This window comes from Kitasatospora saccharophila, from assembly GCF_039529925.1.
In the GTDB taxonomy this organism is placed as follows: domain Bacteria; phylum Actinomycetota; class Actinomycetes; order Streptomycetales; family Streptomycetaceae; genus Kitasatospora; species Kitasatospora saccharophila.
The window spans coordinates 56,969-99,750 of the sequence record NZ_BAAANS010000032.1; the positions used below are offsets into that span (position 1 = coordinate 56,969).

Below are 42,782 nucleotides of genomic sequence, written 5' to 3' on the forward strand. Positions count from 1 at the left end.
GCTCGTCGACTCGCTGGCACCCGGGACGATCAGGTGGGGGCACAGGCTCGCCTCGGTCCGGCCCCGCCCGGAGGGCGGCCACGACCTCACCTTCGCGGGGGGCTCCACCGCGCGCGCCGACCTCGTCATCGGCGCGGACGGCGCCTGGTCGAAGGTGCGGCCCCTGCTCACCCCCGCCACGCCTTCCTACAGCGGAACCTGCTTCGTCGAGATCGCCCTCACGCCGGGCGGCCGGAACCACCGGGCGAGCGTGGCCGCGATCGGCGGCGGCACGCTGATGGCGCTCGCTCCGGGCAAGGGCATCATCGCCCACCGGTACGCGGACGGACAGGTGCGCGGGTACGCGGCGCTGAACAGGCCCGAGGAGTGGATGGCGCCGATCGCCGCCGGCGACCGGTCCGCCGCCCTGCGCCGGGTCGCCGGCGAGTTCGACGGCTGGTCACCGCTGCTCACCGCCTTCGTGACACGGAGCGAGTCGGAGCCGTGGCTACGGCCCGTCCACGCCCTTCCCGTCGGGCTCGCGTGGGACAGGGTGCCCGGAGTGACGCTCGTCGGTGACGCCGCGCACCTGATGTCGCCCTTCGCCGGTGAGGGCGCGAACCTCGCCATGTACGACGCTGCCGACCTGGCGGGCGAGTTGGTCGAACGGCCCGACACCGAGGCCGCGCTCGGCGCCTACGAAGAGCGGATGTTCCCGCGCGGCCGCGAGGCCGCAGGCCGTTCGGCGCGGAACCTGGAAGTCTTCTTCGGCCGGGAGACGCCGCAGAGCGTGGTCACGCTGTTCGACCGGCCCCGCCACGGGTGACCGGACCCGCCGGTCGGCGGATGGGCACCCGACCCGGATCGATCACCCTCGGATCGGGCCGGCGAGGGGGGTCACCCTGCCGCCCAGGCGTCGGCGCTGCCGAAGTGGTGGGTCGCCCAGGCGTCGTCGTAGACGGTGTCGAGGTAGCGCTCGCCGAGGTCCGGGGAGACGCACACGGCGCGCAGCGCCTGGTCGGGGTCGTGCTCGGCGAGCCACTGCCGGGCGCCGCTGACGACCGTTCCGGTGGACCCGCCGAGGACCAGCCCGCGGGAGGCGAGCAGCCGGCACGTGCGCAGCGCCTCCTCCTCCCGCACGCGCACCACGGCGTCGACCAGTCGGGCGTCGACCAGCGGCATCGGGACGCTCGCCCCGATGCCGGGGATGTGGCGGGGGCCGGGGGCGCCGCCCAGGTTGACGGAGCCGGTGCTGTCCACGGCGACGATCCGCACCCGGGGCCGGCGGTCGCGGAAGTAGCGCGCGCACCCGGTCAGGGTGCCGCCGGTGCCGACGCCGACGAACAGCACGTCCAGGTCCGGGAACCGCTTGTCGATCTGCGGGGCGGTGGTGTCCCGGTGCGCCATCCAGTTGGCGGGGTTCTCGTACTGGTTGAGCCACACGTGGTTCGGGTCGGCGGCGCACAGTTCGCGCACCCGGCGCTTGCGGGCGTCCAGGTAGCTGCCGTCGGGCGTGGCCTCGTCGACGACCACCACCGTCGCGCCCAGCGCCTCGATGAGCCGGACGGTGGCCGGGTTGCACTTGGGGTCGGTGACGCAGACGAAGGCCAGCCGCCGCGCGGCGGCTATCACGGCGAGGGCGACGCCGAGGTTGCCCGAGGAGGACTCCACCAGCACCGAGTCCGGGTGCAGCAGGCCGTCCTGCAGGGCCGCGTCGACCATCCAGTTGGCGGCCTTGAGCTTGACCGAGCCGGCGAAGTTGAAGCCCTCGCACTTGACGAGCAGGTTGGTGCCGAGCGTGTCGCGCAGGTCGACGTAGACATCGGAGTCCAGCAGCTCGTGCGCCCCCGAAACGATCATTGTGGTCCCTCCCTGGTCGAGTGGGCTCAGCGGCCGACGAGGGCCCGTGCGGACGTGCGCGGACGGCCGTGGAGCGGGCCCGCCTCCTCGGCGCCGACCGGCATCTCGTGCCGGAGGATGGCCGCCATGAACGCGCGCAGGGCGGGGGACGGGTCGAGGCCCAGTTCGTTGCGGAGCGCGCTGCGGATGCGGTGGTACTCGGCGAGCGCCTCCGCCTGCCGGCCCGACCGGTAGAGCGCGGTCATCAGGTGCCGGGCCAGCCCCTCGTGCAACGGGTGGAGCGCGACGAGCTGCTGCAGCTCGCAGGTCGCCGGGGCGTGGTGGCCGAGCACCTCCTCCAGCCGCAGCCGTTCCTCGACGGCGGCCAGGCGCTGTTCGTCCAGCCGGGCGGCCGCGGCCGCCAGCAGCGGTCCGGTGGCGCCGTCGCCCAGAGCGGGGCCGCGCCAGAGCGCCAGGGCCTGTTCGAGGAGGCGCAGGGCGTGGTCGGGCCGGTCCGGCGCCCAGGAGCGGGCCTGCGCGGAGAGGCGGGAGAACTCCGCCGCGTCGCTCTCGTCCGGGTCGAGGTAGAGGCCGTAGCCGGGGCGGCCGGTGACCAGGTGGTCCGCCGCGAAGCCTGGTCCATACCAGGAATCCAGTGCCTTCCGCAACCGGGCGACCAGGGCGTGGAGGGCATTGTCCGCCTGCCGGGGAGCTCCTTCCGGCCAAATCTCGGCCAGAATTTGTTCTTTGGTGACCAGGCGCCCTTCATTGACCAGCAGCAGTAAGAGAAGGGAGCGCTGCCGCCCTCCGCCGACGCCGACGGGGCCCTGTGCCGCGCAGATCTCCAGTGGACCCAGAAAGAGAAAACGAGCCACTGCGCGATCCCCTCGTGAGTGTTCGACGTCGATGGCCGACCGCGTGGCGGCCGACCCTGATGCCCACTGTCCGCGGCGGGATCGAAATCCCATACGAAGCAGTTCAATAAATTGATGACTAGACCACTGGCAAAGTCAAGCAACCAGTTGGACGTCTCACCTCCTGAGACGCCCCGGCCGCGCTCCGCAACGGCCCGTGCGGGGCGCCCGGCGGGCCCGGCGGGTGGCGGAGGAGGGGGCCGGCTCCCCGCCGCGCGGGCTGTTTCGTCCGGCAAAGTCCGTGTTGTGGGCGGTCTGTGGAGTCGGGCGGCGGCAACCTGACGCTGACATGACGACAGTCTGACGAATCGTCGGAGATAGCGGACATACTCCGCCAACGGCAACATTTGGGCGGTCGACAAGCCACGGTGGCGGACGTTATCAATGGATCACCGGTCGGATCCGGGGGCTCGTTCCGAATCCCACCACCGAGCTTATCCAGGTGTTCCCGGAGGTGAAAAACCTCTACTGCCGGACTATGGAGATGGCACATGCGTGAGAGCTTTTCGGAACTTCCCACGAGGGGCGGCCTCCCGAAGGGCTATGCGGGTCCGGAAGTCCACACGCCCTGGCTGGGAATGAATGCCGGCGACGTTTTCCGGTCGATTGCGGCGGAGTACCCCGAGGCCGTGGCGGTGAGCACCGAATCGGGCTCCACCACGTACCGGGAACTCGCCGCCCGGGTGAATTCCGTCGCGGCCGACCTCACCGCCGCGACCGGATCCGCGCACAGCGTGGTGGCCGTCCTGGCGCGCCGGGGCGTCGACCTGGTCGCCGCCCTGCTGGGCGTGCTGGCCGCCGGCCGGGTCTACGTCCCGGTGGACGCCCAGTGGCCCGCCGGACGCATCCGCACGGTCGTGGAACAGTGCGGCGCACAGGTGCTCCTGGTGGACGGGGCGCACGCCGGACTCGCCGCCTCCCTGGGCGTCGACGCGCGCGTGCTGCCCATCGCCGCGGCGGGCGCGCCGGAGGCGGGGGCCCCGTCGGCCGGGGCGTGCGGCGACGAGCCCGCCTACACCGTCTTCACGTCCGGGACGACGGGCGTCCCCAAGGGCGCGGTGAACACCCACCGGGGGCTGATGAACCACCTGTCGGCCAAGGTCACGGCCCTCGGCCTGACCGCCGACGACCGGGTCGCCCAGTCGGCGCCGCAGTCCTTCGACATCGCCGTCTGGCAGATGCTGGCGCCGCTCCTGGTCGGCGCGGAGTGCGTCGTGGTGTCCGACGAGGTCGTGCACGAGCCGGCGGCGTTCCTCTCCGCGCTGCGCGAGCGGCGGGTGAGCGTCCTCGAAGTGGTGCCCTCGCTGATGTACCCCCTGCTGGAGGAGCTGGACCGGACCGACCACCGCGGGTGGGAGCTGCGCTGGCTCCTGCTGGGCGGCGAGTCGGTCAAGCCGCAGCTGTGCACGGCCTGGCTGGAGCGCTTCCCGGAAATCCCGATCATGAATGTCTACGGGCCCACGGAGTGCGCCGACGACATCACCCACCACGTGGTCGGAAATGCCGGCGACCTCTCGGCCGATGGTGCGCACACCCCCATCGGAACACCCCTGCAGAACACCACGCTTTACGTCCTGCGCGAGGAGGAGGACGGGGCCTGGGTGGCGTGCGGGGCGGGAGAGAAGGGTGAGCTTTTCGCCAGTGGCGCCGGCGTCGGCCTCGGATACGTCCGGAATCCGGAAGCGACGGCCCGGGCGTTCTTCCGCGACCCCGCCGATCCGGCCGGTCGGATGTACCGCACCGGTGACGCCGCCGTGGTCGGCGAGGACGGCGTCTTCGTCTGCCTCGGGCGGCGGGACCGGCAGGTCAAGATCCGGGGCCACCGGATCGAGCTGGAGGAGATCGAGTCCCGGATCCTGTCCACCGGCCCGGTCCGGCAGTGCGCCGTGCTGCTGCACGAGTGGGAGGTCGCGGAGTCGCTCGTCACGCGCGAGGTCCTGGGCCGCGAACCGGCCGTGCGCACCCGGCGCCAGGAACTGCACGCCTTCCTGGTGCTCGACCCGGACGGCACCGTCGGCTCGGTGCGCGCCGCGCTCGCCGAGCACCTGCCACCGGTCATGTCCCCCGACCGGCTGATCCGCGTCGACGCACTGCCGACCACGCCCAACGGGAAGGCCGACTACGGCGCGCTCGCCGCCCGGCTGCACGGAAGCGGCGACTCCCGCCCGGCCTGGCTGGAGCCGCACGGCACCGCCGCGCAGGTCGCCGAGCTGTGGCGCGACGTCGTGGGGCGCTACCCGCAGCACCTGGACGAGGAGCTCGCGGAGGCCGGGCTCGACTCGCTGCACAGCATGGTGCTCGGCATCCGGCTCGGCGCGCTGGCCGGCAGCCGCGTCTCCACCGGGGACGTGCTGCGGGCGGTGACCTTCCGGGGCCTGCTGCAGGCCGTGGCCGACGCCACCCGGCGGCGGACGGAGACTCCCGCGGCGACCGCCCCGCCCTCCCTCGCCCTCCCCGACCCGCACGGCGGGCCGGTCGAGTGGCCGCTGGCCCGGCAGCAGCAGGGCGCCTGGTTCCACTGGCAGCTCGACCCGGAGAACCCCTACTACACCTACCAGGGGTACCTGGACGTGCGGGGAACCGTGGACGACGGCCGGCTCCGTGCCGCGTGGCGGGCCGCGCTCGCCCGCCACCCGCACCTCACGGGCGTCGTCACCGCCACCGAGGACGGCCCCCGGCTCCGCTTCCCGGCGTTCGACCTCGGCGACCTGGAGATCCGCGACCTGCGCGGCCCCCGCGGCGACGGCCCCGGCCCCGGCCCCGACTCCGGCCCCGACTCCGGGGAGACGGCCGAAAGCCCCGCCGCCCGGTTCCGGTCCTTCGCCGCGGCCGCCGCGGCCGAGCCCTTCGACCTGGAGAGCGAGCCCTTCGTCCGCGCCACCGGCTTCCGCGTCGCCGACGACCGGTTCCACCTGCTGCTGACCACCCACGAGCTGGCCCTGGACGGCTGGGGCGCCCAGGTCTTCGCCCGGACCTTCACCGAGGAGTACGCGGCGGCCGGGCCCGCGCGGCGCGAGCGGCGCCCCGAGCCCGACGGCGCGGCCGCCCTCGGCCGCTACCTCTCCTGGCAGGCGGCGGCCGAACGCTCCGGGGCCCTCGACGCGAGCCGCCGCTACTGGGCGGACGTGCTGGGCGAGCGGGTGCCCAGGCTCGGGGCGGTGCGCCCGGCGGCCGACGGCCCGGCCGGGCACGTCGCCGGGCTGGTGCAGCACCACCTCTCGGCGGAGACCGACCGGCTGCTGCACCGCCTCGCCCGGGAGGCCCGGGTGACGCCGTTCACCGTGCTGGCCACCGCCCTGTGGCTCGCCCTGTCCTCGGTCTTCGGCGAGGAGGACCTCGTCCTCGGCGTCCCGGTCACCCACCGCACGGCGCCGGAGGCCGAGCACGTCACCGCCTTCCTCATCAACATGGTGCCGCTCCGCATCGACCTGGACCCGGACCTGGCCTTCGGCGACGCGATCCGGCGGGTGGGTTCGCTGGCCGCCCGGGGGCTGGACCACTCCGACGTCCCGCTGGCCGACACCGTCGCCGCCGCGGCCCGGCGGGGCGCCCTGGGCGCGCACCGCACCCTCTTCGACGTGATGCTCAACATGCTCAACTTCCCCGCGGCCGAGGCCGACGGCGACCGGGACGCCACGATCGTCTTCCGCGAACTGTGGACGGGCTACACCAAGTACCCGCTGGCCTTCTACGCGCAGTCCCGCGAAGGCACCCTCCACCTCGAACTGGCCTACCTGGCCGACCGTTTCGCACCGGAGGCGATGGAACGGCTGCTGGCGGGCCTGGTCGCGATCCTCGACCGCGCCGCCGCCGACCCCGGCGAGCCGATGCGCCGCATCGCGGCCTCGGCCGGCCTGTCCGCACTGGCCATCGGATGACCGGGAGCGCCATGACCAGCACGCACCACGCACACGACCTGGGCCGGCGGGTGGCCGAACGGCTGCGCGGGGCCCCCGAGGACCCCGCCGTCCTCGGCCCCGACCCGCTGACGAACGGCGAGCTCGACCGCCTGAGCGGGGCCTGCGCCGACCGGCTGCGCGCGCTGGGCGTCGGCCCGGGCACGACCGTGGCCCTCGACGCCGGGCTCGGCAGCCGCTTCCCGGTGGCGCTGGTCGCGGTCCTCGCCACCGGGGCGGCCTACACCGCACTGGACTTCACCGACCCCGCGGCGGTGGCCCGGACCACCGCCGCGCTGTCCGCCGACGTCTGGATCGGCGGCGCCGACCGGACGCCGCCCGGCCGCACCGCCCTGGACCTCGACCCCGCGGCCCCGCCCGGCCGCACCGCCCCGGTCCTCGACCCCGCGGCCCCGCCCGGCCGGGCCGAGCGGCCCGGGCGGCCCGGAACCCGCCCCGGACCGGACCCGCAGGACGCCTTCCAGGCGGTCTTCACCTCGGGCTCGCTGGGCCGGCCCAAATGCGCGACCACCACCTACGCGGCGGTCGCCAACCGGCTGGACTGGTTCCTGGAGACCTACCCACTGCTCCCCGGCGACGTCGTCGCGGTGCACAAGGACGTGTCCCTGGTGGGCTCGCCGGTGGAGATCCTCACCGGGCTGCTGGGCGGTGCGGCGCTGTGCTTCCTGGACCGCGACACGCTGCTCGACCCGGACGAGCTGTGGGAGGCCGTCGAGGAGCACCGGGTCAGCCACCTGCTGGCCTCGCCGCCGGTCCTGGAGCTGCTGCTGGCCTCCGCGCCGCCCGCCGGCGGCGGGGCCGCCCTGCGGCTCGCCGCCTCCAGCGCCCAGGGGCTCTCCGCCGACCTGGCCGGCCGGTGGCGCAGGCGCTTCCCGCGCACCCGGCTGCTCAACATGTACGGCCTCACCGAGACCGCCTCGAACGTGAGCTGCTTCGAGGTCACCGACGACTCCCCGGGGCACGGCGGCACCGTGCCGGTGGGGCATCCGATCCCCGGATGCCGGATCCACCTGCTCGGCCCCGGCGGGCACCCGGTGCCCGCCGGGGAGACCGGCGAGATCCACCTCGGCGGGGTGTGCCTGGCCCGGGGGTACACCGGCCCGGACGGGGACACCGCAGCACGATTCGTCCCCGGCCCCCCGCCCGGCCGGGAACGGCTCTTCCGCACCGGGGACACCGGGCGGTGGACGGACCGGGGACTGGAGGTCCTCGGCAGAACCGACACGCAGATCAAGATCAGGGGGTACAAAGTCATGCCCGAAGAAGTGGAAGCGCTCCTCTCGGCCCTGCCCGACGTCACCGGCGCCGCCGCGCTCGCGGTGGGCGACCCGCTCGACGCGCGGGAGCTCGTGGCCTTCGTCGAGGGGCCGGCCGGCGTCGACACCGCCGCGGCCGCCCGGGCCCTCGCGCAGCAGCTGCCGGCCGCCGCGCGCCCCAGCCGGATCGTCCAGGTGGCGCGGATCCCGCGCACCGCCTCCGGGAAGGTCGACCGGGTCAGGCTGCCGGAACTGCTGGACGCTCCCGCACCGGCCGCACCGCCGCCCGCCGCGTCCTGCGCGGCCGTGGTGGAGGCCGTCTGGAAGCGCGTCCTGGAGGTCGAACAGGCCGGCCCCGACGACGACTTCTTCCAGACGCTCGGCGGCCACTCGCTGAAGGCCACCAGTGCCATCGCCGCGCTGCGCCGCGAACTGGGCGTCAAGGTGCCGCTGCGCATGATCTTCGACCGGCCGGTGCTCGCCGACTTCGTCACCGCGCTCGACGCCTTCACCGCCGAGCGGGGCGCAAGGGCCGGGGCGTGACCGCGGCGATCGAGTTCCCGCTGACCGTCGCGCAGCGGGGCGTGCTCGACGCGGAGGCCGGCCGGCTCGGACGCAGCAGCTACAACAACCCGCTGGCGCTGCGGATCACCGGACCGCTGGACCTCGAAGCCCTGGACCGGGCGTTCGCCGCGGCCGTCGCCCGGCACCCGCTGCTGCGCGGCGCGGTGGTCGAGGGCGGCGAACCGGAACGGCGGGTGCCGGCCGACCGCCCCGCCCCGGCCCTGGAGCGGGACGCCGGCCGCCCGGCCGGCCCGCCGGAACCGGCCGCGCTCGACGCCGAGCTGGCGCGCTACGCCGCCCTGCCGTTCGACCTGGTCGAGGGCCCGCTGGTGCGCGCCCGGGTGTACCCGCTGGACCGGGACGACCACGTGCTCCACCTGGTGGCGCACCACCTCGTCGCCGACGGCACCTCGATCGACCTGCTGGCCGCCGACGTCTCCCGCGCCTACCGCGCGGAACTCGGCGGCGGCCCCGGGGAGGCCGGGGCGCCGCCGGCGCCGTACGCCGACCACGCGCGGTGGGAGCACCGGTGGCTGGCCGAGGGCGGCCACCGGGACGAACTGCGCTCCTGGGAGGAGTACCTGGAGGGCGTTCCCGACGGCGTCCGCCTCGCCGTGCCCGGCCGGGCGGCGGACGGCGGGGGCACCGGGGCGCCGCTGACCCGCCGGTTCCCGGTCGACGGCGTGGCGGCCCTGCGCCGCGGCGCCGCCCGCAACCGGGGCACCCTGTTCGTCGCCGCCCTCACCGCGCTGCAGTGGACCCTGCACCGGCACAGCGGCCGGCGGCGATTCACCGTCCGGGTGCCGTTCTCCGGCCGGGTGGAGCCCGAACTCGCCGGGACGGTCGGGTACTTCGTGAACGTGCTGCCGCTGCGCGCGGTCATCGAACCCGGCAGCACCCCGGCGGAGCTGTTCGCGGCCAACAGCGCGGAGCTCCCCGACCTGCTCGACCGGCAGCTCGTCCCCGCCCCGCTGTTCGCGGCCGCCCGGCCGGCGGACGGGGCGGCGGCCGTGCTGCTCAACCTCCGGCCGCCGCGCGAACCGCTCTTCGCGGAGCACGGCTCCCCGGCCCGCGTCGTCCTCGCGGAGCCCGTCGTCGGCTACCAGCTGAGCCTGGTCGCGCAGGAGGAGGGCGACCGCCTGGTCTTCGACGCGCAGGCCGACCCCGCGGTCCTCACCGAGGCGGACCTCGTCGCGATCACCGACGGCTTCAGCACCCTGCTGTCCGAGCTGGCGGCCCCCGGGGCCGACGGGCGGGCGGCACCGTGAACACGAACTCGCAGGAGGCACCCCCCATGTCGGACCACCCTTCGGACACCGAGGTCGAGGACCTGTCGATCCTCAAGGAGCTCAACCGCTTCATGTGGGGCTCGGGCGACTACGAGGCGGTGGCCGCCCTGGTCCTGAAGGACGCGCTGGCCCTGGTGCACGACGCCGAGGTCGAGGCCGGGCAGCGGGTCCTCGACGTCGCGACCGGCACCGGCAACGTGGCCGTCGAAGCGGCCCGGACCGGCGCGGACGTCACCGGCCTGGACCTGACGCCCGAACACTTCGAGGTGGCGCGGCGGCGCGCCGCGGAGGCGGGCGTCACGGTGGCGTGGACGGAGGGCGACGCCGAGGCGCTGCCGTTCCCCGACGACTCCTTCGACCGCGTCTTCTCCACCTTCGGGAGCCAGTTCGCGCCCCGGCACGACCTGGTCGCCTCCGAACTCCTCCGGGTGTGCCGGCCCGGCGGCACGGTCGGACTCTGCAACTGGACCTCCGAGGGGTGGACTGGCCGGTTCACCGAGATCACCGCCCGCTACTTCCCGCCCGCCCCGGCGCACGTGATGCCGTCGATGGACTGGGGCGACGAGGAGTACGTCCGCGGCCTCTTCGAGCCGCTGGGCGGGGCGGTGGAGATCGAGCGGCGACGGGCCGACTACCGGTTCCCCGACGTGGACGCCCTGATGCGGTTCTTCTCCGCCAACTTCGGCCCCTGGCTGCTGGCCCGGCAGTCCATCACCCCGGCCGAGCGCTGGCACGAGCTGTACGCCGACCTGCGCGCCATGACCGCGGCCTTCGACGAGGGGACCACGGACACCCTGGTGCGCCCCGAGTACATCCGGGTGCTGGTGCGCAAGCCGGCCGCGGGGGCGTGAGGCGTGGACCTCGGGATCATGTTCTTCTCCAGCGTCGCCGGCGACGACAGCGCCCTGGCCTACGACCAGGTCCTGGAGATCGCCCGCACGGCCGACGCGGAGGGACTGTCCAGCGTCTGGCTGCCCGAACGGCACTTCCACCGCTTCGGCGGGCTCTTCCCCAACCCCGCCGTCCTGGGCGCCGCCGTCGCGGTGAGCACCCGGCGGATCGGGATCCGGGCCGGCAGCGTGGTGACCCCGCTGCACGACCCGCTGCGGATCGCCGAGGAGTGGGCCGTCGTCGACGCGCTCAGCCGCGGCCGGGTCGGGGTGTCGGTCGCCACCGGCTGGAGCCCCGTCGACTTCGCCCTCGGACCGGACCGCTTCGAGCACCGCCGGGAGGTCGGCCGGCAGCACACCGAGGAGCTGCGGGCGCTGTGGCGCGGCGAGTCGGTGCGGCGCAGGACGGGCGACGGCCGCACGGTCGAACTGTCCGTCCTGCCGCGCCCCCACCGGCCCGAACTGCCGCTCTGGGTCACCTCCTCCGGCTCCCGGGAATCCGTGCGGCAGGCCGCGGCGGGCGGCGCCAACCTCCTCACCCACCTGGTGGACCAGGACCTCTCCTCCCTCGGCGCGGCCGTCGCCGCCTACCGGGAGGAGTACCGCGGCGAGCACCCCGGCCGGGTCAGCGTCATGCTCCACACCTACCTCGACGAGGACACCGACCGGGCCCGGCGAACCGCCTCCGAGCCGCTGCTCGGCTACCTGCGCTCCGCGCTGCAGCTGGAACAGCTCGCCCACGGCGTGCCGGAGGAGGACCAGCTGTTCGACGAGGAACTGCTCGACATCAGCCACCGGCGCTACCTGGAGCGCGCCTCCCTGATCGGGGACGCCGCGCACTGCCGCGCCGTCCTGGAGCAGCTCGCCGACCTCGGCGTGGACGAGGTGGCCTGCCTCATCGACTTCGGGGTGCCGCACGAGGACGTCCTGGCGTCCGTCGGCCGGCTCGCCGCCCTCGGGCGGGAACTGCCCGCCGCGTGAAGCACCCCGCACCGCAACCGGACCAGCACCCATCCCACAGACAGGAAACCCCGTGACCGACACCCCCCACGTCCTCGACGCAGCCGAGGCCAACGCCGGCTGGGAGCGGGCGTACGCCGAACAGACCGGCACCCTCTGGCAGGACGAGCCGATCCCGCTCTCCGCCGAGGCGGTCTCCTTCCTCCGGGAGCACGGCACCCGCACCGTCGTCGACCTCGGCTGCGGCGACGGCCGCAACCTGCCGCCGCTGGTGCGGGCCGGCCTCCACGTCACCGGGGTGGACGCCTCCCGCACCGGCGCCGGCCGCGCCGCCGAGCGCCTGCGCCGGCACGAGCTGCCCGGCCTCGCCGTCACCGCCGACGCCGTCGACCTGCCCTTCCCGGACGGCGCCGTCGACGCCGTCACCTGCTTCGACGTCTTCAGCCACTTCACCGACCCGGCGGCCGCGCTCGCCGAGATCGCCCGGGTGCTGCGGCCCGGCGGCCAGTTCATGGTGAACGTCTTCAACACCGACGACAGCGAGTGCGGCCGGGGCGAGCTGCTCTTCGGCACGACCTACCGCTACCGGGGCACCGTCTTCCACTTCTACCGGGAGGACGAGCTGCGGGAGCTGCTCTCCGGCTGGAAGATCCTCGAATTCCGCACCGACACCTGGGACGACCCGCCGCACGGCGAGTTCCGGCCCGAGCCGCACACCCACAGCAACTTCGTGGTCAAGGCCGTCCGGGCCTGAACCGCCCCCTCCCGCCCGTGCGGGAGGGGGACCGCGGAGGCCGGGCGCCCCGGCCCCCGCGGGCGTCCGGCAGGACACGCCGAGGGGAGCACCATGACCGCCGACCACCGGAGCGGCGCACCGCGTCCGGTCCACATCTCGTCCATCGCCGCCGAACTCGGCACCCGGACGCCCCTGGAGGACCTGCGCAGCGCGCGGATCGCCCAGCAGCTCACGGTGCTGCGGGCCGAGGGCCTGGCGCACTGCCGCGTCGCCGGACCGACGGCACCCGAGCTGGCCGCCGCCTGCGCGACGAGGACGCTCGCCGCCGCCGGGGTCCGCCCCGACTCCGTCGTCTACTCCAGCGAGTCCTTCGCCGGGGAATCCGTCACCACCGACCTGTGGGACTTCCTGCTGTCGGTCGGCACCCCGGCCACCCCGGCGCTGGCGGTCAACGGCAACGGGTGCGGCAACCTGGCCAACGCCCTGGAGGTCGCCCGCAACCGGCTCCGGACGGAACCGGACGAGTCCTCGGCACTGGTCACGGTGGCCGACCGGCTGGACCACCACGACCGGTACCAGCCGAACGGCCAGACGGTGCTGAGCGACGGCGCCGCCTCCTGCCTCGTCACCACCGCGCCGCAGGGGCCCTCGTACCGGGTGCTGGGGATCTCCTGCCACCTGCGGGCGGACTGGCCGCAGGACGTGCCCGCGATGGCCTCCGCCCGCACGGTCATGGCCGGGGTCGAGGCCGCCGTCACCCGGCTGCGGAGCCGACTGCCCGATCCGGCAACGGAGTTCGGCCGTCTGATCACCGGCAACTACGGCTCCAGCACCCGCAGCTTCCTGGCCATGGCGGCGGGCCTCGACCCGGACGACGCCTACGCCCCGCTGGCCGCCGACACCGGGCACTGCTTCGCGGCCGACCCGCTGCTCGCCCTCGACGCGCTGGAACGCGAGGGCGCGGTCCTCCCGGGCGAGCGGCTGCTCGTCCTCGCCACCAGCTCCCGGTCCTGGTCCGCCGTCGCACTGGAGTACTGCGCATGACCGCCTCGCCCTACTTCCCGCTCGCGCCCGAGCAGCGCAGCATGCTCTTCCTCGAAGGACTCTTCGGGCCCGGGATCTTCCACAACATGAGCGTCACCGTGCGGGTGCCGCCGGGCACCGGACTGCCGGACGTGCGGCGGGCGGTGGAACGCCTGCAGGACCGGCACGACGCGCTGCGCAGCGGCCTGGCCGGGTACGCCCCGCTGCTCCAGCGCCTGGACCCGGTGCCGGCCCGGGTCGCGCTGCCGACCGCGGAGCCCGGCGAGACCGCCGCCGCGCAGCTCACCCGCCGCAGGCGCGAACTCCTCAACGCCGAACAGGTCCGGCACCGGTCGGGGCGGGCCCACTACGAACTGATCCGCTCGGCGGACCGGACCGAGCAGTACCTGCTGGTGTCCCTGGACCACTTCGTCTGCGACAGCACCGCCGCCGGCGTCGTCGCGGCCGACCTCGAACGCCTGCTCGACGGCGTGGACCCGGGCCCCGCACCCGCGCCCTTCGGCGAGCTGTGCCGCGCCCGCAGCCGCGCCGCCGACCCGGAGCGGGAGGCCGGCCACTGGAACCGGCTCCTCTCGGGCGTCGGACCACTGACCGGCCTCGCCCCGCGCCCGCCGGCCGGCCCCGCGCCCACCCGGGGCCAGGTCGACACCGTCATCGCCGGCCCGACCCACCACGACAGGCTGGCCGCACTGAGCGACCGGCACGGCGCCACGCCGTTCTCGGTGATGGCCGCGCTGACGGCGGTGGCGGTCTGGCACCGGACGGGGCAACGGGACTTCGCCTTCTTCACCCCCGTCTCGACCCGGCAGGACGCGGACGCCGCGGCGGTCGGCTGCTTCGCGCACGACCGCCCGGTCGTCGGCCGGGTCGATCCGGACGGGACGCTCGCCGCGACCGTCCGGTCGCTGCTGGCGGGCTACTGGCGGAGCTACCGCAACTCCGCCCTCGCCGTGCCCGACCTGGCGCACCAGGTGCCCGCCTTCGGCCGGACCCTGCTCGCCGGCCCGGTGGACTACCTCCAACTGCACGTCTGGATGGAGCCGGACGCGCCGGGCGCGGTGCCCCGGGACAGCCGCACCGAGTCCGAGCACGGCGAGTTCACCCCCGCCCACGACCTGACCGTCACCACGCTGCGGTTCGGCCTCTCGCCGAACCGGACGACCGTCCGCGCCTACTTCGGCGGCCCGGCTCCGGGGCGGGCCGCCGCCGAACGCCTCGGCGCGGACGTGCTGGCCCTGCTCGCCACCGCCGCGGAGCCCGGCGACCACCGGGTGGGCGAACTGGCGCGCCGCGCCCTCGACTAGGCCCTGCCCGGCACGCCCGCCGGGCGCTGCCCGGCCCCGCCCCGCCCGCCCGGCGGCGCGCGCCCCGCCCCCACGTACGACACAGGGAGAGAACCATCGACACCCAGGACCAGATCAGGCTCGTCCTCCGCGAGATGCCCAAACTGGCCGACGCGGCAGCCGTGCTGCCCGCCGACGCCGACCTGTGGAGCGCGGGCATGGACTCACTGACGAGCGTGCAGGTGATGGTGCGTCTGGAGGACCGGTTCGACGTCGAGTTCCCCGACGCGACCCTCACCCGCGAAACCTTCTCCAGCATCGCGGCCCTCACGAAGGTGCTCTCCGACCTGCTCGGCGAGCACCCCGGGACCGGCGCGTCATGACCGGCCGGAACGGCGGGACGCCGGAGTCCGTGGAACGCGCCGCGGCCGCCGCGGCCGCCGCCTCCTCGTCGGTCGACGGGCAGGCGCGCTTCCCCGCGGAGGCGACCGCCGCCCTGCGGGCCGGGGGGCTCCTCAACGCGGCGGTGCCGACCCGCCTCGGCGGACTCGGCCTCCCCCTGCCCGAACTGGTCCGCATCGCGGGCCGGCTGGCGGCGGCGTGCGGATCCGCGGCGATGGTGTGGTCCATGCACCAGGTCCAGATGGCCTGCCTGGCCCGGCACCATCCGGACGCGCCGCTGCTGGCCCGGGCGATCGCCGAACAGTGGCTGGTCGCCTCGGTCACCAGCGAGAACGGCGTCGGCGGCGACCTGAGGTCCAGCCGTACCGGGATCGGCACCGGCGAGGGGCGGTGCACCCTGGACAAGCAGGGCCCCACCGTCTCCTACGGCGCGCACGCGGACGCGTTCCTGGTGACCGCCCGCCGGTCCGCCGACGCCGCACCGGGCGACCAGGTCGCCGTCTTCGTCTCCCGCGAACAGAGCGACCTGCGGCAGACCGGCGAGTGGAACACGCTGGGGATGCGCGGCACCTGCAGCCCGTCGTTCGACCTGCGCGCGGAGTTCGACCCGGCACAGGTGCTCCCGGTGCCGTTCGGCGACGTCGCCGCCCGCACCATGGTCCCGCTGTCCCACCTCCTCTGGTCGGGCGTCTGGGTCGGCCTCGCCGCCGAGGCGGTCGACCGGGCCGTCCGCGCCACCCGGCGGCGCAGCCGGGGCGGTCCGCTCGCCGACCGCCCCGAACTGGCCGTCGCCCACGCCCGACTGGCCGGCATCCGGGCCCAGTTGGACGCCGCGACCAGATCGGCCGAACCGGTGCTCGAACACGGCGGGCAGCCCACGATGGGGCTCGCCGTGGAGCTGAACGCCCTCAAGGTCGGAGTCTCCGAGACCGCCCTCGACGTCGCCCGGCTGGCACTGGCCGTGTGCGGGATGGCGGGCTTCAGCGAGGACGGGCCCCACTCCGTGGCCAGGATCCTGCGGGACCTCTTCTCCGCCCCCCTGATGATCGGCAACGGCCGGCTGCTGGCCGCCAACTCCCAGATGATGCTGCTGTCCGGAGGCGCACGATGAACACGGCCCAGGCCACCCCGAACGACGGACGGCCGGGCACCGCGGCGCCCGGGGTACCGCTGACCACCCGGGCGGACGCGCGCGTCCTCGACGGCCTGCGGACCGCACTGGGCGGCCTCCTGGACGGGCCGAGCCGCGAGCACTACACCGCGCCCCCGGTGATCGCCCGCCGGACCGTCGAACTCGCCGGCTACCACACCTCCTTCCCCCAACTGCTCGGCGCCGTCCACGGCGGGCACGACGGCGAACCCGCCCCCACCGACCTGGTGCTGACCCCGGCCGCCTGCCACCACCTCTACCCGCTGCTGGCCGCGGAGGGCGGGCCGGCCGGGGGCACGCTGAGCGTGGAGGCCCAGTGCTACCGCGGCGAGCTGACCACCGAGTCCGGCCGACTGCGGTCCTTCCGGATGTACGAGTTCGTCACCGTCGGCCGCCCCGAGGAGGTCGAGCGGTGGCGCGACGCGGCGCTGACCCGCGCCGGGGAACTGCTGCACCGCCTCGGGCTGTCGCCCCGCACCGAGGCCGCCAACGACCCGTTCTTCGGCCGGGCCGGGAGGCTGGCGGCCAACCTCCAGCACGCCCAGCAGCTCAAGTGGGAACTGGTGGTGCCCACTTCGGACGGGATCGAGCAGGCGGTGTCCTCGGCCAACTACCACAAGGAGCACTTCGGCGAGGCGTTCGGCCTGTCGGACGGCGACGGGCAGCCCGCGCACAGCGCCTGCCTCGCCTTCGGCCTCGACCGCCTGGTCCTCGCGCTGCGGCACCGGTACGAATTCGACACCGGGCGGTGGCCGCAGGACGTACGATCGCTGCTCGCCCTGTGAATCCGTGCCCGCGCCACCGTGACCGCGCCGAGAGGCAATCCCCATGACGACCTTTCGCGAGATCGAGACACCACGACAACAGTCGCTCTGGTCACGGGACTTGACTCTCTTCCTGACCGCCCGCACCGTCTCGGCCCTGGGCGACGCGATGCTCCCGGTGGCCCTGACCGTCGTGATGCTCGACCTCGGTTACGGGGCCAGCGGGGTGGGGTACGCGCTGGCCGCGTGGATGGCGCCGTTCGCGCTGCTGGTGCTGTTCGGCGGAGTGCTGGCGGACCGCTACTCGCCGCGGCGCGTCATGATCCACGCCGACAACGTCCGACTGGTGGTGCAGGCGGTCCTCGCCGTGGAACTGTTCGGCGGTGACGTGCCGTTGTGGCACCTGCTGGTCGGGCAGGCGGTCAGCGGCGCGGCGGCAGCGCTGTTCCAGCCCGGCGTGATGGGCATCATGGCGCAGGTCGCGACCGACGTGCAGCGGGCCGGCGCCGTGCTCAGGACGGGGGAGTCGCTGGCCCGGATGGCCGGGCCGGTGCTGTCTGCCCTCTGCGTGGCGCTGTCCGGCGCCGGCGCCTCGTTCGCGATCAACGGCGCCACCTTCGGCGTCAGCGCCCTCTGCCTGACGGCGTTGCGCGTCAGCGCGGCGCCCCCGGCCCGGAAGGCGGCCGAATCGACCTGGCGGAGCCTGGTCACCGGCTGGCGGGAATTCCGCTCCCGCCGCTGGCTGTGGATGGTCATCCTGGTCTGGGCCGTCAACGGCCTGCTCGTCTTCGGCCCCCAACTGCCGCTGCTCGCCACGGTGATCGTGGGGGAGCACGGCTCCCGGGGGTACGCGGTGGTCGAGGCCGCACTCGGCACGGGCATGGTGGCCGGAGGACTCGTCGCCCTGCGGCTCCGCCCCGCACGGCCGCTGGCCGCGGGACTCCTGGCCATGCTTCCGTGGGCGCTGCCCCCGCTGGCCACCGCCGCCGGATGGCCGCTGGCGGTGGTGGCGGCCGCCTCCGCGGTCGCCGGCACCGGCTGGGCGTTCTGGAGCGTCATGTGGGCCTCGACCGTGGCGACCCACGTACCCGCCGGTGTCGTCAACCGGGTGTACGCCTACGACGTGGCCGGCTCGGTGCTCAGCATCCCGATCGGCCGGGCCCTCGCCGGTCCCGTCGGGGAGCTCACCGGCAACGCGAACCTGCTGGCGGCCTCCGCCTGGATCGGCGTGGCCGGCTGCCTCGTCCTGCTGTCCGCGCGGCCGGTGCGCGACCTGCGCCGGATCGAAACCCCCGTGGCGGGGTGAGCGGCGTGCTCCGGATCAGGCCCTTCACCGCCGCCGACGCCGCGGTACTGCCCTCGTGGCTCGACGGCCCCGGGGAGCTCCGGCTCTGGGCGGGCGACGCCTTCCGCTGGCCGCTGGACCCGCCCCAACTCGCCCGCTACCGGGCCGAGTCGGAGACCGGGTCCCGCCGCACCTGGAGCGCCGTGGAGGGCGACCCCGAGCGCCTCGTCGGCCACTGCTCCCTCCTCGTCACCCCGGACGGCCGACGCGGACGCCTCGGACGGGTCCTCGTCGCCCCCCGCGAACGGCACGGCGGCCGCGGCGCGGCGATGCTGCGGGGCGTGCTGGCCGAGGCGTTCGACGGCCTGGGCCTGACCGAGGTGGAACTCGGCGTCTACACCCGCAACACCGCGGCCCTCGCCCTCTACGAACGCCTCGGCTTCACCCCGCCGGCCGACCCCGCGCCCGACCCGCCGGCCCCGCCCGACCCCTGGTCGGTGACCACGCTGACCCTCCGCTCCCCGCCCCGGCCCGACCTGCCCCGATGAGCGGCGCCGGCTGCACGTCTCGTCCTCGCGACCGCGTTCCGACCACGCACCATCCCTGACCTGCCGCGGTGCCGCCGAGCCTGCGGGGCCGTCCGGGATGGCCTCGCCCCGGAGGCGGCGTGCGTCGCCCACCCGGCCACCACGAACGCGCCGTGATCGACGCGGCCACCCTCTGGACCGTTCGGCGGCTGGTATCCCGATCGGCCGTCTACTGGATCAGCGCGGCGTGGTGACGGCAGGCTCCACTGCTTGGCGAGCACGAGTGACACTCGCCCGAGGGGACGCGGTGCCGGTAAGAGGCCGAACCCGTTGAGTCGGGAGCCGCGAGCGATGACTACCGGGAGTGGCGAGACGGCCTACTGTCCGACGCCGGCCAATGCGGGCCGAGCCCGCTCGCGGCCGGATGCTCGGTGGCCACGTCGAGATCCTGGCTGATCCTGCCCGTGGCCGAGGGCACGCCACGATCCGGTCCTCACCCGGGCCGACCTGTCGATCGCTGGGGCTCGCCGCGGTCGGGGAGCGCTGAACGTTCACCGCGACCGCTGGTCTCACCGATCAGGTGGCCGTGACGCTGATAGCCGATCTCGTCGGGGTGTGAACGGACGCGGACGCTGCGCCAGGCGGCATCGAAGTCCAATTGTCCGTTGCGGGCCCGGCAGAGCCTGAGCGCCTTCCAACTCGTGCACGGTGCAAGGAGCCAACGCTTCAGGGACGTCGTCACGGGTGCCTCGCTTCTACTTGGTCGATGGGCCTTCCCGTCTCGTGGTTCAGGCCGTAGACGTCGATCAACTCTGGGGCGGCCTCCTTGAACGCCTTCAGGAGCGCCTTCATCGCCGTGGCGTCGCCGCAGACCGGGTCGGAAGCCGAGCTCAACCTCGCCAAGGCGTCGAGCGCCGGGTACCACCACTCGTTCCCGGTCCGTACGCTCCTTGCCAGTTGCTGGAACGGTCTGATGTCCACGGTCCCGAGCTCGTCAGGGTGCCGTTCGAGGTAGTCGAGCAAGAGGAGCTCTGGATCGCTGTACAGGGCGTCCCTCAGGTACGTCAGCCGCTGGACCCTCGCCCGGTCTTGTCGCCGTTGGAGGGCGGCTTCGCGGGTATCGGCGTCAAGGAAGAGCTGGACCTTGGAGGCGAGTCCCCGGTAATACCCGTCAGGGCTGTCGTACCCTCGCCCGAGCTCGGCGTTGAGCCAGTCCTGCGCGGGTCGTACCTCGTCGACGGACCAGAGCTCGGACAACGGTGTCGCGCGTTCCAGCAGGTCTCGGGCCACGAGCGACTCGATGTTCCGGTGATCTTCCGTGCCGGGCCGCCATTCGGCCGAGAACGTGGCCCTGAAGAAGAGCTCCGGCGTCCGGCTGCGCAGAGGCCGCCGCTCCACCACGCACGTGAACCTCCCGCGCGTCCGACGGCGGCCGAAGAGGCGCTTCACTCGCCCACCTTGTTCAGCTCCACCACGGACAGCAGTTCGGGGTCGTCCTTCACCATCGTCATGATGTCCTGCTCCGGCCGACGGCCGTCCGCACGGACGACCCCCGCGAGAACGGTTGCCAGACGCTTGAAGTCGGCCAGCCGGCCGTGGTTCACCACGGCTTCCCAGACCATCGCGAGTGCCAGCTCGTACGGCTTCCCTGACGGGCTCCGCTCCAGCCACGCCGCGAGGGTGGGAAACAGGTCGGGATAATCGTCCGGGGCATCGAACACGCCATCCAGAGCAGCTCTGACCACCTCGGCCGCATTCGACTCCGGTACCACGGCGAGCGTGCGCGCATCCGCCCGCAGGAGTGCCAGGACCCCGAGCCGCACCGCCGTGGTCGCGCCCGAACGCCGGTGCACGGACCGGAGCGTATCGACGAACCACGGCAGGCCGTTCTCCTGGCGGAGCGCCACCCCGAAGGCATCCAGGACGTCACCCCAGACCGTCGGGCTGCCGTTGTCGGCTACCCGCCTGATGCGGGTCATGGCCGCGTCGCGCTGCTCGTCCAGCAACTCGCAGCACACCTGGACGACCAACCGCTGGCCCTCTTCTGACTTGCGCGCGGCAGTGTCATAGAGCAACGCGCGGGTGGGACGGCCAAGGGTGCCGTCCTCGGCCGCACCGATGAGGACTCTGGCAGCGAACGCCCGGCGCCGAGGTGTCGTGGCGAGATCCCGCAGCACCGCGAGGCCCTGGGTGTCCCGGGTGGCCAACAGCACGCTCTTGATGGCACGGATCGGGGCGCCATCCGGTTCGGCTCGCTGCTCCGGAGAGTCGGACATGATCCACTCCAGCACCCGGCGTCGCACATCCGGGTACTCGCGCCACACCCGGATCAGCAGCTCGTTCCCGTACGCCGCGGCGCGGAACGAGGCCACACCGGATTCGTCGACCTCGGCCCCGATCGCCTTCAGACGGGTCTGCAAGCCTCGGCCGGCGAACGATCCCCGGAGGTCGGAGCGCTTCTCCTTCGTGGCCGCCTCCCCACCCGCGGTGCCTCCGGAGAGCAGGTCGACCAGCCGGTGCCCCTCCTCGATGGCCTCCTCGACCTTGACCGAGCCCCGGACAGCGAGCACGAGGGAGTAGCAACGCTCCTCGAGCGTCAGAGCCGACACCCGCCCGACGCCGTCGATCGTTTTGGCGGGTGCCGATGCCTCCGCCAGCCGTTGGTCCAGTTCCTCGGACCAACCGCGAACCAGCCGTTTGAGCACGTCGGCGTACTCCACGAGGTCTGATCGGAACTTCGGATCGTCGACCTCCTGCCCGGGCACCAACGGATCGAACTCGGCCGTGATCTTGAGGAAGTCGCGGACGAAGCGGCTCGAACGGACCGCGCTCCACTCCTTGATGTCCCGGGCGATATCGCGCCTCTCGAGATCCGCGGCCAGGGCTTCTCCGCGGCGGGACTTGATGTGGTTCCGGACCACCGGCCATGCGGGCGGCGAGTCCTTGAGCTCGAAGACCGCGATCTCTGCGGGGACCTCGGCCTTGCGCGCCGACCAGAGCTCCTCCGTCACCGTGATGAGGAGGAAGGAGTTCAGTTCCCGGAGCTCAGCCGCATACCGTGGAAGTTCGGCCAGGAGACTCTCGCGCAACTGGTCGGTCTCGCCGTCCCGTAGTTCCAGGAGCTGCCCTCTCCCGGGCTTGCGCGGAAGCTGGGACACCATGAGCCGCTGCCAGTCGCCGTCCAGGAGGACGATGCTCCGGCCGTCGCCCGCCACCACTGCCAACTGGCGCTTACCGAACGTCGTCGCCCCGATCTCCGGCCGGACCACCACGACCGCGAGCGGATACTCCGAGCTCAGCGCCTTCTGGACCCGCTCGGCCGCCGCCGCCCATGTCGGCGGCTCGACGTAGACCTTGTCGAGCATGGCTCTGCCAGGGTCGATCAGAGTCTCTTCCATGGGCTTGTCGACCGTCGTCGTCGGGTTGAACGTCGGTTTGTAGAGCACGTCGCGAGCAGTTTCGACATAGACGGAACTGCTGCGCGCCTGTGCGGGGGCCGGGCCCTCGTGATCGGCGGGCGTCGTTGCGGCCGGCGCGGGGCTCTCCGTCTCCGCAGCGAAGTCGGGGGCGAGCGGAGTCTCCCCTGGCTCACCTGACTCCCCTGGCCTGGTCTCAGGGAAGTCCAGTCCCGGTTGTTCCCGGTCGGGTGCGCCATCGGCCGTTTCCGCCTCGTCGGCCGGGCTCGCGGCGCCCTCACGCGGGCTTGCCGACGTGTTCATGACATTATCCACGGTCTCGTCCTCCTCGGGGGCGATTCGCTGGTACCGGGTCCGGCACCCCGCCGGAACCCGGGCGTGGCTAGTTGATGGTGATGTCGCCGGCTTGCTCGACGTAGCCCTTGACGCCGTTGAAGATCCGCTGACCGACCGCGGGACGAACCGACGGGTGAGGAGTCGGGAGCGGCCCCTCGGTCGGCGCCGCTCCGAGCTCCGGCCATGGATCGGTCGCCTTCAGCAGCTCCGCGTTCACCGTCGGCACGTGCACCCACGCGGGCTCGGCGAACTTTTTCTCCACCACCGCCCGGGTGAACCGGAAGTCCTCGGCCCGGAGGCGCTCGGTCCGGCCGGCCCGAACGATGACCTGGAAGGCCTCGTGGGACAGGACCAACGCGACGAACGCCCCGCGTTCCTCGGCGACCTCTACTGCGTCGCGAGCCGCGTCGCTGTTCACGAAACGGCACAGATCGTTGATCGGATCTCCCCGGTGGCTGTCCGGCAGCGGCCCCACGTGCACACTCATCCGTACGCGGATCGGCGCGACGGAGGCCAGCCGCTCCCGGTCGTGACCGGCCAGGAGCCTGTGCAGGTTTTCCGCCAGGGGATCGACCAGAAGGCGCGCCCGCGCCAGCGGAAGAGCCAGGATGAGACCGTCGCCCGTGGGGTCTCGGTACAGCGGGTAGCGCCACTCGAATTCGAGACCGCTCTGGGCGAACGCGGTGGTGAGCATGCTTTCGAGGTCCTCCCAGTGGTTCGCCATGCGCCATGAATCGACGACGCTGTAACCCTTCATGTCGAGCACGAAGAGTGCCCGGTAGTCAGGGATGTCGCGAGGGTCTCCGGGAGCGGTGGTCCGGTGCATGGCTGGCGCCCTTTCACAACAGAATGGGAGGAGGCCGCGATGGGCCCGTTCAGCGGTGTACCGATGATGCGGCGACGACACGGGCAGCGCTGCCCACTTCTGGGCAGTAGCCGGGTGAGCCGTATCTCAGGCGGTCGGGCGCCAGGCTCGCAGGCCCGCGAGGTCGGCGACCACCAGTTCCCTGGCGTGCGCTTGGACGAGTCCTCGCACGCGAAGCGGCCGCAGTGCCTCCACGACGGAGTTGCGTGAGCAGCCGATCAGTTGAGCGATCTCGTCCTGCGACAGCCTGATGCGCACGAGGCCCCGAACCGGATGGGCTGTTGACTCTGCCAGTCGCAGCAACGCCGCCACAAGGCGGATCGGAACGGAAGCGGTCGCCAACTCCTGGCGGATCTGGTCGCTTTGCTGTACCTGTCCCACCGTGTGCCGCATGAGGACCTGAAGTAGCCGGTGCTCGTCGATGAACGCGTGGAACTCGGGAGCCGGGACGATGTGGATGGTGCACGGTTCCACGGCGATCACTGTCGCACTGCGCGATCCCTCTGTGAGTACGGCGAGTTCACCGAGCAGGTCGCCGGCTCCCCGGACCGCCAGCATGGTCCGTCGGCCGGTCTCGTCACGTCTGGTCACAGCCACTGATCCGGAGGCGAGTGCCAGGACGTGGGTTCCGGGGGCGTCCTGTATCAGCAGGACGCTTCTGGTCTTCCGGTGTCGGGGAGGTGCGAGCGCGCACAGTTTCTCCCAGAGTCGCTCCCCGAACAGCATTCGATGAGTCTGATACACATCTCCTCCATGCACAAGAATGTCTATTTCGAGCAGTGTTCGACCGGAAGGCGTCAGAGATTGAAGAGAGCAATGAGTACGGATGACGCGACCAGGACCAGGCCGAACTGAAGCACCGTTATCGAAACTCGCAGCAGTCGGTACTTCCGAATGGCGAGCGCGGCCAGCTCTACCGCCTTCCGGCTGTCGGCGATATCGAGGTCGGCCACCGAAAGGTGGTGCACGGTGGTCAGCAGCTGGTGCTCCGTCATGGTGGCCACATCGAGGAATGAGAGCCGGTCCGGTGCGACGGACGGGGGGAGTGAAGGGTTGAGCGCGGCCGCGGCGAATAGCAGGGAGATCACCATCGCGCTGCCCCCGAGCATCGCCGGGACGGCTGCCCACACGGGAACCCCAGAGGCCGCCGCGAGGACCGCCACTTCCAAGGCACCCGCGATGCTTGCCATCGAGCAGACCGAACCCGCCTTCGCATCGGCGCGCTGGACCTCCGCGCCCGCCTCGGCCGCTAGAAGATCCAAACGTCGGGAGATCGGCCCCGGTTCGCTCCGTGCGGGGGCCGGTACCACTGAGTTCGGGACCGAAGATCGACTCTCTGCCCGCCTGACCATCACGCCTCCCCAACGAGACGACGGCATTCAATGTGATCTCATCGTTTCCCGGCGCACCCCCTCCTATCGCCCAGATCTTGACTGTTCGAAGGTGGCCCTCGACACACCGGTGTGGTGGGTGCCCAGTTCCAGAACATCGGATCGAACCCGGCGCGCCAGGAGAAGCGTAGAAGGGTTCACCAGAATCCGGTGGCGGTCCGCCGAGATTCACCGGCCTGCAAGGGAACTGACAGGATCGTTCGTCGATAGATCGCCAGACATGGTCGCTATCGGGACATTCTTGACTTGCTCGGATTGCATGCCACCCCGTCGATCGCTTCGCATCCAGGGCGTGTGGGATGGATCGACTGCGACTGCTGTTCCGGTGCCGCGGCCTGCCTGTACCGTTTCGGAAGTCGATCAGTTCGAATTCGGATCCCGTGGGCCCTGATGCAGGCCGGGTGCAGGACGAGGCCGGGTAGGAGAGCACTGCGCAACGGGTCGAGACTGTTGGGTCTCGCTTTCTCGGTGCTCATGGCCGGCGGCACCGGTCGCTGCGCATCAGGCATGCCCCGTCGGCACTGGGACCCGGCGGTCACCTTGAGTGAGACGTTCGGGAGAGCCCTTCCCGGACCGACCGCCTTGCTTGTCCACAGACCGGTCTGGTTGTCCTCGGGTTGGCTGGCGAACGGTGTCCGCGCGGAGCTTGACGTAATGATTGCGTCATTCTATCGTCGATGCATGCTCTTTCCTACGCCTCCCCTCGCTGTCGATGACGAGCGGGTACTTGACGAGATCGAGAGCATGCGGCTCGTGCTGCGGCACCAGGTTCGCACGGCCCCGGTCAAGTGGACCGAGGGCCTGCGCAAATTCCTGACGGCCGATGCCGTGGCGGCTTCGAACTCCATCGAGGGCTTCAGGGTGTCCACCGTCGATGTCGAGGACCTGTTGGAAGGCGAGCGCGATGTGGAGGTGTCAGAAGAGAATCGCGAGGAGACGCTCGCTTACCAGCGGATGATGACGTACATCCAGACGTTGCACGACGTCGACGACTTCTCCTACAGCAAGGAACTGCTCAACGCGCTGCATTGGATGCTGCAGGGCCACCGCCACACTGTGCGGAAGCCAGCCGGCCAGTGGCGCCGTGGACCGGTGTACGTGACCGATGCCCGCGATCCGAGTATCGCCGCCTACACCGCACCTGACGCGGAGGAAGTTCCTTCGCTGATGGAGGAGTTGGTGGATTGGCTGAATGACGGCGATGACACGCATCCACTTGTGCGGGCCGCGATGGCGCATCTGCAGCTGGTGTCCATCCATCCTTGGGCCTACGGGAACGGTCGGATGTCGCGCTCGCTGCAGACTCTCATGATCGCTCGGGAGGGCGTCCTCGCCCCGGAGTTCTCGTCGATCGAGGCATGGCTGGGGCGCCCGGGCAACACCTGGGAGTACTACCGGGAACTCGGACGCCGAGGCTCCGAATTCCTGCCCGACCAGGATGTCTCCGGGTGGGTCCGCTTCAACTTGACCGCCTACCACCAGCAGGCGCAGACCGTGCAGGGCCGCCTGGACAGGTCCGGGCAGGTCTGGGGCCTGCTTGCGGACTTTGTCGAGACGGCCGGCATGGACGAGCGGGTGGTGACGGCCCTGCACGACGTGGCCATGGCCGGCCGGGTGCGACGCTCGCGATACGAACACGCGGAGGGACTGAGTGTGCAGCAGGCACAACGGGACCTGCGTGAACTGGTCACTGCTCAGGTGCTGGAGCCTGTCGGCCGAACTCGGGCCAGGTACTACACGGCCGGACCGCGTTTCCCGGAGCGGGCACTAGGCGTGGCACGTACGCCAATGCGCCTCGTCGACCCGTTCGTCGGCTGAGACCCCGCTGGTAGGTGGGGGCAGCGCCCGGGGCCCGTGTGGTCGCAGGACGGCGGGCGATGCAGTGCCGGAGCCTCCGGTGCCCGGGTGCCGAGTTCGATCTGGGTGCACCGCTGGTGCACATCACTACGAGCTGAAGCTGCGGAGGCTTCCACCGCAACGGCATCGGTGCAGGCCAGCGACTCGCTGGCCTGCACCGACGTGAACGGCCCGATCTGCATGTGCGCAGGTCGGAGGCCCCTTTAGAGGTCGTAGTACATCTCGAACTCGTGCGGGTGCGGCCGCAGGGCGATCGGGGCGATCTCGTGGGTGCGCTTGTAGTCGATCCAGGTCTCGATCAGGTCGGTGGTGAAGACGCCGCCCGCGAGGAGGTACTCGTGGTCGGCCTCCAGGGCGTCGAGGACGGCGCCGAGGGAGGCGGGGACCTGGGGGACGGCGGCGTGCTCGTCGGGGGCGAGCTCGTAGAGGTCCTTGTCGACGGGCTCCAGCGGCTCGATCTTGTTCTTGATGCCGTCGAGGCCGGCCATCAGCATGGCGGAGAAGGCCAGGTAGGGGTTGGAGGCCGGGTCGGGGGCGCGGAACTCGATGCGCTTGGCCTTGGCGTTGGAGCCGGTGATCGGGATCCGGATCGCGGCGGAGCGGTTGCGCTGCGAGTAGACCAGGTTGACGGGGGCCTCGAAGCCGGGGACCAGGCGGTGGTAGGAGTTCACCGAGGGGTTGGTGAAGGCCAGCAGCGAGGGGGCGTGCTTGAGGATGCCGCCGATGTAGTAGCGGGCGGTGTCGGACAGGCCCGCGTAGCCCTGCTCGTCGTAGAAGAGCGGGGAGCCGCCGGTCCACAGCGACTGGTGGACGTGCATGCCGGAGCCGTTGTCGCCGAAGATCGGCTTGGGCATGAAGGTGGCGGTCTTGCCCGCCCGCCAGGCGACGTTCTTGATGATGTACTTGAACAGCATCAGGTCGTCGGCGGCGTGCAGCAGGGTGTTGAACTTGTAGTTGATCTCGGCCTGTCCGGCGGTGCCGACCTCGTGGTGCTGGCGCTCGACCTCCAGGCCGGCCTTGGCGAGTTCGAGGGACATCTCGGCGCGCAGGTCGGCGAAGTGGTCGACCGGCGGGACGGGGAAGTAGCCGCCCTTGTACTTGACCTTGTAGCCGCGCGCGTCGCCCTCGGCGGAGCCGCTGTTCCAGGCGCCGGCCACCGAGTCGATGTGGTAGTAGGAGGCGTTGGCGGAGGTCTCGAAGCGCACCGAGTCGAAGACGTAGAACTCGGCCTCGGGCCCGAAGTAGGCGGTCTCGGCGATGCCGGAGGAGGCCAGGTACGCCTCGGCCTTGCGGGCGACGTTGCGCGGGTCGCGGCTGTACGCCTCGCCGGTGATCGGGTCCTGGATGAAGAAGTTGATGTTGAGGTGCTTCTCGGCCCGGAACGGGTCCAGCCGGGCGGTGGCGAGGTCGGGCACCAGGGCCATGTCGGACTCGTGGATGGCCTGGAAGCCGCGGATCGAGGAGCCGTCGAACATCAGGGTCTCGGACGGGTCGAAGGTCGCCGCCGGGATCGAGAAGTGCTGCAGCACGCCCGGCAGGTCGCAGAACCGGACGTCGACGAACTTGATGTCGTTGTCCGCGATGTACTGCTTCACCTCGTCGGCGTTGGTGAACATCCGTACTCCTCCTCGGCGTGCACGGTCTGAGTCTCCGTCAGGGGCGACGGGAGCCCCGGTGCAGGGGCTCACGATAGGAACGGCCCGTTTCCGACTCGTGACTCGCTTGTTTCCCACATGTTAACCGGGCCATTCGGGTGGCTGGCAAAGTGGGACGGTTCCGGGCAAAATCCCTGCCCCGTAGCGGCGCTGGCCACTCATTGGTCTAGACCATTTGCGGCAGTCGGGCGAACCGGGTTCACTCCGGAGGGAGACCCCCGCGGCGCGCCGCCCCCGGGGGTCACCGGCCGGGCGGACCGTAAGCCCGGTTAGGGTGGATTCGTGGACACCAGAGAAGCACTCGGATCGTGGATCGACGGCCCGAAGGCGGCCGCCGAGAAGATGGGCGCCGAATTCGGCTACCGCGGCGAGCGCCTCGGCCTCCCGCAGACCGGGCCCGGTTCGCTGGCCGGCCCCGGCCGCCGGATCGGCGCGCTGTTCGTGGACGCCTGGCTGGTCGGCCTGGTCGCGTACGGGCTGATCGCGAAGGGCGACCAGGGCGTCGCCAACCTCTGGACCACCCCGCTGTTCTACCTGGTGGCGGTGCTGCTCCTGGCCACCACCGGCACCACCGTCGGCAAGCGCCTGTTCGGCCTGCGGGTGGTCCGGCTCGACGGCCGCCGGGCCACCATCCCGCAGGTGCTGCTGCGCACCCTGCTGCTGTGCCTGGTGGTCCCGGCCGCCGTCTGGGACCGCGACACCCGCGGCCTGCACGACAAGGCGGTCGGCACGGTCGAGGTCCGGATCTGACCCCACCGGAGTCCGGATCCGACCCCGCCGGACCCGGCCCGCCGCCGAAGGTCGAACGGCCCCGCTCGCCGAGGGATGAACCTCGCGGGCGGGGCCGTGGTGTCGGAACGGGGGAGTCGCGCCTAGCGCATGCCGCCCTTGGGCATCCGGGTGCCCTTGGGCATCGGACCCTTGGGGATCGGGGCCTTGGAGAGCAGGTCGCCGAGCGCGCGCAGCCGGTCGTTGGTCTCGGTGACCTGGGCGGCGCTGATCGCGCGGGGCAGGCGCATCAGGTGGATCTGCAGCTTCTTGAGCGGAATCTCGCCCTCGCCGTTGCCGACCACGATGTCGTGCACCGGAATGTCGCCCACCACCCGGGACATCTTCTTCTTCTCGGCCGCCAGCAGCGGCCGCACCCGGTTCGGGTTGCCCTCGCCGATCAGCGCGATGCCGGCCCGGCCGACCGCCCGGTAGACCGCGTCCTGGCTGCGGGTGACCGCGACCGGGGTCTGGTTCGAGCTCCAGCCGCGCCGGATGTTGCCCAGCACCGCCGCGACCGCGCCCGGCTGGCCCTCCATCTGCCCGAACGCGGCCCGCTCGGCACGCCGGCCGAACACGATCGCGACCGCCAGCACCGCCACCACGAAACCGAGGATGCCCAGGTAGATCGGGTGGTCCAGTGCGAAGCCGATGGCGAGGAACACGCCGAAGGTCAGCAGGCCGACGCCGGCGATGATCAGGCCGATCTTGGTGTCGACCTTCTTGGTCATGACATATGCCTGGCGGATCTGTGCGAGCCGCCCAGGAGTATCGGATTTTTGCCTCGCCATACCGCTCATGGTACGTGGCGGCACACGCGATCATCCAAGGCGGTGCCGGTTCGTGATCCTCGGCTTCCCCCGGGCGGGGCCCCACCGCCGCCGCGCCGCCGACCCGCTTCCCCGCCGGGCCTCAGGCGCTCCGTCCGAACACCCGCACGGCCTGCTCGCGTTCGCCCGCCAGCCGCCGGTTCTCGCACACCGCCGCCCACGCGTTGCGGCGCGCGCCGCGGATCAACAGCACCTGCTCGGCCCGCCGCAGCGCGGCCTGGATTCCGGTACGCATCAACACCCACTCCTCGACCCGGGTACCGCTCCAGCGTCCCGGACGCCCGTTACCGTACGGTGACCCGCCCGTCAATGCCACGTGAAACGTCGGCGATTCGTCCGAACGGCCCCAAGGCCGGCCGGGCCCCCGGACGCTCGGAGGGGCGGGCCCCGACGGGCCCGCCCCTCCGCAGGACGACGACGGCACCCGCCGCGGTTTCAGACCGCGGCGGCCCGCTCCCGGTGTTCGAGCGCCTGCCGGTACAGCCGGCCGGCCCGGTACGAGGAGCGCACCAGCGGGCCGGACATGACGCCGGCGAAGCCCAGCTCCTCGGCCTCCTGCTGGAGCTCGACGAACTCCTGCGGCTTCACCCAGCGCTCCACCGGGTGGTGGCGCAGCGAGGGCCGCAGGTACTGGGTGATGGTGATCAGCTCGCACCCGGCGTCCACCAGGTCGGCCAGCGCCTCGCTGACCTCCTCGCGGGTCTCGCCCATGCCCAGGATCAGGTTGGACTTGGTGACCAGCCCGGCCGCCCGGGCCTGGGTGATCACGTCGAGCGAGCGCTCGTAGCGGAAGGCCGGCCGGATCCGCTTGAAGATCCGCGGCACCGTCTCGACGTTGTGCGCGAGCACCTCGGGACGGGAGGAGAAGACCTCGGCGAGCTGCTCGGGGACGGCGTTGAAGTCCGGGATGAGGAGCTCGACGCCGGTGCGCCCGGCCGCGCGGGCGGCGGTCATCGCGTGCACCTGGCGCACGGTCTCGGCGTACAGCCAGGAGCCGCCGTCCGCCAGGTCGTCACGGGCGACGCCGGTGATGGTGGCGTAGTTCAGGTCCATCGTGACGATGGACTCGGCGACCCGGCGCGGCTCGTCCCGGTCGAACTCGGCGGGCTTGCCGGTGTCGATCTGGCAGAAGTCGCAGCGGCGGGTGCACTGGTCGCCGCCGATCAGGAAGGTCGCCTCGCGGTCCTCCCAGCACTCGAAGATGTTGGGACAGCCCGCCTCCTGGCAGACCGTGTGCAGCCCCTCCTTCTTCACCAGGGACTGCAGGGCGTTGTACTCCGGCCCCATCTTCGCCCTGGTCTTGATCCACTCGGGCTTCCGCTCGATGGGGGTCTCGCTGTTGCGGACCTCCAGCCGGAGGAGCTTCCTGCCGTCGGGTGCGACAGCGGACACGTGCGACTCCTAGAACTAGACGGGGTACCCCTCAGGGTACGCCTGCACTTCAACGGCCTGCGCCCGGCCCCGGGCTTGCCTTCGAAAGCCAACGCTCGGCGCGCCGCGCCGATTCCGCTACCGGACGGTGGCCACCGGCTCGGGCAGTTCGGCGAACACCTCGGCCAGCTTCCGCTCGACCACCGCCACCGCGTCCCCCACCGGGAACGGCCGGGCCAGCTCGCCGCTGAGCGAGGCCACCCCGGCGTCCCGGATCCCGCACGGGACGATCTTGTCGAAGTACGTCATGTCCGGGTCGCAGTTCAGCGCGAAGCCGTGCATGGTCACGCCGCGGGCCACCCGCACGCCGATCGCCGCGAGCTTGCGGTCGTCGCCGCGCTGGCCCGCGTTGGACGGCGCGTACTCGGGGCCGGCCAGCCGCGGGTCGATGCCCAGCGGCAGGCCCATCCGCAGGGTCAGCTTGCCGATCTCCACCACCTGGGAGGGGTCGACCACCGCGCCGGGGATCTCGGCGCCCAGCTTCCACACCCCGCTGCGGCCCTCGATCCGGGTGGTCCCCACGCCGAACTCGGCGCAGGCCCGGATCAGCGCCTCCTCCAGCCGCCGCACGTACGCCACCACGTCGATCGGGTCCGGCAGCTTCACGATCGGGTAGCCGACCAGCTGGCCCGGGCCGTGCCAGGTGATCTCGCCGCCCCGGTTGACCTCCACCACCGGGGTGCCGTCCAGCGGCAGGTCCTCCGGGTTGGTGCGCTTGCCCATCGTGTACACCGGGTCGTGCTCCAGCAGCAGCACGGTGTCCGGGATCTCGTCCGCGACCCGCAGCGCGTGCAGCCGCTGCTGCTCCGCCCACGCCTCCTGGTAGGGGACGGTCCGCTCGCCGATCCCCATCCGCACGAACCGCACGTTCTCGCTCACCACAGCACTCCCAGCCGGCCGATCAGCCCAACCTCGCCACTGTACGCCGACCGGCCGGAGCACCCGGAACCCCGGCTCAGCCGCCCGCCAACAGCAGGAGCCGCAGGGCCAGTTGGAGCTCCAGCGCCCGCTCCGGCTGGTTCCAGTCGCGGCCCAGCAGCACCTCCACCCGGTCCAGCCGCTGCACCACCGTGTTCACGTGCACGTGCAGCAGGTCCTTGGCCCGGGTCAGGCCGCCGCCGCAGTCGAAGTAGGCGCGCAGGGTGCGCACCAGCTCGGTGCCGCGCTTGGCGTCGTAGTCCAGCAGCGGGCCCAGGGTGGCCCGGACGAAGCCGTCCACGTCGTGGCCGTCGCCCAGCAGCACCCCCAGGAACCCCAGGTCGGCCGCGCACGCCCCGTCCCCGGCCCGGCCCAGCACCCGCAGCGCCCGGACGCAGCGCACCCCCTCCGCGTACCCGGCGGCCAGCGCGACCGGGCCGGCGGCGGGGCGCCCGGCGCCGACCGTGACGGGCGAACCCACCAGCCGGGCCAGCCGCTCCGCCGCCGCCCCGGCCACCGCGCCGTCCCCGCCGCCCTCGTGCGGGACGAGCAGCACCACGCCCTCGCCGAACTCGGCGCTGATCCCGCGCGAACCGAACAGGTAGCGGGCCGCCGCACCGGCCAGCCGGCCCCGGGCCGCGGCCTCCTCGGCGACCGCGACCAGCGCCAGGTGCGGCCGGTTCAGGTCGACGCCCAGCCGGCGGCCGCGCGCGGTCAGCCCGGCCGGGTCGCGGTCGGGCGCGGTGAGCAGGTCGGCCAGCAGCTCGCCGCGGACCCGGTTCTCGGTCTCGGCGACCGAGCGGCGCAGCAGGAGCAGCAGCGCCGTGACGACGCCCGCCCGCTCGAACACCCGCCGGTCGGCGTCGTCCAGCTCGGGCCGCCCGTGCAGCACCAGCGCGCCCAGCGGTTCCTGCCCGGCCAGCACCGCGCACACCCACTCCCCGCCGTGCCGCACCGCGCGGCCCTCGGCGCGGGCGGCGGCGACCGCCCCGGCCAGGCCGTCCGGGGCGGCCCCGGGGCCGGTCAGCGGGGCGCCCTCGGCGTCGTGCACGGAGGCCCCGCCGTCCAGCAGCGCGGCCACCTCGGCGGCCACGTCCGCCACCTCCGCGCCGCGCAGCACCAGGTCGGTGAGCCGGTCGTGGGCCTGCTCGGCGCGCTGGACGGCGGCCGCGTGGGCCCGGATCACGGCGTTGGCGCCGGCCAGCTCGGCCAGCGCGGCCCGGGTGTCGGCCAGCGACTTGGCGGTGTCCAGGGCGATCGCGGCGTGCGCGGCCAGCGTGCACAGCAGCGCGACCTCGTCGGGGGAGAAGGCCCGCGGCGTGCGGTCGGCCGCGAACAGCACGCCGATCACGCTGCCGCCCAGCAGCAGCGGCACCCCGATGATCGCCACCAGGCCCTCGTCCAGCACGCCCGCGTCGATCCGCCCGGTGTGCCGGAACCGCTCGTCCACCCGGTAGTCGTGGGTCGCGTAGGGGCGGGCGGTCTGTGCGACCAGGCCGCCCAGGCCGTCGCCCGGGCTGAGCCGCAGGGTCTGGAAGATCGGCGAGACCGGGCCGTCGGTGACCCGCATGTAGGTGTCCCCGGCCCGCTCGTCCGGCAGGGTCAGGTACGCGGTGTCGGTGCCCAGCAGCATCCGGGCCCGCCGGACGATGGCCTGCAGCACCGCGTCCAGGTCCCGGGAGGCGGCCAGGTCGCCCGCGGTGTCGAACAGGGCGGTCAGCTCGGCCTCGCGCCGGCGGTACTGGCGCATCGTCCGGTGCACCCGCAGCGCCTGCCGGGTGGCGTCGCCGATCTCGGTCAGCACCCCGGCGGGGGCGCCCCGGCGGCGGGCGCCGGCGAGCACCTCGCCGAAGTCCTCGGTGGCGGCGCCGGTCGCCAGCAGGTCGAGGAGTCTGCGCAGCGCCGGAGCGGCGGTGGTCTCGCGGTCCAATTCGGTCTTCCCTGTCGCTAGTTCCCCCGTCGGTGCCCCCGCCCCGCGGCCCGCCGCACGAACGGGCCCGGGCCGCGCCGCCGGGGGTGCGGCCCCGATCCTGCCGGAAGAGCCCGGAGGGTGGCGGCCGCCTTCACCGAGTCCCCCCGACCCGCCCCGCCCCGCCGCTCAGTGCGCGGTCCACCCGCCGTCCACCGGCAGGCTCGCGCCGGTGGCGATCTGCCGCTCCACCAGCGGGGTGCGCACGTACGCCGGGTTCACGCAGTTGCTGGTCACGCCGTACGGGGCGCCCTCCAGGGCGACCGTCTTGCTCAGGCCCTCCGGGGCGTGCTTGGCCGTCACGTACGCCGACTTGAAGGCGCCGGCCCGCAGGCCGTGCACCGAGGAGACGTTGACCACCCGGCCCCACCCGCGCCCGTACAGGTGCGGCAGGGTGCGGCGCAGGATCCGGAACGGGGCCTCCACCATGTCCCGCTGGATAGGAATCCGCGCGCCCCGCAACGATGTGGGCGGACACCACAGCGCGCGGCACTCCTGTGGTTCCCGACGCCATGCGTCCGGAGAGCGGGCAACGGCTCCCGAACTCAAACACGCGGTGCCCGGGCTTCCTCACAACGGGCGGGGCTGGTTCACCCGTTCGGAGGATGGGGGGCTCGAATCCACCCATAGCGTCCCAATGCTCGCTACATTCGCGCCGATTCCCGATCAGGGGGCGCCGTCCGGGCAGGAGGGGCCGGAACGGTGCCTGAGAGGTGTGGACTGCTATGCCCCAACGGCCAGTAATCGACAGCCCGGCGTACCGACCGCTCGACCCGCTCGACCCGCGCCCGACCGGAGCGGCCGAGACCCCTCCGCGCGCCCCCGAGCAGGCCGAACCACCGGCCCCCGCGGCCGGGCGCGCCCAGAACCCCCAACTCGCCGCACTCATCGAGGAGTCCGGCTTCTCGCACGCGGGCCTCGCCCGCCGGGTCGACCAACTCGGCCTGGAGCACGGCCTCGACCTGCGCTACGACAAGACCTCGGTGACCCGCTGGCTGCGCGGCCAGCAACCCCGCGGCGCGACCCCGGCGCTGATCGCCGAGGTCTTCACCCGCCGCCTGGGTCGCCGGCTCACCGCCCAGGACGTCGGCCTGGACGCCTGCGCCCCGGTCTACGCCGGGCTGGAGTTCGCCGAGACCCCGCAGGAGGCCGTCGACATCGTCGCCTCCATGTGGCGCAAGGACAACGGCCCCTACGCCGAACTCCGCAAGATCGCCTTCACCCCCGCCGGGCTCGTCGTCCCCAGCCGCGACTGGCTGATCGGCCGCACCGACGAACGGGTCGCCCGCGACGGCACCACCCTCACCCCCGAGGAACTGCGCTCCCCGCCGGGCGCCCGGGTCCCCCCGCAGGGCCCGCGCCGCCCCGCCGGGGCCGAACCCGCCGCCGAGCACCGGGAGACCAGGCCCCCGGTCCGGGTCGGCCGCGGCGACATCGCCGCGATCCGCGCCGTCGGCGACCTGTTCCGCGCCCTCGACCACGCCTACGGCGGCGGCCACGCCCGGCAGGCCCTGGTCCGCTACCTGGAGAGCGAGGCCGAGCCGATGCTCCGCGGCCGGTACGGCGAACAGATCGGCCGCGCCCTGTTCGGAGCCGTCTCCGACCTCACCCGGCTGGCCGGCTGGACCTCCTTCGACATCGCCGCGCACGGCCTCGCCCAGCGCTACTTCGTCCAGGCCCTGCGGCTCTCCCAGGCCGCGGGCGACCGCGTCCTGGGCGGCTTCGTCCTCACCACCATGAGCCAGCAGGCCGTCCACCTCGGCCACGCCCGCGAGGCCATCCAGCTCGCCCGGGTCGCCCAGCAGGGCGTCGGCACCACCGCCGCCCCCGTCGTCCAGGCCCTGATGCACGCCGCCGAGGCCCGCGGCCACGCCCTGGCCGGCGACGTCCGGGCCTGCACCACCGCCCTGGTCCGCTGCGAACGGGCCCTGTCCACCGCCCGCAGCGCCGACGAAGTCCCGTCCTGGGCACGCTACTTCGACGACGCCCAACTGGCCGACGAGTTCGCCCACTGCTACCGCGACCTCCAGCAGTGGCGCCCCGCCGCCCAGCACGCCGAGAAGTCCCTGCGGCTGCGGGCCCCCGCCTACGCCCGCAGCCGCATCCTGTGCCGCCTCGTCCTGGCCTCCGCCCGCCTGGGCATGGGCGACGTCGACGAGGCGTGCTCGATGGCCACCGACTCGCTCCGCGCGGCCGGCGAGATGCGCTCCGCCCGCACCGTCGAGTACCTCCGCGACTTCCACCGCCGCCTCAACCCCTACCGCACCACCCCCGCCGCCCGGGCCTTCGACGAGGCCACCCGCCAGGCGGGGGTGATCTGAGGCAGGGGCTCGGACGAGAACGGCGGGAGAGCACCACCAGGGGCCCGGGGAACGGCGGGGCCGTGCTGCTGACGGCCGGAGCCCATCGGAGGTCGGGGCTGCCGCGTCGTATGAACAGAACCCGAAGCCGATGCACGCCAAGGCAGTGCACCGTCAGCAGACCGGGCCTCGCCGTTCCCCGAGCCCCTGGCGGGGGCTCTCGCCCTACGCCGCGAGGTCCGCGACCTCCGGCTCGATCCGCACGCCGAGGTCGCGAAGGACGGCCTCCGCGGCCCGCCGACCGGAGACCAGCGCGCCCTGCACCGTCCCGGTGTCGCGGTGGTCCCCGCACACGTACAGCCCGGCGAGCAGTCGCACCGAGCGGCGGAAGTGGTGCGGCGGGGGCATCGCGACCACCGCGTCGGGAACGTGCCGGACGGTCAGGAACTCCCAGGCGCCGGTGGCGGTCCCGTACAGCTCCGCCAGCCGCCGCCGGACGGCGCCCTCGTCCCCGGCCGGGCCGCCGGAGTCGAAGGAGCGGCGGCCCAGCACGGTGGTGGCGATCAGCGCGCGGCCGTCGGCGGCGTACGAGGGGTCGGCGTCGCTGAGCACCAGCGAGTGCGAGATCCCGGAGCGCTCGGCGTCCAGCAGCAGGACGGGCTCGCCCAGCGGGGAGCGCTCCGCCGCGTGGTAGTAGGTGGTGACGGGGTGGAAGCCGGGCTGCCGCAGGCCCGGCAGCAGGGCCGCCGCCGTCGCCGCGTCGGTGGCGACGACCACCGCGCCGGAGCGGATCCGGCCGTGCCCGGCGGTCTCCACGCCGTCCGTGCCGACCGAGGTGACCTCGACGCCCAGCCGCAGGGCGCCCTCCGGCAGCCGGGCGGCCAGCTGCTCGGGGACGGCCCCGACCCCCGCCGCCGGAACGCACAGCCGGCCGCGGGCGTACGCGCGCAGCACCAGGTCGGCGACCCGGCTGGAGGTGCCGAGCGCGGGGTCGGACAGCAGGGCGCCGAGCAGCGGGCGCAGGAAGCCGTCGACGGTGCGGGCGGGCAGGCCGCGGTCGGCCAGGGCGCGGGCGGCGGTGGTCTCGGGGCGGGCCAGCAGCCGCTCGGCGGGCGTCGCGGCCAGCCGGGACAGCGTGGCGGCCAGCCGGGCCTTGTCCAGCGGGGTGCCGAGCGGCCCGCGGGTGGCGGCCTGCCGGGCGGGGGTGAGCCGCGGGTCGCCGACCCGGTAGCCGCGGCCGCCGCTGTGCACCAGGACGCCGGGGGCGAGCGGACGCAGCTCCAGCCGGTCGAGGTCGAGGCGGCGCCCCAGCTCGGGGTGGGCGGTGTTGAGCAGGTGGCCGCCGTGGTCGAGCCGGAAGCCGTCGAGTTCGCGGGTGGCCATCCGGCCGCCGACGCGTTCGCCGGCCTCCAGGACCTGGACGTCCAGGCCCTGGGCGGTGAGCAGGGTCGCGGTGGTGAGTCCGGCGACGCCGGCGCCGACGACGATCGCGTCGGGGTCGCCGGACGGGCCGCGCTGGGCGCGGCCGGTGAAGTCCTGTGCGGGCACGAGTGGGTGCTCCCTCCCTGGCGGAGCCCTCCGCGGCCGCCGCGCACGGCAGCGCCCGCGAGCGGGTGTGCGCCGGGGCGGCCAGCGGGGGTCGGACGTGGTCCGCACTGGTGATGCCCCGTCATCCGCCGGTCCAGACAGCCGGACGGCACCGAATCGGGTCACCGCACCCGCGCGGCCACGCAGCGGGACCGACCGGTCACCCACGGTGCGTCAAACGGGGCGTGCGGGGCGGGAACGGGCGCGCACCGTCACCGTCCGCACCCTGCGCGCCGCCCGGTTGCACCCGTGCGCCCCCCGCTGACGCCACGTCAACCCCCGCCCGGCGGCCCGCGGCCTCCGGCACCCGCCCCGCCGCGGCCCGCCCCGCCGCGGCCCGCCCCGGCCCGCCGCCGCGGACCCGCTACCGCTGCCCGAGCGCCGCCGCGACGATCGCCCCCGCGTCGGGGTCGCGGAACGCGAAGCCCGCGTCCAGCAGCGCCCCGGGCACCACCCGGTGACTGCCCACCACCTCCACGGCCATCTCCCCGAGCACGGTGCGCAGCGCCCACTCCGGCACCGCGAACGCCGCCGGGCGCCCGAGCTGCCGGGAGAGTTCCGCGGTCAGCTCGCGGTTGGTGACCGGCTCCGGGCCGGTCAGGTTGACCGGGCCGGACATCTCCCGGTGGTCGATCAGGAAGCGCAGCGCGGCGACCTCGTCGGCCAGCGAGATCAGCGCCCAGTACTGCCCGCCGTCGCCCAGCCGCCCGCCCAGCGCCAGCTTGAACAGCGGCAGCAGGCGCGCCCCGGCGCCGCCCCCGGGGTCGAGCACCAGCCCGGTGCGCGGGTGCACCACCCGGATCCCGGCGTCCGCGGCGGGCCGCGCGGCCTGCTCCCACTCCTGGCAGACGGTGGCCAGGAAGTCGCTCCCGGCGGGTGCGCCCTCGTCGACGACCTGGTCGCCGGTCTGCCCGTAGTAGCCGACCGCGGAGGCGCTCACCAGCACCTGCGGGGGCCGCTTCAGCCGGGCCAGCGCGGCGGCCAGCGTCTCGGTGCCCAGCACCCGGCTGTCCCGGATCTCCCGCCGGTAGGCGTCCGTCCAGCGCCGGTCGCCGACGCCCGCCCCGGCCAGGTGCACGACGGCGTCCACGCCCTCCAGCGCGGCCGCGTCGATCTGCATCAGCAGCGGGTTCCAGCCGACCCCGACCGTCCCGTCCGGCTGCGGCCCGGTGCGCGAGCGCCGCCGCACCAGCCGCAGCACCTCGTGCCCGTCCGTCAGCAGGGAGTCCACCAGCGCGGACCCGATCAACCCCGTGGAGCCTGTCACCGCGATTCGCATACCGGCCATCCTCCCAGTCCGCCGGCGCCCGCCCGGTCAGAAACCCCGTGGGGGCCGCGCCGGACGGCGTCTACGATGGCCCGCATGCCCTCCGACGACGTGATCATCCGCCCGGCGCGGGACGAGGACGAGCGCGCGATCCGCGCCGTCGACCACGCCGCCTGGTCCCCGCTCGGCGAGGTCGCCCCGCGCCCGCCCGAGGACGCCCCGGTGTTCGACGGGGCGCACCGCCCCGGGCAGTACCTGCTGGCCGAACTCGGCGGCCGGGTGGTCGGCTACGTCCGCCAGGTGCGGGAGATCCCGCTGCCCTCCAACGCGCACGTCCGGCAGATCCAGGGCCTCGGCGTGCTGCCGGAGGCCCGCGGCCGCCGGATCGGCGAGGCCCTGCTCGCCGCCGCCTGCGAGGCGGCCCGCGCCGACGGCGCCCGCCGGATGACCCTGCGGGTGCTCGCCCGCAACGCCCCGGCCCGGCGGCTGTACGAGCGGGCCGGCTTCGAGGTGCTCGGCGTGCTGCCCGAGCACTTCCTGCTGGAGGACGGCTACGTCGACGACGTCTGGATGGGCCGCGCGCTGGACTGACCCGGCGGCACCCGGCGGCACCCGTCGGTTCGTCAACCCACCGTCCCCGGTGCCCGATTCGTGACCGCCGGGCGGCTGGGGAGGGCGGCCCCGGGGCGGTACGGTAGCGGCCGTGAGCACCCCGACGCCGCCCGGCTGGTACCCCGTTCCCGGCACCGGACAGGAACGCTGGTGGGACGGCACCGCCTGGACGGACTCCCACCGCCAGGCCGGCCTGGTCAACGACGCGGTCACCCAGACCTGGCAGGTCGCCCCCGGCCCCCCGCCGCCCCCGACGACCCTCCCGTTCCAGCCCCCGTTCCAGCCGGGCCCGCCCCCGGGCCGCTCCGGCCGGGGCCCGCTGATCGCCACCGTCTCGGTCGCCGTGCTGCTGCTGGCCGGCGTGGTCGGCGCCGTGGTGTGGGCCGTGCAGCCGGACGACCCGAAGAAGGCCGGGCCCGCGCCGACCATCACCGTCGGCGTCTCCACCCCGGCCGCCTCCGACCCGCCGCGCTCCCCGTCCCCGACCCCGGACGCCGACGACACCAGCGCGGACGACACCGACAGCAGCCCCGCCCCGGCCCTGCAACTCGCCGACAAGGCCCACGGCTGGGGCGTCCCGCTGCCCGACGGCTGGACCGCCGAACCCGCCAACGAGCGGGCGACGGTGGTGGAGATCTTCGGCCAGTACGCCTGCGAGCAGTCCGAGTCCCTCTGCCTGCGCGGCCAGTTCGCGGTCGTCGCGGACAGCGTCGACGCCGCCGACGCCCAGGCCGCCGCCGAACGGGCCATGACCGACTTCGCCGCCGTCGCCTTCGGCACCCTGCGCACCCACCGGGAGGAGTCGGCCGGCACCCTCACCGTCGCGGGCAGCGAGGGCTGGGCGATCCGCTGGTACGTCGAGCCCGAGCAGGGCGCGGCCGGATTCGCCGTGGTCGCGGCCGTGCCGGACCCGGACGGCAGCGGCTACGTCATCCTGCGCGGTGGCGTGGACGACGACCCCAAGGCCCCGGACCCGGCCGTGCTGGACGACATCATCCAGGGCATCACCACCGCCTCCTGACCCGCCCGGGCGGGGCGCCGTCCGGCCTCAGTCCCCGTACAGCTCCCACAGCCGCGGGTAGCGGGCGGCCATCACCGCCCCGTCCGCGAAGTCGAAGTACACCCCTTCGGCGGCCGGCGGCTGACGCACCCCCAGGTCCGGCAGCGGCAGCCCGGTCAGCCGCTCGTACGCCTCGTCGGCGGCGTAGCCGAGCTCCTCCCCGTCGCCGTCCTCCTCCTCGTCGAAGTCCGGCACCAGCTCGGCCAGCGCGTCCGGCTCGTGCACCGCGCCCTCGAACACCTCCCGGCCCTGGCCGATCAGCCAGCACCGGAAGTAGTCGAAGGCGTCCTCCGAGGCCCCGTCGAGCAGCAGGTACGCGGCGCCCCACAGCTCCACCGTGTACGCCCGCTGGAAGCGCGCCTCGAACTGCCGGGCGAAGTCCAGCACCTCGTCCGGGGTGAGCCGCAGCAGCCGCTCGACCAGCGCCTCGGCCTGCTCGTCCGGGTCGCCCGCGGCGGCCTCCCGGGCCCCGTCGACCAGTTGCCAGAATCCCGTCTCGTCCATCACCGCTCCAGCCTCCACGATCGCCGCCCCGCGCGCACCCGATCGGACCGCCGATCGGGCCGGAACGCGCGGGAGCCCCGCACCGTCCGGGGACGGTGCGGGGCTCCCGACGGGGTGCCTACGGCAGCGGGTGCCTCACAGGCCGAGCTCGACCTCGAACTCGCCGGCCTCCAGGATCTCCTTGACCGCGACCAGGTAGCGGGCGGCGTCCGCGCCGTCCACCAGGCGGTGGTCGTAGGAGAGCGACAGGTAGGTCATGTCGCGGATGCCGATGGCGGTGCCGCCGTCGGACTCGATGACCACCGGGCGCTTCACGGTCGCGCCGATGCCCAGGATCGCGACCTGGTTCGGCGGGACGATGACGGTGTCGAACAGCGCACCGCGCGAACCGGTGTTGGAGATGGTGAAGGTCGCGCCGGACAGCTCGTCCGGGGTGATCTTGCTGTCGCGGACCTTCGAGGCCAGCTCCGCGGTCTTCTTCGAGATGCCCGCGATGTTGAGGTCGCCCGCACCCTTGATGACCGGGGTCATCAGACCCTTCTCGGAGTCCACCGCGATCCCGATGTTCTCGGAGTCGAAGTAGGTGATGGTGCCCTCGGCCTCGTTGATCCGGGCGTTGATGACCGCGTGGGCCTTCAGCGCCTGGGCGGCGGCCTTCACGAAGAACGGCATCGGGGACAGCTTCACGCCCTCGCGGGCCAGGAAGGAGTCCTTCGCCTTCGCGCGCAGCGACATGATCCGGGTGACGTCCACCTCGACCACGCTGGTCAGCTGGGCCTGCTCGTGCAGGGCCTTCAGCATGTTGTCGCCGATGACCTTGCGCATCCGGGTCATCTTGACGGTCTGGCCGCGCAGCGCGGACGGCGCGGCGGCGGCCTTCGCCGGGGCGGCGGCAGCGGGAGCGGCGGCGGCCGGGGCCGGGGCGGCCTTGGCGGCCTCGGCGGCGGCGATCACGTCCTGCTTGCGGATGCGGCCGCCGACGCCGGTGCCGGCGACGGAGCCGAGCGCGACACCGTGCTCGGCGGCGAGCTTGCGCACCAGCGGGGTGACGTAGGCGTCACCGGAGTCCGCGGCCGGAGCGGCGGCGACCGGGGCGGCCGGAGCGGCCACCGGGGCCGGGGCCGGGGCGGCCGGGGCCGGGTCGGCCGGGGCCGGGGCGGCCACCGGAGCCGGCGCGGCGGCCACGGAGGCCGGAGCGGCCGGAGCGGCGGACGGCG

General features: G+C 73.5%; 36 protein-coding genes and 1 pseudogene (1 of these 37 cut by a window edge). 19 read left to right on the top strand and 18 right to left on the bottom strand.

Annotation, left to right across the window (positions count from 1 at the left end; all coding sequences use genetic code 11):
* A protein-coding gene (locus ABD345_RS23000) for an FAD-dependent oxidoreductase (protein ID WP_344554485.1) crosses the window boundary here: on the top strand, positions 1 to 805 show its 3' portion. 326 nt of this gene lie to the left of the window's left edge; the window shows 805 of its 1,131 coding nt (coding positions 327-1,131); its start codon lies beyond the left edge, outside the window; the stop codon is at positions 803 to 805.
* A gap of 71 nt (positions 806 to 876) precedes the next feature.
* On the opposite strand, the gene sbnA is transcribed toward ABD345_RS23000, so the two are convergent.
* Together sbnA and ABD345_RS23010 are read right to left on the bottom strand one after the other, a co-directional pair.
* Positions 877 to 1,839, bottom strand: a complete 963-nt coding sequence (gene sbnA, locus ABD345_RS23005) for a 2,3-diaminopropionate biosynthesis protein SbnA (RefSeq protein WP_344554486.1) — start codon at positions 1,837 to 1,839, stop codon at positions 877 to 879.
* 26 nt (positions 1,840 to 1,865) lie between these two features.
* The gene (locus tag ABD345_RS23010) at positions 1,866 to 2,786 is read right to left on the bottom strand and encodes an AfsR/SARP family transcriptional regulator (RefSeq protein ID WP_344554487.1); all 921 of its coding nucleotides are present in this window, start codon (positions 2,784 to 2,786) and stop codon (positions 1,866 to 1,868) included.
* 524 nt (positions 2,787 to 3,310) lie between these two features.
* On the opposite strand from ABD345_RS23010, the gene ABD345_RS23015 reads away from it, so the two are divergent.
* The 13 genes from ABD345_RS23015 (at position 3,311) to ABD345_RS23075 (ending at position 18,820) form a co-directional block, all read left to right on the top strand.
* A complete protein-coding gene (locus ABD345_RS23015; protein ID WP_344554488.1) occupies positions 3,311 to 6,610 on the top strand; it encodes an amino acid adenylation domain-containing protein in 3,300 nt (1,099 codons plus the stop codon).
* 11 nt (positions 6,611 to 6,621) lie between these two features.
* Positions 6,622 to 8,448 (top strand): non-ribosomal peptide synthetase, encoded by a 1,827-nt coding sequence (locus ABD345_RS23020; RefSeq protein WP_344554489.1) that lies wholly within the window; start codon positions 6,622 to 6,624, stop codon positions 8,446 to 8,448.
* On the top strand, positions 8,445 to 9,737 hold the full coding sequence (locus ABD345_RS23025) for a condensation domain-containing protein (protein ID WP_344554490.1): 1,293 nt from the start codon (positions 8,445 to 8,447) through the stop codon (positions 9,735 to 9,737). Before ABD345_RS23020 ends, ABD345_RS23025 begins: the two co-directional genes overlap by 4 nt.
* Before the next feature lie 26 nt (positions 9,738 to 9,763).
* Positions 9,764 to 10,609, top strand: a complete 846-nt coding sequence (locus ABD345_RS23030) for a class I SAM-dependent methyltransferase (RefSeq protein ID WP_344554491.1) — start codon at positions 9,764 to 9,766, stop codon at positions 10,607 to 10,609.
* A 3-nt stretch (positions 10,610 to 10,612) separates the two neighbouring features.
* Positions 10,613 to 11,629: a MupA/Atu3671 family FMN-dependent luciferase-like monooxygenase gene (locus ABD345_RS23035; protein WP_344554492.1), complete on the top strand. Its 1,017-nt coding sequence runs from the start codon at positions 10,613 to 10,615 to the stop codon at positions 11,627 to 11,629.
* Between the two features lie 52 nt (positions 11,630 to 11,681).
* Positions 11,682 to 12,362, top strand: coding sequence for a class I SAM-dependent methyltransferase (locus ABD345_RS23040; RefSeq protein ID WP_344554493.1), 681 nt, complete (start codon positions 11,682 to 11,684; stop codon positions 12,360 to 12,362).
* Between the two features lie 93 nt (positions 12,363 to 12,455).
* Positions 12,456 to 13,388: a beta-ketoacyl-[acyl-carrier-protein] synthase family protein gene (locus tag ABD345_RS23045; protein ID WP_344554494.1), complete on the top strand. Its 933-nt coding sequence runs from the start codon at positions 12,456 to 12,458 to the stop codon at positions 13,386 to 13,388.
* Positions 13,385 to 14,692 carry a condensation domain-containing protein gene (locus ABD345_RS23050; protein ID WP_344554495.1) on the top strand — a complete coding sequence of 436 codons (1,308 nt, stop codon included), beginning with the start codon at positions 13,385 to 13,387 and terminating at the stop codon, positions 14,690 to 14,692. Before ABD345_RS23045 ends, ABD345_RS23050 begins: the two co-directional genes overlap by 4 nt.
* A 113-nt stretch (positions 14,693 to 14,805) precedes the next feature.
* On the top strand, positions 14,806 to 15,054 hold the full coding sequence (locus ABD345_RS23055; RefSeq protein ID WP_344554520.1) for an acyl carrier protein: 249 nt from the start codon (positions 14,806 to 14,808) through the stop codon (positions 15,052 to 15,054).
* Complete coding sequence (locus ABD345_RS23060) at positions 15,051 to 16,184, top strand: acyl-CoA dehydrogenase family protein (RefSeq protein WP_344554496.1); 1,134 nt, start codon at positions 15,051 to 15,053, stop codon at positions 16,182 to 16,184. The genes ABD345_RS23055 and ABD345_RS23060 overlap by 4 nt, the downstream gene beginning before the upstream one ends.
* Positions 16,181 to 17,008, top strand: coding sequence for a class-II aminoacyl-tRNA synthetase family protein (locus ABD345_RS23065; protein ID WP_344554497.1), 828 nt, complete (start codon positions 16,181 to 16,183; stop codon positions 17,006 to 17,008). The genes ABD345_RS23060 and ABD345_RS23065 overlap by 4 nt, the downstream gene beginning before the upstream one ends.
* 100 nt (positions 17,009 to 17,108) lie before the next feature.
* Positions 17,109 to 18,293: an MFS transporter gene (locus tag ABD345_RS23070; RefSeq protein WP_344554498.1), complete on the top strand. Its 1,185-nt coding sequence runs from the start codon at positions 17,109 to 17,111 to the stop codon at positions 18,291 to 18,293.
* 5 nt (positions 18,294 to 18,298) lie between these two features.
* Positions 18,299 to 18,820 (top strand): GNAT family N-acetyltransferase, encoded by a 522-nt coding sequence (locus ABD345_RS23075; RefSeq protein WP_344554499.1) that lies wholly within the window; start codon positions 18,299 to 18,301, stop codon positions 18,818 to 18,820.
* A 717-nt stretch (positions 18,821 to 19,537) separates the two neighbouring features.
* On the opposite strand, the gene ABD345_RS23080 is transcribed toward ABD345_RS23075, so the two are convergent.
* From ABD345_RS23080 to ABD345_RS23100, 5 genes are all read right to left on the bottom strand, one after another.
* The gene (locus ABD345_RS23080; RefSeq protein WP_344554500.1) at positions 19,538 to 20,248 is read right to left on the bottom strand and encodes a hypothetical protein; all 711 of its coding nucleotides are present in this window, start codon (positions 20,246 to 20,248) and stop codon (positions 19,538 to 19,540) included.
* A complete protein-coding gene (locus ABD345_RS23085; protein WP_344554501.1) occupies positions 20,245 to 22,530 on the bottom strand; it encodes a hypothetical protein in 2,286 nt (761 codons plus the stop codon). Before ABD345_RS23085 ends, ABD345_RS23080 begins: the two co-directional genes overlap by 4 nt.
* A 67-nt stretch (positions 22,531 to 22,597) precedes the next feature.
* Positions 22,598 to 23,377: a hypothetical protein gene (locus ABD345_RS23090; protein WP_344554502.1), complete on the bottom strand. Its 780-nt coding sequence runs from the start codon at positions 23,375 to 23,377 to the stop codon at positions 22,598 to 22,600.
* A gap of 126 nt (positions 23,378 to 23,503) precedes the next feature.
* Positions 23,504 to 24,142, bottom strand: coding sequence for a Crp/Fnr family transcriptional regulator (locus ABD345_RS23095; RefSeq protein ID WP_344554503.1), 639 nt, complete (start codon positions 24,140 to 24,142; stop codon positions 23,504 to 23,506).
* A gap of 71 nt (positions 24,143 to 24,213) precedes the next feature.
* Positions 24,214 to 24,795 carry a Pycsar system effector family protein gene (locus tag ABD345_RS23100; RefSeq protein ID WP_486327088.1) on the bottom strand — a complete coding sequence of 194 codons (582 nt, stop codon included), beginning with the start codon at positions 24,793 to 24,795 and terminating at the stop codon, positions 24,214 to 24,216.
* Positions 24,796 to 25,488: 693 nt separating this feature from the next.
* Here ABD345_RS23100 and ABD345_RS23105 point away from each other — a divergent pair.
* A complete protein-coding gene (locus ABD345_RS23105) occupies positions 25,489 to 26,625 on the top strand; it encodes a Fic family protein (protein ID WP_344554505.1) in 1,137 nt (378 codons plus the stop codon).
* A 242-nt stretch (positions 26,626 to 26,867) separates the two neighbouring features.
* Here the strand turns inward: ABD345_RS23105 and glnA are convergent, their stop codons facing one another.
* Complete coding sequence (glnA, locus tag ABD345_RS23110) at positions 26,868 to 28,280, bottom strand: type I glutamate--ammonia ligase (protein ID WP_344554506.1); 1,413 nt, start codon at positions 28,278 to 28,280, stop codon at positions 26,868 to 26,870.
* 321 nt (positions 28,281 to 28,601) lie between these two features.
* Between glnA and ABD345_RS23115 the strand changes: the two genes are divergently transcribed.
* The gene (locus tag ABD345_RS23115; RefSeq protein ID WP_344554507.1) at positions 28,602 to 29,069 is read left to right on the top strand and encodes an RDD family protein; all 468 of its coding nucleotides are present in this window, start codon (positions 28,602 to 28,604) and stop codon (positions 29,067 to 29,069) included.
* Between the two features lie 122 nt (positions 29,070 to 29,191).
* Here ABD345_RS23115 and ABD345_RS23120 read toward each other — a convergent pair whose 3' ends face one another.
* From ABD345_RS23120 to ABD345_RS23145, 6 genes and pseudogenes are all read right to left on the bottom strand, one after another.
* Positions 29,192 to 29,878 carry a DUF4191 domain-containing protein gene (locus tag ABD345_RS23120; RefSeq protein WP_344554508.1) on the bottom strand — a complete coding sequence of 229 codons (687 nt, stop codon included), beginning with the start codon at positions 29,876 to 29,878 and terminating at the stop codon, positions 29,192 to 29,194.
* A gap of 121 nt (positions 29,879 to 29,999) precedes the next feature.
* Positions 30,000 to 30,152: a hypothetical protein gene (locus ABD345_RS23125; protein ID WP_344554509.1), complete on the bottom strand. Its 153-nt coding sequence runs from the start codon at positions 30,150 to 30,152 to the stop codon at positions 30,000 to 30,002.
* 200 nt (positions 30,153 to 30,352) lie between these two features.
* Complete coding sequence (locus ABD345_RS23130; RefSeq protein WP_344554510.1) at positions 30,353 to 31,309, bottom strand: lipoyl synthase; 957 nt, start codon at positions 31,307 to 31,309, stop codon at positions 30,353 to 30,355.
* Positions 31,310 to 31,426: 117 nt separating this feature from the next.
* Positions 31,427 to 32,200: a lipoyl(octanoyl) transferase LipB gene (lipB, locus tag ABD345_RS23135; protein ID WP_380276300.1), complete on the bottom strand. Its 774-nt coding sequence runs from the start codon at positions 32,198 to 32,200 to the stop codon at positions 31,427 to 31,429.
* Positions 32,201 to 32,303: 103 nt separating this feature from the next.
* Positions 32,304 to 34,196 (bottom strand): helix-turn-helix domain-containing protein, encoded by a 1,893-nt coding sequence (locus ABD345_RS23140; protein WP_344554512.1) that lies wholly within the window; start codon positions 34,194 to 34,196, stop codon positions 32,304 to 32,306.
* Between the two features lie 168 nt (positions 34,197 to 34,364).
* Positions 34,365 to 34,676, bottom strand: a pseudogene (locus ABD345_RS23145) (SDR family NAD(P)-dependent oxidoreductase); the annotation flags it as partial.
* Positions 34,677 to 34,960: 284 nt separating this feature from the next.
* Here ABD345_RS23145 and ABD345_RS23150 point away from each other — a divergent pair.
* Complete coding sequence (locus ABD345_RS23150) at positions 34,961 to 36,556, top strand: NsdA family TPR-like regulatory protein (protein ID WP_344554513.1); 1,596 nt, start codon at positions 34,961 to 34,963, stop codon at positions 36,554 to 36,556.
* A gap of 204 nt (positions 36,557 to 36,760) precedes the next feature.
* Here the strand turns inward: ABD345_RS23150 and ABD345_RS23155 are convergent, their stop codons facing one another.
* Together ABD345_RS23155 and ABD345_RS23160 are read right to left on the bottom strand one after the other, a co-directional pair.
* Positions 36,761 to 38,083, bottom strand: a complete 1,323-nt coding sequence (locus tag ABD345_RS23155) for an NAD(P)/FAD-dependent oxidoreductase (protein ID WP_344554514.1) — start codon at positions 38,081 to 38,083, stop codon at positions 36,761 to 36,763.
* 403 nt (positions 38,084 to 38,486) lie between these two features.
* Complete coding sequence (locus ABD345_RS23160) at positions 38,487 to 39,410, bottom strand: TIGR01777 family oxidoreductase (protein ID WP_344554515.1); 924 nt, start codon at positions 39,408 to 39,410, stop codon at positions 38,487 to 38,489.
* Between the two features lie 66 nt (positions 39,411 to 39,476).
* On the opposite strand from ABD345_RS23160, the gene ABD345_RS23165 reads away from it, so the two are divergent.
* Both ABD345_RS23165 and ABD345_RS23170 read left to right on the top strand, forming a co-directional pair.
* Positions 39,477 to 39,980, top strand: coding sequence for a GNAT family N-acetyltransferase (locus ABD345_RS23165; RefSeq protein ID WP_344554516.1), 504 nt, complete (start codon positions 39,477 to 39,479; stop codon positions 39,978 to 39,980).
* Positions 39,981 to 40,092: 112 nt separating this feature from the next.
* Positions 40,093 to 41,022: a DUF2510 domain-containing protein gene (locus ABD345_RS23170; RefSeq protein ID WP_344554517.1), complete on the top strand. Its 930-nt coding sequence runs from the start codon at positions 40,093 to 40,095 to the stop codon at positions 41,020 to 41,022.
* A 27-nt stretch (positions 41,023 to 41,049) separates the two neighbouring features.
* On the opposite strand, the gene ABD345_RS23175 is transcribed toward ABD345_RS23170, so the two are convergent.
* Together ABD345_RS23175 and sucB are read right to left on the bottom strand one after the other, a co-directional pair.
* Positions 41,050 to 41,565 carry a DUF4240 domain-containing protein gene (locus ABD345_RS23175; protein ID WP_344554518.1) on the bottom strand — a complete coding sequence of 172 codons (516 nt, stop codon included), beginning with the start codon at positions 41,563 to 41,565 and terminating at the stop codon, positions 41,050 to 41,052.
* A 135-nt stretch (positions 41,566 to 41,700) separates the two neighbouring features.
* Positions 41,701 to 42,782: 2-oxoglutarate dehydrogenase, E2 component, dihydrolipoamide succinyltransferase (gene sucB, locus ABD345_RS23180; RefSeq protein WP_344554519.1), on the bottom strand; the 1,082-nt coding region annotated here is incomplete at its 5' end.

Excerpts from the sequence above, each read along its gene's own strand:
- ABD345_RS23175 (WP_344554518.1), bottom strand. The coding sequence starts at position 41,565 with ATGGACGAGACGGGATTCTGGCAACTGGTCGACGGGGCCCGGGAGGCC.
- sbnA (WP_344554486.1), bottom strand. The coding sequence starts at position 1,839 with ATGATCGTTTCGGGGGCGCACGAGCTGCTGGACTCCGATGTCTACGTC.
- ABD345_RS23045 (WP_344554494.1), top strand. The coding sequence starts at position 12,456 with ATGACCGCCGACCACCGGAGCGGCGCACCGCGTCCGGTCCACATCTCG.
- ABD345_RS23020 (WP_344554489.1), top strand. The coding sequence starts at position 6,622 with ATGACCAGCACGCACCACGCACACGACCTGGGCCGGCGGGTGGCCGAA.
- ABD345_RS23010 (WP_344554487.1), bottom strand. The coding sequence starts at position 2,786 with ATGGGATTTCGATCCCGCCGCGGACAGTGGGCATCAGGGTCGGCCGCC.
- ABD345_RS23030 (WP_344554491.1), top strand. The coding sequence starts at position 9,764 with ATGTCGGACCACCCTTCGGACACCGAGGTCGAGGACCTGTCGATCCTC.
- ABD345_RS23165 (WP_344554516.1), top strand. The coding sequence starts at position 39,477 with ATGGCCCGCATGCCCTCCGACGACGTGATCATCCGCCCGGCGCGGGAC.
- lipB (WP_380276300.1), bottom strand. The coding sequence starts at position 32,200 with ATGGGGATCGGCGAGCGGACCGTCCCCTACCAGGAGGCGTGGGCGGAG.
- ABD345_RS23095 (WP_344554503.1), bottom strand. The coding sequence starts at position 24,142 with ATGCTGTTCGGGGAGCGACTCTGGGAGAAACTGTGCGCGCTCGCACCT.
- ABD345_RS23105 (WP_344554505.1), top strand. The coding sequence starts at position 25,489 with ATGCTCTTTCCTACGCCTCCCCTCGCTGTCGATGACGAGCGGGTACTT.
- ABD345_RS23150 (WP_344554513.1), top strand. The coding sequence starts at position 34,961 with ATGCCCCAACGGCCAGTAATCGACAGCCCGGCGTACCGACCGCTCGAC.
- ABD345_RS23100 (WP_486327088.1), bottom strand. The coding sequence starts at position 24,795 with ATGCCGTCGTCTCGTTGGGGAGGCGTGATGGTCAGGCGGGCAGAGAGT.
- ABD345_RS23050 (WP_344554495.1), top strand. The coding sequence starts at position 13,385 with ATGACCGCCTCGCCCTACTTCCCGCTCGCGCCCGAGCAGCGCAGCATG.
- ABD345_RS23065 (WP_344554497.1), top strand. The coding sequence starts at position 16,181 with ATGAACACGGCCCAGGCCACCCCGAACGACGGACGGCCGGGCACCGCG.
- ABD345_RS23125 (WP_344554509.1), bottom strand. The coding sequence starts at position 30,152 with ATGCGTACCGGAATCCAGGCCGCGCTGCGGCGGGCCGAGCAGGTGCTG.
- ABD345_RS23015 (WP_344554488.1), top strand. The coding sequence starts at position 3,311 with ATGAATGCCGGCGACGTTTTCCGGTCGATTGCGGCGGAGTACCCCGAG.
- ABD345_RS23120 (WP_344554508.1), bottom strand. The coding sequence starts at position 29,878 with ATGGCGAGGCAAAAATCCGATACTCCTGGGCGGCTCGCACAGATCCGC.
- ABD345_RS23060 (WP_344554496.1), top strand. The coding sequence starts at position 15,051 with ATGACCGGCCGGAACGGCGGGACGCCGGAGTCCGTGGAACGCGCCGCG.
- glnA (WP_344554506.1), bottom strand. The coding sequence starts at position 28,280 with ATGTTCACCAACGCCGACGAGGTGAAGCAGTACATCGCGGACAACGAC.
- ABD345_RS23160 (WP_344554515.1), bottom strand. The coding sequence starts at position 39,410 with ATGGCCGGTATGCGAATCGCGGTGACAGGCTCCACGGGGTTGATCGGG.
- ABD345_RS23090 (WP_344554502.1), bottom strand. The coding sequence starts at position 23,377 with ATGCACCGGACCACCGCTCCCGGAGACCCTCGCGACATCCCTGACTAC.